Origin of the sequence: Vibrio sp. A8-1 (assembly GCF_013048685.1) — a bacterium.
GTDB classification, from domain to species: domain Bacteria; phylum Pseudomonadota; class Gammaproteobacteria; order Enterobacterales; family Vibrionaceae; genus Vibrio; species Vibrio metschnikovii.
On sequence record NZ_VHTC01000008.1, the window covers coordinates 1 to 57,671 of the forward strand.

The following is a 57,671-nucleotide window of genomic DNA, read 5'->3' on the forward strand; positions in this document are numbered from 1 at the left end:
ACCCTTCTTACTCAGCTGCCATACGCTGAAACTCTTGAGCAAATAGAAGCGCTACTGCCTTGGAACTTGGCTAAAGACTAGATCGTTGTGGTTGGAACATGAGTTATGCTGAGTAATGAGCGCTTACGCGGCTTTTTGCTATCTCTTGAAGTTAACGGGATTCGATCCTCCCGTTATTCAAGATACAGCTGACTAGATAGCTACTGCGCGCTCGCCTTGATAGATACAGAGCATATTTAAATAGTTATTAACCAGTTTCTGCATATCGGCCTCATCACGCGCTCGATTGGCTTGAACGAACAGCGAGTAGCAGATGCCGTGAAACAGGGTAGCAAGATCTTCAGGGTTATGTTTGCTACATACCTCTGAGCGCTCAATCGCTTTTGAAAAGACATTTTTCACTAGCAGTTGATTGGTACGATTACTCGACATAAAGAGTGGCCATACTTCATCACGCGTAGAGGCGCTCCACTCAAACCACACTTTTAACCAGTGACAATCGTCGATAGCCAAACTCACCATACCCGACGCGATATTGTGCATATTTTGCTTTGCATGCAAATCGAGATCGATATGGTCAGTTAAGAAATTAGAGAACTCACGCACCACAAAAGTGAGAACGTCATCGACGAGATCTTCACGGGTTGGGAAGTAATTGAATACCGTGGCTACTGAGACCTGAGCGATCTCAGCAATGTCAGCATGGCCGCCACGACCAATACCTCGTTTCGCGAAGACTTCTAGCGCGATTTCCATGAGTTGCTGTTTACGTTTTTGTGGAGATAGCCTTGTTCTAGGGCGTTTCTCAATAGATGCGTCCATAGTTGTTTTCCTTGCCAATTGACTGAGTTGTTGCGTATTTAGTTACGCTAATGATTTTTTTATAGTTTGTTTAAAAAACCGTATGAGTGTAATGGTGCATATGTTTCAAGTCAATACGTTGTGGGTAAAAAGTGCGCTTTGTTATGAAATGACTTGTCATTCAATGAGTTTTATTGATGGTTTAGCGAATGATGTTGATCATTCTGATATTAATAGGCGAGGGAAAACAGAGCGTTAAAGAGGGTAGGTGTTTTAGTCGGGTAATTATGCGCAGTAAGGTGGTGAAAGGTTAACACCCCGCGTCGGCGATGTTATTATACCTACCGAACCAACCTGCGATAGGCTGCACACTGGTGTCGAATGTCGCTCTAACCCATGAGATAGGTATGAAACATACAGTAGAAGTGATGATTTCTGAGCACGATGTTCAGCAACGCATTCGTGAATTAGGTAAACAGATTACTGAGCATTACCAAGAGAGTGAAGATTTAGTCTTGGTTGGATTATTGCGTGGCTCATTTGTGTTTATGGCCGACTTAGCTCGTGCGATTGATAAAATTCATCACGTCGATTTTATGACAGCATCAAGTTACGGCAATAGCATGCAAAGTTCGCGTGATGTACGAATTTTGAAAGATCTGGATGATGACATCAAAGGTAAAGACGTTTTACTGGTTGAAGATATTATCGATACTGGCAATACCCTAACCAAGGTTAAGGAGTTTTTAGCGCTACGTGAGCCTAACTCCATCAATATTTGTACTCTATTAGATAAGCCTTCACGCCGTGAAGTTCACGTCGATGTTCAATGGGTTGGTTTTGAAATCCCTGATGAGTTTGTTGTAGGTGTCGGTATTGATTATGCACAGAAATACCGTCATTTGCCTTACATTGGTAAAGTCGTGCCGCAAGAGTAAGATCAATCTTCACCTAAAAGTATGCCCACTATCATGTGGGCATTACCTCATCGCTTAAAGCGCATCCTAGCTATTATTTAACGACACAATAGCTGATGTTGTGGATTAAGGATCTTCTCCATCGCTTTATGATAGCTTCCGTCAACCAGTTCTTGAGAATCGCAGCGTAGACCTAAATACTCAAGCTTTCCATCTTCAATGCCATAGACCATACCATGCAGCTCAACGTCTTGACCACGTAACCAAGCGGTTTGCATGATGGTGGAGTTACCTAGGTTGTAGACTTGCTCTGCGACGTTAATTTCTGCCAGTTTGTCTGAGCGATCTTTCTCTGGCATCTGCTCTAAATAGTGGCGATGCTTAAAGTACAAATCGCGAATATGCAGCAGCCAGTTATTGATTAGGCCCAATTGAGGATTATCGATCGCTGCCGTCACACCGCCACAGCCGTAATGACCACAGACAATAATGTGCTTCACTTTTAGTACATCGACCGCATATTGCACCACCGACAGACAGTTAAGATCAGTATGAATCACTTGATTGGCGACATTACGATGAACAAACAGCTCTCCGGAGTACAATCCAGTTAAGCGTTCTGCTGGGACACGGCTATCCGAGCAACCAATCCATAAAAAATCGGGGTTCTGTCCTTTGGCTAACTTTGCGAAGTATTCTGGCCGTTCGGATTTGATTGACTCTGACCAACGAGAGTTATTTTCAAAAAGCTGTTTAAGTACTGGCATCTTCGTTCCCTTTATTAACTGAGCCAACTATACACAATGTGCTTACACGATTCTCTGATAAATTAGCAGATAGATTACTCATCTGAGCAGTTTATCATAGTGGTTTTTATGCAAAATAATCTTGTTCTCTACGGCTTATTTGAGGCAATGGTAGTGATGGGGGGATATTTTATTATTTCCTAATGTAAGGGGTTGAAAAAACGTCATCTCGCCAGCACATCTAGAGATGTTGTTATCGTCATAGCCTAGAGTCTGTAATTAATATGTATGCATTAGAAATTGATCAGTTGCGTAAAACCTATCAAGGTGGGTTTGAAGCATTGAAAGGCATTAGTTTAACGGTAAAAAAAGGCGATTTTTACGCGTTACTCGGGCCAAATGGGGCAGGTAAATCGACTACTATCGGTATTATTTCTTCTCTGGTGAACAAAACCTCAGGCCAAGTTAACGTATTTGGATATGATATCGATACTCATCTTGAACAGGCTAAGCAGTATTTGGGGTTGGTCCCGCAGGAGTTTAACTTTAACCCTTTTGAAACCGTAGAGCAGATTGTTATTCAGCAAGCGGGCTATTACGGTGTACCGAAGCGCTTAGCGAAAGAGCGAGCGAAAACGTATCTCAGCCAACTGGATTTATGGGATAAGCGCAAAGAGCGTGCTCGTAATCTCTCCGGCGGCATGAAACGGCGTTTAATGATTGCTCGAGCTTTGATGCATCAGCCACAACTGCTGATTTTAGATGAGCCAACGGCAGGGGTTGATATTGAGCTGCGTCGCTCGATGTGGGAGTTTTTAAAAAAAATTAATCAGCAGGGCATTACGATTATTCTGACCACTCACTATCTGGAAGAAGCGGAAATGCTCTGTCGTAATATTGGTATTATTCATCGTGGTGAGTTAATTGAAAACACCACCATGAAGGCACTGTTGGGTAAACTGAGTGTCGAGACGTTTATTCTCGATATCGATGATGAGCAGAAAGTGCAACCGTTATCCCAAGTGATCTCTCAGCGCATGGTTGATGGATCTTTAGAAATTGAACTCGATAAAAGCCAAGGCTTAAATGCCGTTTTTCAACAGTTAACTCAACAAGGCGTTAGCGTACGTTCAATGCGTAATAAGGCCAACCGCTTAGAAGAGTTGTTTGTCACGATTGTGCGTGATTCGAATCGGGGGGATAACTAATGTACGCTATTTATTGGACGGCTTTTTGTAGTCTACTGCGCAAAGAAATTACTCGTTTTACTCGTATTTGGGTGCAAACGCTGGTGCCTCCCGTGATCACTATGAGCCTGTATTTTGTGATTTTCGGTAATTTGATCGGTTCACGCATTGGTCAGATGAATGGCTTTAGCTATATGGAATATATTGTCCCTGGTCTTATCATGATGTCGGTGATCACCAACTCTTATTCTAATGTGGCTTCGTCATTTTTTAGTGCTAAGTTTCAAAAGAATATTGAAGAGTTATTGGTTGCGCCAGTACCGAATTACGTGATTATTGCCGGTTACGTGATGGGGGGAGTGGTACGCGGTCTGTTGGTTGGTGCATTAGTGACGTTTGTTTCATTGTTTTTTGTCAACTTACAAATCGAACATTGGGGCATTATCTGTGCAACGGTTTTTCTGACATCGATTGTATTTTCTTTAGGTGGATTAATTAACGCCGTTTTTGCGCGAACCTTTGATGATATTTCGATCATCCCGACATTTATTCTTACGCCATTGACGTATTTGGGCGGTGTTTTTTATTCAATCAGCTTATTACCGGACTTTTGGCAAGCGGTATCGAAAATTAACCCAATCGTCTATATGGTTAATGCATTCCGTTATGGTTTCTTAGGCGTTTCGGATGTTAATGTGGTGACTTCATTTAGCGTATTGGCGGTATTTATTATCGTCCTTTATTCGATTGCTCATTACTTAGTGAGTAAAGGTAAAGGATTACGCAGTTAATCACTATTATCGATGGGTATTGTCGATGGTTATCACCGATAGGTAAGCCACGAATAAAAAGGTCAACCTTTAGCAGGTTGACCTTTTTATTTAGAGAATCGCGCTCAATATACCGAGGGCAAAGGGTTACTCTTCTTCACTGCTACTTTTAGTATCAGCATTAAGTTCAACCACTTGATTGTCGATAAGTCTCACTTTACCTAAAAAAGCCGCCATTAAAATGACCGCTTGTTTACTCTCTGCACTGATCGGTAATAGGGTTTGCGCATCGCGAATAAACAGATTATCAGGCTCAATATCGGCCGCTCGTAATTGGTCAATTGCATCTTCAATGATCGAGGGATAATCATCTCGACCACCGCGGATGGTGCTGCTTATCCAACGCATCGTGCGGGCGAGTACGGGAGCTCGTTGACGCTCATCAATGGTTAATAAGTTATTGCGCGAACTCATCGCTAAACCATCCATTTCACGTACGGTAGCGACACCGACGATCTCAATGTCTAGACATAAGTCTTGAACCATTTGTCGAATGACGGCTAACTGCTGATAATCTTTTTCGCCAAAACAGGCGATGTTAGGCTGAACAATATTAAACAGCTTATTAACGACCGTCGCGACACCACGAAAGTGACCTGGACGGGACGCTCCTTCCAGCATCTGGGAAAGCCCTGGGACTTCAACAAAGGTTTGTTTATCCAGTCCATTGGGATAAATCGTCTCGGCAGTCGGCGTAAAGACCAACTCAACGCCTTCACTATTCAACTTACTAAGATCGTCATCTAAAGTGCGTGGGTAGTTATTAAGATCGTCGGCGCGTTCGAACTGCATTGGGTTGACAAAAATGCTAACCACGACAACATCAGCCAATTCACGGGCTTTACGAACTAAGGTCAAATGACCTTCGTGTAAATTGCCCATGGTTGGCACAAAAGCCACTTGGCGACCATCACGCTTATACTGTTTTATCTGCTCGCGAAGAGCTGAAATATCAGCAAAAGTCTGCATGGATTACTCCTTTAGGCAATAGTATGTGCATCATCAGGAAACGCGCCGCTTAACACATCAGCCATATATTTGGCGACCGCTTGGCGCATATCTCCTGTCTCTGCGAGGAAATTTTTGGAAAATTTGGGCATATAATTGGCCGAGATACCGAACATGTCGTGCATTACTAAGATCTGTCCATCGGTGCTGTTACCAGCACCAATGCCAATCACCGGAACGTCAAGTAACTCAGTGATCCTTTTCGCCAATGCTGCGGGTACACACTCTAATACAATCAGTTGTGCCCCTGCGTCTTGTAAGGCGATCGCATCTTTCACCATACGATCAGCTTTGTCTTGTTCACGACCTTGTACTTTATAACCACCAAAAATATTGACTGATTGAGGGGTAAGCCCTAAATGAGCGCAGACTGGAACGGCGCGTTCAGTGAGCATTTTGACCGTCTCAACCAACCAGTCGCCGCCTTCAATCTTGACCATGTTGGCTCCAGCACGCATCAGCTGAGCGGCGTTCTCACACGCTTGCTCCGGTGTAGCGTAACTCATGAAGGGCATGTCTGCCATCAGTAGACAATTTGGACTCCCGGCTCTCACACAGCGCGTGTGATAAGCAATATCGGCAATAGTCACTGGCAGCGTATCATTTTGTCCTTGCAGTACCATACCTAGAGAGTCACCGACCAGTAACACTGGCATTTCTTGGCTTTCAAACAATTGAGCAAAGCTCGCATCGTAGGCAGTTACCGTTGCAAATTTACGGCCTTGCTGTTTCCAGTTTATCAGGTCGTTAATGGTTATTTTTTTCATAGGATGTCCTTATACTCAGGTTGGCGAGTGCCAAATACTAAGTCCATTACGATCAACCTCTGAGAGTAGATCGCTCAGCTTAGTTCCATCAGGGAGAGATAAATCAGGGGCTATTTCATCTAGGGGGTAAAGTACGAATTCACGCACTTTCATACCGTAATGAGGTACCGTTAAGCGTGGTGAATCGATGATCTCATCGCCATAGAGAAGGATATCTAAATCGAGCGTTCTTGGCCCCCAGCGTTCAGCTTTACGCTCACGTCCTTGCTCTTGTTCGATAGCTTGAGTGCAATCTAGCAGAGCTAATGGACTGAGCTGAGTATCAATTACGACAACAGCATTGATGTATTCTGGCTGATCTTGGGGCCCCATTGGCGTACTACTGTACAGCGATGAGGCAGCAATAAACTGTGATTTCGGCAACTGTTTGAGTGCCTCAATCGCTTGTTTGGCTTGTAATATGGGCTTTGCTAAATTACTGCCTACCGCAATATAAGCGATGGTCATAGCGCTGTTTTTCCCTTAGGTTTGCGCTTACGAGTGGACGGTTTACGTCGACGAGTACTCGGGCCGTCACTATCCGCACTGTCTAAGTCGTTGACCATGGCTTGGCGCATATTACGACCCGCATTTTGGAATGTTTGCCACCATTTCGCGAGTTTTTGCACGTCGCCGCCTTCAATCTCACCACGCATTTCAAGGAAATCAAATCCAGCGCGGAACTTATTGAGCTCTAATAAGCGGAAGGCGCGTTTGCCGTTACGACGAGGTAAACGCAACTGCATCTGCCAAATTTCTCGAATGGTCGTGGTATGGCGACGTGGAATCGCAATCGACTTAACGACTTGGTCGAGAATATCGTTGCTTGCTTCCATCACCGCATCGTAAAAATTAAGCGCTTTGGATGCCATTAATTGTTCAGCGATCGTGACCATTGGATACCAAAGAAATGCGGCAAACATAAAGGCCGGATTGATGCGTTTACCTTCTTCGATACGTAAATCCGTAGAGTCAAGCACCAAATCAAGCATCTGCTCGGTTTGTGATGAGTAATCTTCCGTAAAGTATTCAGCAACCTGCGGGAATAACTGTTGGAACAGGTTGTACTCACGCATCAAATGATAGGTCTCTAAACCATGACCACTTTGCAGCATTTTCAGCGATTCTTCGTACAAGCGTGCCGAAGGGATTTCTTTTAATAGTGGAGCCAGCGTTTCAATCGGGGCGGCGGTATCTTCTTCGATATCAAAATCCAATTTAACGGCGAAACGAATCGCGCGCAGCATGCGCACCGGATCTTCACGATAGCGAGTTTGTGGATCGCCGATTAAGCGGATCAACTTATCATCGAGATCTTCAATACCACCAGCATAATCATGAATACTATAGTCAGCAATGTTGTAGTACATCGCATTGACCGTGAAATCACGGCGTTCAGCATCTTCATCGATGGTGCCATACACGTTATCACGCAACAGCATGCCCGCTTCTGACTGCGCTGCGATGTGTTGATTGATCTCTTGATGATGACCGCGGAAAGTGGCGACTTCAATCACGTCACGACCAAACATGATGTGTGCTAAACGAAAGCGGCGGCCAATCAGGCGACAGTTACGAAATAGCTGACGGATCTGCTCTGGGGTCGCATTGGTGGCAATATCAAAATCTTTTGGAGTATGGTTGAGCAATAAATCACGCACACCACCTCCAACTAAATAAGCATCGAATCCCGCACCGTGTAAGCGGTACAAGACTTTTAAAGCATTTTCGCTAATCAACTGCCGAGAGATATTATGCTCTTGGCGAGTGATTACGTTGAGCGCAAGCTCTGGGTATACGCGAGGTTCGCGTGTTTCTAATTCATTATTATTCATGTGCATCTGACAATGATTGGTGTTGGCTATTCAAGCGTTGTGGTGCACCTGTTGTGGCTTAAATGGGCCGAATTTCGGCTAATAATAGCGTAGATAGCGCCGTTTGAGAATCACGGTGTGATCTTTGTCGCTTCAGGGAGCTGCGCGACTTGCCAATGTTGACTTCCCCAATGAATGATTTCGTCGAGCTGAGCATCGATAACTTCGTCCGGTATTGCAAAGCCTAAAAACTGCATCGCGCGAATCAACGTCGGTTTGGGATGTTCAATATCAATCGCTGGGGCGTGATTTTGTTTAGAGAGTTTATTCCCGTTACCATCTATCGCCAATGGTAAATGTAAGTAGTGAATCGGCTTTTGTTGTAAAGTGTGATACAGGCTAATTTGTCGCCCGGTTGGCTCAATCAAATCGGCACCACGGACCACTTCAGTGACGCCTTGTGCGATATCATCAATGACCACGGCGAGATTATAAGCAAATAAGCCATCACGACGTTTGATGATAAAATCTTCTTCCGCTAATGGCTTAGGAATGGTGATGTTACCTTGTTTTAGATCGGTAAATTGATAAGTCGGATAGTCCATGCGTAGACGAATCGCACAAGGTTGGCGCGGATTGAGGAATACCCCTCGGCAAGTGCCAGTATAAAATCCACCGCTTTGCTTGATCTGTTGGCGAGTGCATTGGCAGCGATAAGCTTGCCCTGACTTAAGCCAAGCATCGATTTGGTCTTGATAGAGAGTGTGCCGCTGGCTTTGATAAACCACTTCACCATCCCATGTTAAGCCATAGGCTTCCAGTGTTTGTAAGATCGATTGTGCCGCGCCGGGCATTTCTCGTGGCGGGTCGAGATCTTCTATGCGCACCAGCCATTTCCCTTGCTGACTTTTGGCTTGAAAATAACTGCCCAACGCGGCAATCAGCGAACCAAAATGCAGTGGACCAGAAGGTGAGGGAGCAAAGCGACCGATGTAATTCATAGTGATAACAGTTAAATGTAGTAAAAAATACAGTCCGTTGAGTCGGAAATAGCTGCGGCAGAGTAACCGCGCTAGCTTGCAATAGTAAGCAAATCACCGCCAATAAAAAAGGAGCATGGTGCTCCTTTTTTATCATCAATCAGCGTTGCGACTGTGGTTAGCCCATCATCTGCTTTTCTTTGATTTCTGCCAGTGTCTTACAATCGATACACAAGTCTGCCGTTGGACGAGCTTCTAAACGGCGAATACCGATTTCAACACCGCAAGATTCACAGAAGCCGAAATCGTCTTCTTTGATCTTATCGAGCGTCTTTTCAATTTTTTTGATCAAGCGACGTTCACGATCACGGTTACGCAGTTCTAGGCTGAATTCTTCTTCCTGAGACGCGCGATCCACGGGATCGGGAAAGTTTGCTGCTTCATCCTGCATATGGTGAACGGTGCGACTGACTTCTTCCCTAAGCTGGTTACGCCAAGCTTCTAAAATTTTAGTAAAATGAGCGATCTGATCCGGCGACATATACTCTTCACCGGGTTTGGTCTGATACGGCTCAACACCTGCAATGGCTAGGGTGCCTAGCGTTTTCTTTTTGGATTCTGGCATACAGCATCTCCTACTAACACCTAGTCAACTGCGAGAGCAGTTAATTTGAGGCGGGTATCTATAGCAAAAAGAAGGGCCCGAGGCAAATACTCAATCGTAAACTTATCGTCAATGTGAAGGTGTCATCATTTTTTTTACTGTGAAGGCACAAACTCGATTGGCGATACTAATTGGATTTCTCGTGGTGAAAGTTGCGCTTTATAGCACAGTACTTCGACACCGGCTTCTTGAGCCATGGTTAACAATTGTGAATAGTTCGCGTCAATATGGTGAGCGATAGAGACTTTTTCAATCCCTGAATGCAAAACAGTGAATAAAAGTACAGCTCTACTCCCATTTTTGGCCATTTCGGTCAGTTCACGTAAGTGTTTTTGTCCTCGTAAGGTTACCGCGTCTGGGAAATAACCTTGACCGACAGATGGCTTTCCTACGTGATGATTGAGAGAAGGATCATCAAGTAAGGTGACACTTTTCACTTCTACATAACAGTTTGGCAAATCTGGACCACTAAGCAAGAGATCAATTCGGCTATTTTCTTGGCCATATTTTACTTCGCTCTGTCGCTGAGGGTAGCCTTGTAGCTCCTTAATCGTCCCGTTTTCAATCGCTTCCAATGCCAATTGATTGGCTCGTAAGGTATTCACCACAATCTGTTGAGAGGAGAGGGTTTCGGTGAGTTCCCAACTGTGTGGATATTTACGCTTAGGATTGTCGGAGGTGGAATACCATACTCGACTGCCGGGTTGAGCACAGCCGGTCATTGCCCCTGTGTTGGCGCAGTGGATAGTCATGATTGAGCCATCGTTTAATTGGACATCGGCTAAAAAACGTTTGTAGCGTTTGATTAAGATGGCGCTGTGTAGCTCAGGGATAAATTGCATCCGATAACCAGTTTGATAAGGGAAAAGCTTATTTTATACGTTAAAAACAATCTAAAGGCACGTTGAGTGATTCGGATTGACCATCAATCATGCTTATCGCGTTTGGTTTTTTACTGTTTGTACAAGGTTTGCTTTCGGTACATAACATAATGTACTGAAAGTAAGTTAGTTGGGTTTCACTACTGTTTTTATGTACAATACTGCGTTGCTTTTTGAGAAGGACGCTATTTTGTCAGCTTTACCTATCGATGCGGTTATTCCTGAATTACTTCGTGCTATCCAACAGCAAAATCAAGTGATCCTTAAAGCGCCTCCAGGAGCAGGGAAATCGACCCGTTTTCCGTTACAACTTTTGCAGGCTAATCTGATCGACGGCAAGATTATTATGCTGGAGCCGCGCAGACTGGCCGCGCGTAATATTGCCTATTATTTAGCACAGCAATTGGGTGAGTCGGTTGGCCAAACGGTGGGTTATCGAGTGCGTGGTGAGAGTCAGGTTAGTGCACAGACTCGCTTAGAAGTCGTCACTGAAGGGATCATGACGCGGATGATTCAGCACGATCCAGAGTTAAGTGGTGTCGATTTAGTGATCTTTGATGAATTTCACGAACGCAGTCTCCACGCGGATACCGCCTTAGCGTTCAGTTTGGAAGTGCAAATGGCATTGCGTGATGACTTGAAAATTGTTGTCATGTCAGCAACTTTAGACAGCTCTGCATTACAAACGCTATTGCCTCGCGCTGGTTACCTTGAATCACAAGGACGCAGTTATCCCGTCACTGTTGACTATCGTCCGCTATCGGCTAATCAAACTTGGCAGGCGGTGATGGAGCAGCAGATCCGTGGCTTACTCACCCAGCACAGCGGATCGTTACTGGCATTTTTACCCAGTGCGGCCAGTATTGCTCAGTTACAACAGCGGCTCAGCGACTTGCCTAGCGAGATTAGCGTGCATGGCTTATTTGGTCAGATGCCTTTTGATCAGCAACAACAAGCGCTGCTTCCTGCCAAGAGTGGTCAACGTAAAGTGGTATTAGCGACCAATATTGCCGAGACCTCATTAACCATTGAGGGCATTCGCTTAGTGGTTGATTCAGGGCTTGAGCGGCGAGCTCGTTTTGATTTGAAAACGGGTATTACTCGCCTAGAACAGGTCAGAATTAGTCAGTCTTCGGCTCAGCAAAGAGCCGGGCGTGCGGGGCGTTTAGAGCCTGGTTTGTGCGTGCGACTGTACAGTGAAGCGCAGTTGAAGCAGCAGCCATCCACACCACCACCAGAAATTTTACACAGTGATTTAGCCTCGCTGGCTTTAGAACTTGCCCAATGGGGAGCGCAATCAGCCAGTGATTTATTATGGTTAGATGTGCCTCCTCCATCGGCGCTTGAGCAAGCTCAAGCGTTGTTGGCTGATTTACAATTACTGGATACGCGGGGGCAACTGACTAGCGCGGGAAAACAAGCCCATCAATTAGGTGTTGAGCCTCGACTAGCAGCCATGCTCATTTGGGCGGCAACTCAAAGCCCCGCTTATTTATCGACGGCTGTGGCATTAACGGCCTTATTGGAGGAGCCTGAACGGCAAGTATTGGATATTCAGCACAGTCTGCATCGTTGGCAGCAGCGGTTACACCGCCAATCTTCCCGATTGGATCAGCGAGCGAGCTCATTAGCGAGTCTATTAAGCACTCGTTTTTGTCTTTCAGATGTGGATGAACGATTGCTGGCCAGTGTTGCCTATTTTGCGTTTCCTGATCGTTTAGCCCAGCAACGGGGGCGTCATGGGCAATATGTTTTAGCTAATGGTCATGGTGCCTTTACCTTTGATGATCATCCTCTTGCCAGTAGTCAATATTTGCTTGCGCTGGATTTGTTGCGTGGCCAGCAGCAAGCAAGTCAAATTTTTACGGCTCTGCAGGTTGATATTCAATCATTAATTACCGATCACCGTGAGCGTCTTATCGAGCAGGAGTGGGTTGATTGGGATGATAAATCCCAGCGCTTTGTTGCGGAAAAGCAACAGCGATTCGGTAAGTTACTGATTGCTCGGCAAGTGCTTCCTGCCCCTGAATCTGAAAAAATCACCGAGGCTTTACTTAATTTTGTCCAGCGCCAAGGGCTTTCAGTATTACATTGGGATAGTGCTAGCCAAGAATGGCTTGCGCGGGTGCGCTGCGCTTGCCAATGGCTGCCGGAAGAGGCATGGCCCGATATGAGCGATGAAGGGTTATTGAATCATCTGGCAGATTGGTTAGCGCCTTATCTCATCGGTATTCGTTCTGGAAAGGCTTTGCAGCAAGTGCCGATTATTGAAGCTCTGAATGCCTATTTAGCTTGGCCATTGAATCAGCAATTAGACGAATGGTTACCCACTCATTATCTTTTGCCAACGGGTACACGAAAAAAAATTCGTTATCAAGTTGGGTATGATCCGGTGTTGTCGGTGAGAATGCAGGAAGTCTTTGGTGAAAAAAGCTCGCCGTTGATAGCGAAAGGACGGGTAGCCGTGGTAATGGAGTTGTTATCCCCCGCACAACGCCCTCTACAGATCACCCGTGATTTAGCCAGTTTTTGGCAGGGCGCTTACCGCGATGTACAAAAAGAGATGAAAGGGCGATACCCAAAACATATTTGGCCGGATGATCCGGCTAACCACAGTGCGACGACAAAAACGAAACGACATCTAAACTCATGACCAATAAAAAAACTCCGCTTAAACGGCCAGCTTCGAAAAAAGTCGAGCCTACCAATAAAGCATCGAAAAAAACGGCTGCCAAAAGCCATTCTTCTTCAATGGCTCAACGGGCAACCTCTCCTTGGTGGCGACGATTGTGGGGTGTCGCTTGGAAGTGTGCACTCGCTTTATTGGCCGTGTTACTGTTTGCTGGGCTGTATCTAGATAGTGTGGTCAAACAGCGCTTTGAAGGCCAATTGTTTGATTTGCCTACCGTGATGTATGCCCGAGTATTGACTCTGCAACCAGGCGATAGCATTACCTTAGCCGAGGTGCGTAATGAATTGGATATCTTAAATTATCGCAAAGTGAGTCAACCTCGTTTGGCTGGCGAGTATTCGTCTTCGGCGACGCGTATTGAGTTAATTCGTCGTCCCTTTGAATTCGCTGATGGACCAGAGGCGGATCGGCACGTGATGCTGACATTTGATCAAAACGGTTTACAACAGATCCAATCTTTAGAAGCGCGCCAAGGTCAGCTCGGTTTTTTTCGTTTAGATCCGAAAATGCTCGGCATGTTAGAACGTAATGCGTTAGAGCAACGTTTATTCCTACGTCGTGAGCAGTTTCCCGAAGTGATGGTTGATGCCTTGCTTGCCACGGAGGATCGCTATTTTTATCAGCATGACGGTATCTCTCCGTGGTCGATTGCACGTGCGATGCTTGCCAACCTTAAAGCGGGAAGAACGGTGCAAGGCGGCAGTACCTTAACTCAGCAGCTAGCGAAAAATATCTTTTTATCCAGTGACCGCACCTTATGGCGAAAAGTTCGTGAAGCTTATTTAGCGCTGATCATTGATTATCGCTACAGCAAAGACCGGATCCTTGAGGCTTACCTCAACGAAGTGTACCTTGGACAAAATGGTCGCGAAGCGATTCATGGTTTTGGATTAGCATCGCGGTTGTATTTTGGTCAGCCTCTGCAAGAGTTACGCATTGATCAACTGGCTTTATTGGTCGGTATGGTTAAAGGGCCGTCTTTTTATCATCCAGTACGCTTTCCTGAGCGCGCGCGTGAGCGACGTGATCTGGTACTTAGATTAATGATGGATCAAAACATTCTCAACGCTCAACAATACCAACAAGCGATAGCCAGGCCATTGGATGTGCAGCCACAACCAAGAATCGCCAGTCGGCAACCCGCTTATTTCCAGCAAGTTTCGATTGAATTAAGATCGCAATTGGCAGAACGTTTTCAAGCGGATCAAGGGTTGCGAGTGTTTACTTCGCTTGATCCGGTATCGCAAGCCAAGCTGGAGCAAGCGATTGCCGAGCAAGTACCAGTATTAGCCAAGCAAGCAGGTAATGAATTAGAGGCTGCGGCGATTGCTGTCGATCGGACCAGTGGTGAAATTCGTGCCATGGTCGGAGGTAAGCGCACGGGTTATGATGGTTTTAACCGCGCCCTCAATGCCAGTCGTCCGATTGGCTCATTAGTCAAACCAGCCGTGTACTTAACCGCGCTCGCGCAGCCTGAACGTTATCATTTGGCTACCACCTTAATTGATAAGCCAATCAGCCTAAAAGGCAGTGAGGGCAGTGTTTGGACACCGCGCAATTTTGATCGTCAATACCGAGGCGATGTGCCTTTATATCAAGCGTTAGCCAAATCATTCAATGTGCCGACGGTGCAACTGGGTATGGCATTAGGCATTGATAACGTCTCAAAAACCTTGCAGCAATTGGGTGTCGATGGCCAAGAGATTCGTCCTGTACCAGCCATGTTACTAGGGGCATTTTCACTCACACCTTATCAGGTGGCGCAAATGTATCAAACCATGACCAATTCCGGTAGAAAAGCGCCACTCTCTGCGCTACGTTCAGTGGTTGATTTACAAGGCAATGTGCTTTATCAATCGATCCCTAAGGTCTCGCAAGTCGTCGATGAGCAAGCCGCATGGCTGACCACTTACGCCATGAAACAAGGCGTTCAGCAAGGTACGGGGCGATATCTCACTAATCAGTTTGCTTGGGCGGCATTAGCTGGAAAAACGGGTACCAGCAGTGATCGGCGTGATAGCTGGTTCGTCGGCGTTGATGGCCGTGAAGTGACCACCATTTGGCTTGGACGCGATGATAACCAACCGACACAATTAACCGGAGCGAGTGGCGCATTACGTGTCTATGCTGAATATCTTCGTCAGCGTACTCCTGAAGTTTTATCATTACCTTGGCCAAGTGGGATTACGATGATGGGTTTCAAACTTACCGCATCGGGCGCCTTACAAGCCGATTGCAGCAATGAATTTACCTTGCCAGTTTGGGATCGATCCGGCGAAATGAAAAAACAGTGTGAGAACCGACCTCAAGAGTGGTTAAAAAATCTCTTTCGGTGGTAATTTATCGTCTAGCTCGTTTATAGTAGCTTGATTTTTTAAGGATGAGAGGACAAGGCGTGAAGCGTTTACAGCTTGGTATTATCGTTATCGTTGCCACAATGTTTGCTTGGTTTGTGTCAGCCGAAAGTGCGGTTGTTACTGGTGATGATATTAACCATCCTCGTCCGATCATCGCTCTTGTTTTAGCGGGTGGCGGCGCGAAAGGCGCGGCCCATATGGGAGTGCTTAAGGCACTCGAAGAGATGAAAATACCGGTTGATATTGTGCTTGGTACCAGTATGGGTGCCTATGTTGCCGGTCTTTACGCCACCGGAATGGACGCCGAAGAAATAGAAGGTGTCATTTATAGCGTTAACTGGCAATCGGGCTATCGAGATCGGGTCAGCCGCAGTCAGCGTCGAGTGCGTGATAAAGAGTACGAAGACCGTTATCAATTAACCACTGATTTAGGGTTTGGTTGGGATGGGCTTCGTGCTCCGCGTGGTGTGGTTCAAGGGCAAAGCATGCTGCGTATTTTGCGTGAAACCTCAGGAAATATTGCTAAATTAGATTCATTTGATGATTTGGTGATTCCGTATCGTGCGGTAGCGACTGATATTATCGAAATGAAGCCTGTGGTATTAGATAAAGGCTACTTAGTCGATGCGATGATGGCCAGTATGTCAGTGCCTGGCGCCTTGCCACCTTATGATATTGATGGCCGTTGGTTAGTCGATGGGGGGGTAACCAATAATATGCCGGTCGACATTGCCAAGCAAATGGGGGCTGATGTAGTGATTGCGGTCGATATAAGCTCCGATTATAAACAGCAAGACTCATTCAGCAGCTTTTTAAGTGCCGCCAATCAGTTGTCCAATTACCTTGTACGCCGCACAACAGAGCGTCAAGCTTCTCAACTCAGTGAACAGGATATTTTACTAAGGCCAAACGTTGGGCTGATGGAAACCACCGAGTTTCATAAAATGCCCGATGCTTTTATTGAAGGCTATCAGACCGCACTAGAGCATCAGCAACAATTGCAAGTGCTTGCTTTAAGTAGTGCTCAATATCAAAACTATGTTGATGGTAAAGCGGAGCGTCGTCGAAAGCTGCACTATGGCGATCAGCTAACGGTCGATAACATCGCGATTCGTAACCACTCTCATTATAGTGATTTACTGCTAAAAAATAGGTTGAACTTAGCGCAAAATACGACGTTAAGTACCAAAGAGATAGAAGCCAGCGTTGATCGACTCTATGCCTTAGACCGATTTAAATTGGTCCGTTACCAATACGAACAAGTTGACCAAGACAATCATTTGCTGATTGATGTCCACGAAAAAGGTTGGGGTCCTAATTACTTAAATTTTCGCTTTTTTTTAGAAGATGATTTTAGTACCACCAGTCAATACTCGTTAGGCGCGTCTTTGAATTTTACCGATCTGGGTTCTCATGGTGCCGAATTAGCATTGAATATGGACTTAGGGACGGATAAGCAACTAGAAGCCGAGCTTTATTCACCGCTGTTCTCCAGTCAAAAGACCTTTGCTTCGTTTACTGCGCGTTATCGGGATGATAATCGCCAAATACCGTTCGAAGATTTATTTGAAAATACCGGACTGTCTGCGACGCGTAATTATGTTCCGATTTCTTATCGAACGTTAACGGGGGAAGCGGCGCTTAGCTATCAACAAGCCTTATGGCGTCAGTTAAGAGTGGGGGCGCGTTATGTTGATGGGCAGGTTCAGCCATCAACGGTACCAGATTATGGCAATGCCACGTTTACTCGCCAAGGTATATTTGTTAATTATCGTATTGATTCATTAGATAATTTTAGTTTGCCCCGTGAAGGTGACTACATCGTTCTTGAATATTTTATTTCGCATGATGATGTCAATGATTTAGTCGAACAAGCCAATAGCAGTTCTGATACGGTATACGATATTTCCGTTAAGTTGATGTCGGCAAAAAGTGTTGGGCGGCATACGTTAGTTGCTAATTTAGATTATGGAGAAGTGCGGAGTAAAAACTCAATTACTCCGGTCGAACCTAAAACTATCGGTGGTTTTTTAAATTTATCGGGTATTCCGCGTGAAAGCTTATTAGGACAGAATAAAATATTCACCAGTTTAGTCTATCGTTATCGTTGGTTTGATAATGATTTTGGTTTATTTAATGCACCATTTTATTTAGGGGCGTCAATTGAATATGGTGGCGTGTGGTCGGATCCTGATTTAAAAATTGATACCGCACCTAAATATGTCGCGGGGTCAGTTTTTGCGGGTATCGACTCGCCGATTGGTCCCGTGATGTTTGGTTATGGGCGAACCGAGCAAAATTACGATTCATTTTATCTTATTATTGGCACAACATTTTAAGTGCAGCTTGGTAGTGAGTAAGTTTCATCTTAACTTGCTATGTTGGTCAACATGATGAGATTTTAATTTATCGTTAATTTTGCTATTCTATTGTCCACAGTTTGGCCTCTAGGGCGCGGTTTCTCAATCATATTTGAATGAAAACATGAGCAATGGAGAGCCAAGTTTCCAAGGATGTTCACTCACCTTTTAATAATAACTGGGGTGAACCGCAATGAGAGGAAAAAGTCGTGCTTGAAGCCTACCGTAAACACGTCGCAGAGCGTGCCGCTGAAGGAGTTGTACCCAAACCTTTAGACGCTGAGCAAGTTTCTGGACTTGTTGAGTTATTAAAAAATCCCCCCCAAGGTGAAGATGCCTTCATCCTGGATTTACTTGAAAATCGAATTCCTCCTGGTGTTGATGAAGCGGCCTACGTTAAAGCTGGTTTCTTAACCGCGATCACTAAAGGTGAGGTTTCGTCTCCTCTCGTTAGCTGTGAAAAAGCAGCGCAACTGCTTGGCACCATGCAGGGTGGTTATAATATTGAACCACTGGTGTCTTTATTAGACGATAACGCACTTGCTCCGATAGCCGTTAAGGCGCTTTCACATACCTTATTGATGTTTGATGCTTTCTATGATGTGGAAGAAAAAGCACAAAAAGGCAATACCTTTGCTCAGCAAGTCATGCAATCTTGGGCGGAGGCCGATTGGTTTTTATCCAAGCCAGCCTTAGCTGAAAAAATCACCTTAACCGTCTTTAAAGTCACCGGTGAAACCAATACCGATGATTTATCTCCCGCGCCAGATGCGTGGTCTCGTCCGGATATCCCGGTTCATGCTTTAGCGATGCTGAAAAATGAGCGCGAAGGTATTCAGCCAGACAAACCGGGTAGTATCGGGCCGATCAGCCAAATCGAAGCACTGAAAGAAAAAGGCCACCAGTTGGTTTACGTTGGTGATGTGGTTGGAACGGGATCTTCTCGTAAATCAGCGACTAACTCAGTGTTGTGGTTCATGGGCGATGATATTCCTTTTGTGCCCAATAAACGCGCTGGTGGTTATGTACTTGGTGGTAAAATTGCGCCTATTTTCTTTAATACCATGGAAGATGCGGGCGCTTTACCAATCGAAGTGGATGTCTCCAAACTGCATATGGGTGACGTGATTGACGTTTATCCATATGAAGGCAAAGTCTGCAATCACCAAACGGGTGAAGTACTCGCTACCTTTAAACTAAAAACGGACGTTTTGATTGATGAAGTACGTGCTGGTGGTCGTATTCCATTGATTATCGGCCGAGGATTAACCGATAAAGCGCGTGAGTCTCTAGGTTTGGAGCCGTCAACGGTGTTCCGCCGTCCTGTGCCTGTGGCTGAAAGTAACAAAGGCTTCACTTTGGCACAGAAAATGGTTGGCAAGGCGTGTGGCGTAAAAGGGATTAGACCTGGAACGTATTGTGAACCTCGCATGACCACGGTTGGCTCACAAGATACTACTGGGCCGATGACTCGTGATGAGCTGAAAGATTTGGCTTGTTTGGGCTTTTCTGCCGATTTAGTGATGCAGTCTTTTTGTCACACTTCCGCTTACCCGAAACCGGTCGATGTTAATACGCACCATACCCTGCCTGATTTTATTATGAATCGTGGCGGCGTTTCATTGCGTCCGGGAGATGGTGTTATTCACTCTTGGTTGAACCGTATGCTGCTGCCAGATACGGTCGGAACGGGGGGAGACTCTCATACTCGTTTCCCATTGGGTATTTCTTTCCCTGCTGGCTCAGGTTTAGTGGCGTTTGCGGCGGCAACGGGTGTCATGCCATTGGATATGCCAGAATCGATTTTGGTCCGTTTTAAAGGTGAAATGCAACCTGGTATCACATTACGCGATCTGGTTCATGCGATTCCTTATTTTGGTATCAAGCAAGGCTTACTCACGGTAGAGAAAGCGGGCAAGATCAACGAGTTTTCCGGCCGTGTGTTAGAAATTGAAGGGGTTGAGCACTTAACGGTTGAGCAGGCCTTCGAACTGTCTGATGCGTCTGCTGAGCGCTCTGCAGCCGGTTGTACGGTTAAGCTATCACAAGCTTCAATTGCCGAGTATCTAAACTCGAATATCACCATGCTTAAGTGGATGATTGCTGAAGGATATGGCGATCGCCGGACGATTGAGCGCCGGATTAAAGCGATGGAAGAGTGGTTAGCGAATCCAGAGCTGATGGAGGCGGATAGCGATGCAGAATATGCTCATGTGATAGAGATTGATTTAGCCGATATTAAAGAGCCGATTCTATGTGCGCCTAACGATCCTGATGATGCTCGTTTGTTGTCTGATTGTGCGGGAACCCCAATTGACGAAGTCTTCATTGGTTCTTGTATGACTAATATCGGCCATTTCCGAGCGGCGGGTAAATTGCTGGAGAAATACAACGGCCAACTGGATACTCGTTTGTGGGTCGCGCCTCCGACTAAAATGGACCGCGATCAGCTCACCGCTGAAGGCTATTATGGTATTTTTGGTCGCGCTGGCGTGCGAATTGAAACACCGGGATGTTCATTGTGTATGGGTAATCAAGCGCGAGTCGCTGATAAATCGACGGTGATGTCCACTTCAACTCGTAACTTCCCGAACCGTTTAGGTACTGGCGCTAATGTTTATTTGGCTTCCGCGGAGTTATCTGCGGTGGGGGCCATATTAGGTCGTATTCCGACCATGACCGAGTATTTGGATTACGCGAAACAGATTGATGCAACGGCAGCGGATACTTATCGCTATTTGAACTTCCACTTAATGCCTCATTACACTAAAAAGGCAGATACGGTGATTATTCAGCAAGCAGTATGATGTAACGTGTCTTAAGTTAATATGATCAATCAAGAGCCACCATTGCGGTTAACACCGATCAGTTAAGCAAATGATCAGTTGAACGATCCTGTGATTGGTTGAAAATACCCTCAAGCATTTCATGTTTGAGGGTATTTTTTATGTTGGCTCACTGGCTTATTGATGTTGATGACTTCGCTTCTCCTGATTCACTTGCGCTTTTTCAAAAAGAGCTTCCATTGGAATGGATAAATCAAGCACTTGATGAAACGAATAAAGCCAGCATGAGAAGACGAAAGCTACCTGCTGAGTTGGTCGTGTGGCTGCTAGTGGGTATTGGCTTATATCGCGACAGACCGATTACTGACGTTTTGGACAAGTTAGACTTAAAACTGTCCAGCTCTTTAGGTGAATCCATTGCGCCAAGTGCCATTCCTCAAGCCAGAAAACGTCTCACGGCAGAGCCACTAAAAGCGCTATTTACTATGACTGCTCAACACTGGACTCAGTCCGAAGATAGTGAGGATAAATGGTTTGGTTTAAGACTGTTTTCAGTTGATGGAACTCAATTTAGAACCCATGATACCGAGGCGCTTGCAGAGCATTATCAGTACGTAAAGCACAGTAAAAATCGTCACACCGAATACCCTATTGTTCGGCTATGCGCGCTTTGTTCTCTTCGCAGCCGCTTACTCCATGATGTCGCTTTTGGCCCTAGTTCAACCGGAGAAGTGAGCTACGCTAAACAGTTAATCTCATCAACAATGCCTAACTCCCTCACAATTTTTGACCGATGTTATTTAAGTGCCGAGCTAATGATTAACTGGCAGCGTCAACACGGCTCTAGTCACTGGATGACCCCAATAAAATCGAATACACAGTATGAGGTCATTAGGAAACTAGACAAGGAGGGACGAGATTTAATTGTCGAAATGGATGTTTCACAACATGCGCGCAAGCAAGACCCAACTCTCCCAGAGAAATGGCAAGCGAGATTGGCCTTATATCCTGAATCAGAGCAACCTACCCATATAAAAGGCGTACTCACTTCTTTAACAGATAGCCAATATGACCTTCAATCCCTGTTGGATGTTTACTTCGAACGTTGGGAAATTGAGAGCAGTTATGGAGAGATAAAGCACGACATGCTAGAGGATGAACTTCTTCTCCGAAGCCAGTCTGTAGAAGGGATAGAACAAGAGGTATGGGGAATACTGATTGCTTACAATCTGGTTCGCTTAGAAATCAGCCGCATTGCGAAAGAAGCCAAGGTATCACCTCTTCGGATAAGCTTTATGATGGCACTTCGAGATATCCAAGATGAACTGATGTGGTGTGCGATAGCCTCACCCGGCTCAATCCCTAAAAAGCTGAGGGCAATGCGAGAGCGAGTAAAGCGTTACATTCTGCCAGAACGAAAAAAACGGCCCAAATCCAGGACCGTTCGTATGAGTAAAACTCGCTACCCTGTTCGCTCCAAACACGTTAAGTGATAGGAGTTAACCATTGCGGTGGCTCTTTTTTTATCGCCCTTTAGGCCAAACTTAACGGTTGGTATGCTGCTGGCCAGTTTCCTTTCTATAAATGACTTGATATGTAAATATTGTAAATTGAATAAAAATGAGACTGCTTATCATGTAGCTTTCTGGCAGTTTTATTCTTTAATAGATCAGTCATGTTTTATAAGCACCGTACTTTTCAGCTTTGGGCTCGCCGTTTACACATTTATGTCTCTATGGCGGTATTAGGGCTAATGCTGTTTTTTGCTGTTACGGGGATAACGCTTAATCGGCCGGAACTGTTTGTGGCAGCTCAAGCTAAGACATCCGAATGGCGAGTCACTATTCCTCATCATTTATTGTTTGTTGAAAGCAAAGTTGCCATCAATGAACCGGAATTACGCCAATTTCTTGCTCAGCATACGCCAATCCGTGGCCAGATGTCGCGACTCGATATCTATCTAGATTCAGACAATGGTGTCTTACAAGAAGGTGAAGCGAGTGCGAGCTTTACCGCTCCCGGCTACAGCGCCGCGTTGTTTATCGATTTGGTCTCTAGAGAAGCGGAGCTCGATATCAGTGATTATGGCTGGGTAGCTAAATTCAATGATCTCCATAAAGGGCGTCATAGTGGTGAGTGGTGGAAGTGGGTGATTGATGTCTCATCACTCTTGATGCTGGTGTTTATCTTATCGGGTCTTGCCCTATTACTGCCAAAGAAAAGCACACTGCGTTATGCCATACGTTGGTGCAGCCTTGGTACGTTAATCACATTTGTTATTTATTGGCTGGCGGTGCCTTAAAGGCTGCTGATGCGCTCAGTCATTTTAGATTGATGGTTATTTTAGATTGATAGTTATTATGGATATTTTTGTGGACGGTAGATCATGAAGAAACAGCGAGGACGGCTTTACGTTTGGTTATTGGGACTCAGTGTACTGAGCGTTAATGTATTCGCCGCGCCTTTGGGTAAGCTGGATATTGAGTTTGAACTACCAAAACTGGACGTTGGAATGTACGCCAGACCTTATGTTGCGATTTGGATAGAAGACGCTCAAGGTCAGCCTGTGCGTACGGTTGCCTTATGGCAAAAAGAAGATACTTGGCTTAAAGATATTCGTCGCTGGTGGCGACAAGTGGGCCGTTACGATCGGGCATTGATCGATGCGGTGACATCCGCGACTCGTCCGGCGGGACAATACCGTTTGCAATGGGATGGTTTAGATGACCAAGGTCAGCCATTAGCGCAAGGGGACTACCTGTTTTATGCCGAAGTGGTTCGTGAGCACGGTGGCCGAGACGTAGTGCGACAAGCAATGACGTTGCATGCTCAGCCTGAGCAGTATCAACTCGATGCTACTTATGAAACGGGCGTGATCAGGCTACGTTATCAACCTTAATGATCGCCATTTAATCCAAGGATAGTCGTTAATAGTATGACGGCTCTTCAACTAAGAGCACTACATAGGAATGAATAAATGATGTTGTATCGCGTATTTTCTACCGGTTTATTAGCGGTTGCGGCCTTAGCGTCAGCGGCAGTGGTCGCCCATCCTCGTTGGGTGTTACCGAGTGAGTTTACGGTCTCTTCACAAGACGGTGATTGGATCACCACTGACGCCAGCGCGTCACACGGAACTTTTGTCTTCGATAAGCCGTTAGGATTAGATTCTGGCGTGGTGATCACGCCAAGTGGTCAGCGCGAGCGCTTTGCGTTTGTGGCTAAGCATAAGCGTAAGTCGAGCTTCGACTTCTTTTTCTCTGAACCGGGCACCCATAAAATCAGCCTTACGGGTCAGCCATTTTATATGACCACTTACACCATCGGAGCTCGTCAAACGCCACGACGTATTGCTGCCAATGCCGCAGAGCGTGATGCAGTGTTGCCTGAAGGAGCGCAGAATGTGCAAAGCGTTTTGGTGTTTAACCGTACTGAAGCTTACGTGACGGTGAATCAACCATCTAGACAAGTTTTTGAATTAGAAAAGAAATTCTTAGAGTTGGTTCCTGTGACTCATCCAGCCGACATTGTCGAAGGCGAAACCGCGATTTTGCAGTTTTTCTTTAATGGACAGCCCCAAGCTGGTGTAGAAGCAGAAATTCGTCAAGATGGCACTTTGTACCGTAATCAACAAGAAGCGGTGATTCTGACTAGCGATAAGGATGGCAAAATTCAATTCACGCCACATCAGGCGGGTCGCTATTTATTGATTGCTGGTTTTAGCGGTCCTTTAGACGATAATCCACTTGCTGAACAAGCGCGTTCTTCCATCCATTTAACTTTTGAAGCGGTTTTAAAATAAGAGGTATGCAATGAAGTGGCAACAATGGCTTGTGATGACGAGTGGTTTATTGAGTGGGTTGAGTTGGGCTCATTTTCCAGTCATGGAGTGCCAAAAACAGGCCGATCACATCTTGTGCCAAGCGGGATACAGCGACAGTAGTCCGGCCATCAATGAAACGGTACGTATGTTTGATTATGACGATGTACTGATTGAAATTGGAAAAACCGATCAACGTTCTGAGGTGACGTTTACTATCCCAAACGGTGACTATTACATTGTGTTTGATCCTGGCCATGAAGCGCCTGTTGAGATTGATGGCGTTGAACTTTAATTCTCACTCATCAACGCCGTCGACGGTGCGCGTTCAGGTCAAGGCGGATAAGGGCAGTCAAGAGACATGGTGGGTACTCGGCAGCATGCTGTTGATCCTACTGGTCTCGGCACTGTTGTTGCGTGGCAGACTCGTTGAAGTCACACCACCGACGACGCCGTTATCCTTTGAGCTGCGTGCCCAGGATCTCAATGAAAAGCAAAAAAGTCTGTTGATTGAGCTAAGCCTTGCTGAACAAGAGCTGCATTTCTTTCACCATCTAGAGCATCAGTGGCCCTCGGTGCAATGGCTGGCAGAAGAGGGTATTGCGCCTTTTGTGCGTGATAGTAGCTGGCATTATTTGGGTGAACATCAATGGCAGCAGGTTGCTCAAGGCTATTTAGGATTGGCGCAAGACCCTAGTCAAGTTGGGCATGTTTTGATCTGGTACCCCCAAGGCCCTGATGCTGACGCGCAAGTCTGGTTTTTTACTCAGCCAATTGTGGGAGAGTTATCAGATTGGTTAGCACTTACTGATTCATCATGGATTCAAGCTGGGTGGAAGCGTTGGCCGCTGTCTGCCTCACTATCGCATTAATAAGAGAAAAATCGTTATGTTATCAAGCCAGATTAGAGCAGTCTTTCATAGAACGCTGTTAACGATCTCCTTACTGTTTGCCAGTCACGCGGTGGCAGGATCTGATAAATTGACCATCGGTATCACGCTACACCCTTACTACAGTTATGTTGCCACGATTGTCCAAGATAGAGCGACCATTTTGCCACTGGTTGATGCAGGCTTTAACCCACACAATTATCAACCGCAACCGGGGGATTTACTGCGTTTACAGCAGATGGATGTTTTGGTGGTCAATGGCATCGGTCATGATGATTATGCGATGAAAGTGCTTGCTGCTGCTCAGCGTTCCGATCTTCAAGTTATTTACGCTAATCAACAAGTGCCCTTATTGGCCGCAATGGGCGCGAGTGTTGGCGATGGTGCCAAAAATCCCCATACTTTTGTGGGTATCGCAACCTCGATTCAAAAGGTCTATACCATTGCTCAGGCTTTGGCTCAGCTTGACCCGGATAATGGTGAATTTTATCTCGCCAATGCGCGGCAATTTGCTCGCCAAATGCGTCAAATGAAGCAAGCGGCGATGCAACAATTAATCGATGCCAATGTTCAAGCTTTAAAAGTGGCAACCACTCATAACGCCTATAACTATTTACTGCAAGAATTTGGGATTGAAGTCAGTGCGGTGATTGAGCCTGCCCACGGGGTTGAGCCGAGTGCCAGCCAGCTACAAGATACGATCAATAAAATCCGCCAGTCTGGGATTAATGTGCTGTTTTATGAACTAGAAATGCCGAATCGTTTTGTCGATACCATTGAGCGCGAAACCGGCGTCAAGTTATACCGGTTTTCACACATGACTCATGGTCCTTTTACGGCCGATAAAGTGATCAAAGAGATGCAAGACAACACGAAAACGTTAGTGCAAGCCATTCATTATGCCAATCAGATGAGCGAGCAAGCTCAATGATGCTGGGACCGGCAATTCATCTTAGCCAACTGAGTTTAGGTTACGCCAATCAACAGGTTTTAATGCCGTTTGATCATGCGTTTGCCGCTGGCCAATGCCATATCATCATGGGGCCGAATGGCGGAGGGAAAACCTCTTTACTGCGTTCGATTATGGGCTTAACCCCTTTTCAGGGCAGTATTGCTCTTGAGTGGCCTACTGGCGCTAAGCAGCAAATGGGTTATGTGCCTCAAAAAGCTTTGTTTGAATCAAGTTTACCGATCAGTGTGATGGATTTTATGCTGCTCAATGTCAGCCGGTTACCGCTGTTTTTACAAGCGCTATCACCTTACAAGCGAACGAATCGCGAGCAGGTTTTGAATAGTCTACAGCGGGTTGGTATGGCGAGTCGTGCTCATTTACGTCTTGGTCAATTATCAGGCGGTGAATTGCAACGGGTGATGTTTGCTCAGGCGCTACTCGATAAGCCAGAGCTGCTGATTTTGGATGAACCGACAACCGGGATGGATGAGCAAGGCGTACAGTACTTAGAGCAACTGATTGCGGATTTAGTGGCCGAAGGTGTGACGGTATTAGCGGTACACCATGATATTGGCGCGGTTCGGCGTATCTTACAAACTACACCTGGCCAAGTCCATGTCATCAATCGTCAATTGGTCGCCTCGGGACCGGTCGCACAAGTCTTGCACCCTGATAATATTGAGCGACTTTTTGAGCACTACAGTCAGCATGGGCATTTGGCGTCCAAACAAGAGCGAGCGGCTTAATGGAAACATTACAACAATGGCTGATCACCGGAGTTGAACGTGGTTGGTTAGCGGAAAGCTTTGCCTACGCTTTTATGCTCAATGCGTTAATTGCTGCGGTAATTTTAGGCCCTTTGCTTGGTGGGTTGGGGACTTTAGTGATAGCGAAACGCTTGGCATTTTTCTCCGAAGCGGTGGGCCATGCAGCGATTACGGGAATTGCTATCGGTATTTTATTAGGTGAAAGTCCCGAATCGCCGATGATTGGTTTGTTCAGCTTCTGCTTGATTTTTGCCTTACTGCTGCATTATGTGCGCAATCGCACCCAAGTACCTTACGATACTTTAGTGGGAGTATTTCTCTCCGCGGCCTTGGCATTGGGCGCAGCGCTACTGATGTACGTAGCGCGTAAAATCAATATTCATTTATTAGAAAACGTGTTGTTTGGATCGATTTTAACCGTCACTCGGCAAGATATTGTGTTGCTGGTTCTGGTGTGTAGCTTGATCATGTTAGTACTGCTGCTCAGTTATAACCGTATCTTACTGGCTTGTTTAAGCCCAGATATCGCGAAAGTCCGCGGCTATCTGGTCAACGGTTATGACTACCTGTTTGTCATCATGATAACCCTAGTGACGATAGTTTCGGTCAAAGTGATTGGCGCAATTTTAGTTGGCGCCCTGCTGCTGATCCCCGGCGCGACGGCGCGTCTATTAACTCGCAATAATGCCAGCTTTGTGATGCTATCGGCTTGCTTAGCGACCTTAGCTTGCATTGGCGGGACCATTTTACCGGTTGTTTATCAATGGCCTTTACCTTCTGGGGCGGCGATTATTTTACTCTCAACCCTGTTTTTTATCAGCGCCACCTTATGGCGAGTATTAAGACCGAATGGATAATGTTATGTACCCTCACTGCCGAACCATCATGACCCAATTGTGGTTGCTATTGTGTAGTTCATTGCTGCTGGTGTCTCTATCAGCACAAGCTCAAGACCGTGTATTAACTTCTCTGCCGGTCACCTATTGGTTAACCAAGCAGCTGGTTGCTCAGACGCCAATAGAGGTTGTCTATCTGCCATCGCCTCGTTTTAGTTTACAGCGTCACCAAAGCTGGTTTGATAGCGAGCAGCAAAAAGTGGCCAAGTACGCCAGAGAAGCGACAGCAGTCGTGACTATCCGCTCCATTTGGCCGCAAGACCCGATTTATCCTCAGGTGCGTCAATACAATATTCATCTGGTGCCCATTGATGCTGCGCAAGCCTTAACGCCAAGAGCGCCAGCGGTTTCATCATTACGAGATGGACAAGGACAGATCTCGCCGTATGTGTGGCTCAATCCACTCAATTTAACCACCATGCTGAATAATATTAGCCTCGATTTACAGCAAATATTCAGCTCGCAACAAGCGGCTATTCAAGCGAATCAGCAGCGCGTGGCGCGTGAACTACAGCAGCAGCTTTTTGCCAATCAAGCTCGATTGTTTAATCATGAGGTCGAAAGTGTGGTGTTGTTGGATGAAGCACTGCTCGATTTTGCTGCGGGCTACAGTTTATCAATCCAAGGGCAGCAATTTAAGCCAGAGTTAGAATGGAATGAACAAGATCAGAGGCTGTTACAACAGTGGCTACAGAACTTCCCCGATGTCTGGTTGTTGACGACTCGTCCGCCGAGTCCTGCGTTAAAGGCCTTATTGGGAGAGTTTTCACGCTATATTGTGATCGATCCGTTAAGCCGTTTAGGGCAAGGATTTGATGTTGAACATCCCTGGCAGCGCTGGCAAATTGATTTAGATTAACTCGTATGAAGGCTATCGGCTGTTGTGCTTGTATTTGAGTTAATAATAAATAGAATAATAACAATTCCTATTTGTTATTATTAAGCTCATGCCGACCATTCTAATTGCTGATGATGATCCGATGATGTGCCAACTGCTCGAATCCGTGTTGGTGAATGAAGGCTATCAAGTCATCTGTGCCCATGATGGCGAGCAAGCGTTAACTCAGCTCGTCAGCCATCCCTTTGATCTGGTGTTACTCGATGTGATGATGCCTAAACTCAATGGATTGCAGGCGGCACGGCGCATCTGCCAGCGTTTTTCGACCCCGATTGTCATGATCAGTGCTTTTGCGGACGAAGCGGCAAAAATCGATGGCTATGAAGCCGGAGCGGATCACTATTTAACCAAACCGTTCAGTATTCCGAAATTACTCACTTTGATCAAAGCGACACTACGTCGAGTTGCATTAGAGAAACAGCGTCATACCCATCATTTTGCACTGAATTTTTCAGGGCAACTGTCAGCGCATATTGATACCTTACGTCGGCTGCCGTTCACCCAAACCGAACTCGATTTAGTGACTTATCTGGCGGCTCATCCGCAGCAAGTGATCTCCAAATCTGAGCTCCAGCATCAAGTGTTAAAACGAGAGTTGTGTCCGTTTGATCGTAATTTAGATATGCATATCAGTAATATACGTCGTAAGCTATCGCAAGCTGGATGGCCAAAATCCACCATTCGTACCGCGCGAGGCGTGGGATATCAATTTGCCAGTGCCCATGTTCAATAAAAGACAATGGTGTCTTTTTTCTGGAAACCATATTTGCCAGCGATTGGTGGTGCGTCTTTTTGCCAGTTTAGCGCTCAGTGTGTTGTTGATTTTTCTCTCTTTTACTGCCGTAGAGATGGTGCTCTACGAGCGTTTTTTAACCCTACCTAATAAAGTCCAACGAGAATTACAACAGTTAAGTGCCAGCGCCAATCAACAGCGCCAGCTCGGTGCAGAGGCGTTAGCGCAATGGGAAATGTCTCAGCCTTATTTATTGTACGTGATAGACAGTACTAATCATGTCGTCAGTGGGCGAGATATTCACCCTCATGTGCAGATGAAAATGCGTAACGCTCGTCAGCTCACCGAGCCGATGGGAACTCGAGTCTCGAAACCGATGATCATTGTGCCGATGAGCGATGGATATTCGCTGATGGTCCAGTTACCATGGCAGCAACATCCTGCATCGCGAGCGGGCTATTATCTTTGGTCAACGAATCTGTTGCTCAGCCTATTAATTTTAACCTTGATCTCATGGGTATTAAGTCGTCAATTGCAAAGACCATTGGGACGTTTACAGTCTGCTAGTCGTGCGGTTGCTCAGGGGATCACGGAAACGCGTGTCTCACAGTCGATAGGTCATAGTCCGTGGGAGTTTCAACAACTGGCGGCTGATTTCGATAACATGGCCGAGCAGATCCAAGGATTGATTGAAGAGCAGCGAAAATTGGTTCGTACCTTATCTCATGAGTTAAAAACACCGCTGACTCGGCAAGCCTTAGCTCTGCATTTAGCCAGCCATACTGATGTTGCCCAAGATCGCACTCAATGGTTAGTGCGCGCTGAACAAGAAGCTCAGTTAATGGATTCAATGATTGAGAAAATCCTCGAGCTCAGTCGGTTGCGCAGTCTTCATTGTGATGTGGTCTTACAACCATTGGATGTGCAGGCGTATTTAAGTCAGCAAACCGAGCAGTTTCGTCCACATTTACAACCCACTCAGCAACTGCGATTTGTGCCGAGTGGACAAGATGAATGGATACGGGGCGATCGAGTGTTACTCGGCAGTATATTGGATAACTTATTGACTAATGCGACTAAGTACGCGGGTGAGCAGTGTTGCATTACGGTGATGACGAAAAAGCAGGATCGGCAAGTGAAAATCATCGTGATGGATGATGGTCCTGGGGTGGAGAGTGAGCAATTAGAGGCGATTTTTCGTCCTTTTTATCAAACGATGTCGACACTATCTTCTCGTCATGGTTATGGATTAGGTTTGTCGATTGTTCAGCAATCGGTTGAGAAAATGCATGGCCATGTCAGTGCTGAAAATAATCACGGCTTAGTCGTTACGCTGAGCTTTCCTATCTACCTTCCCTCTGAGTTAAGCCACCGTCACGATTAACGATTTACTTTATTTCTCAGAACATTATCCAATTGAGAGGGGGCAATATCATTTTCGATTAGGATGTTGAGAAAAGTTCCCTTTATCAGTGTAAAGAATGTAAAGTAAATACAATTGATAATTATTATTAGTTAGATTCCTTCCAGTGATAGTTCAAGCCCATTTATTTCCAACCCACGTGAAGCTGTCGTTATACGGCAATCATGGTGAGTGCCTCCATCGTTATCGCTGTTGAGCGCCTCCTTGGACCAAACAATGGGCATTATGCAATAAAGATAAAGGAATAGAACCATGTTGTTAACTCGTAAAACGAGCTTAGCGGTGGCGATTGCCTCGCTGTGTCATTTGCCTGTGTTGGCCCAAGTGGAAAGTAAAGCGGATGAAGTAATGGTCGTCACCGCTTCTGGTTTTGAAAAGAAATTGACTCATGCTCCCGCTACCATCAGTGTGATCTCGCGGGCTGATCTGGAAATGAAGCGTTTTGCTAATCTTGCTGAAGCGCTACAAGATCAAGAAGGGATTGATGTTTTTGGTAATACTGGAAAAACCGGTGGTTTGAACATCAGTATCCGTGGTATGCCGTCTGAATATACGCTGATTTTGATTGATGGTCGCAGACAAAATGTCGCGGGAAATATCACGCCAAATGGCTTTGGTGAGATGTCTGGTGGGGTTATGCCGCCGGTTAATGCTATTGAGCGAATTGAAATTGTCCGTGGCCCGATGTCAACGCTCTACGGCTCAGATGCGATGGGCGGGGTTATCAATATCATCACCCGTAAAGTAACCGACACTTGGAATACATCGATCACCCAAGATTATACTTGGCAGCAAGAGCGTGAATTTGGTGATACTCATAAAACCAGTTTGCATACCAGTGGTCCGCTGATCGCGGATACGCTAGGTCTAGCCGTTCGCGGTAGTTTTTATAAACGTAATGAATCCAATCTGACTGCGCAGGGAGCAGATGGTCGCGAGCTAGACGCCCGTGGGCAAAGCAAAGTCGATAATGAAAACTATACCTTTGGTACTCGTTTTGATTACATTGCGATAGACGATCATAACTTATGGTTCGATATGGACTTATCGCGTCAGAATTACGATAACGGTACTCCAGAAAATCGTAAACTGAGCAACAATGATACTGCAACCAATTGGCGCGGTTATGCTGACGAGTTACGCTATGAAAACCGTCAGTTTGCACTCGGTCATACTTCTCAAGTAGATTTAGGGGTATGGGAATCGAGTGTCATGTATAACGTTTCTGAGACCATTGGTCGCACCATTCCGGGGAATCCAAATCGTCCGAGTGGTATCCCAGGTAAGAATGTCAAAGATAAGCGCGAATTAGAAACCACCAATATTGTGTTGGATACCAAACTCAATACGACCATCGGTGATGATCATTACCTGACTGTGGGAGCACAATATTGGAATGCTTCTATGATAGATGGGATGTCTAGTGAAGATTTTGAACAAACTACATGGTCATTGTTTGCCGAAGATGAATGGTTAATCACAGATGCTTTAAGCCTGACTTTAGGTGGACGTTACGATCATCATGATGCTTTTGGTAGCCACTTTAGTCCTCGTGCCTATGCGGTGTACAGCCTTAGCCCAACCATGACAGTCAAAGGTGGTGTGAGCACCGGTTATAAAGCGCCACAAGTGAATGCGTTGCACAGTGGCATTAATGGGATTACTGGGCAAGGGACACAAATTACCATCGGTTCTCCGGATCTAAAACCAGAGACTACTCGCACTACCGAGATTGGTTTTTACTACAATGGTGAACAAGGCATTACTACCAATGTAACGCTATTCCATAACCAGTTTGATGATAAAATCTCAACGGGTACGCCATTATACAACTGTTTCTCATCGACCAATCCGAACCGTCCTGGCTGCGTGAGTTATGGTGATAACTGGGCTCAAGATACCTTTAGCCAACAAACTAACGTTGATGAAGCTTACAGTCGTGGTGTTGAATTTGCCTTTGCGATGCCATTGCTCGACACCGTGAATTTCTCGATGAACTACACCTTTACCGAAACGGAAATTAAGGAAAAAGGCAAGGTTGCTGGCGAGCTGAGTGATACACCAAAACACAAAGCCAGTGCGAAAGTGAACTGGGCTGCGACTGAGCAAGCGAATGTTTGGTTAGCGGTGAATTATCGTGGCGAAAGTCGTCGCTTTAATGGTTTAGTGGAAGATCTCTCAGCCGCTAATAAGGCGATGTACGATGCGGTAGGTGATATTAAAGCGTATACCCTGTTTGATCTGGGTGGTGCTTATCGGATCAATAAAAACTTCAGTGTCAACGCGACAATTTATAACTTATTTAACCAAGATTTTCGTAAGTTCACCGCTTATGAGTATGACGGTGATACCTACTACGCAAGTCAATACAGTCATCTTCAACAATCGACCAAAGGTGCGATTTTAGAAGGACGCCGCTTATGGATTTCGGCTAACTATACTTTCTAAGTCTCGTGTTGAGTGATAAGTCGTGAATAGACAATGCCAGTGATCTGACGATCACTGGCATTTTTATTAAGCAGCATGACATCATGCTGCTTGGTGTAATCTTAATCGTCATTGGCTAACGACGATTAAGATTGATCCGCGCGAGACAAACGCAATACTGCCGCCACATTGCGTGCAGTGAGCTCGATATTTTGCGCCGCCTCGGCAAAAGCGGTCGCTAAGTCAACGCAACCTGGTACTACGCTGAATACCGCATCCATCCCATGCTGATGCACAATGCCGCAATCGGCAGACAAACTCCCCGCAATGCCAATTACCGGAACCGAAAAACGTTTTGCAGTCCGTGCCACCCCGATGGGCGTTTTGCCATAAATAGTCTGGCTATCAATGCACCCTTCGCCAGTAATCACTAAATCGGCATCTTTGACCATATCACTTAGATTGACGGCTTCCATGACAATCTCAATGCCGGGACGTAGGCTTGCACCAAGCAGACCAATCAGCGCTGCTCCTAAACCTCCCGCCGCGCCTGCGCCAGGGATATCTTTGACATCGATTGCCAGTTGCGTTTTGATGATATGTGCGTAATGGGCAAGGTTGGCATCAAGCTGCGCAACCATCTCTGGTGTTGCGCCTTTTTGTGGGCCAAATATCTGCGTTGCCCCTTGTTTACCGCATAAAGGATTATTCACATCACAAGCCACTTGTAGCGTGATTTTAGCTAAGCGTGGGTCGATAGCAGAGGTATCAATGCGAGCCAGCTTAGCCAGTTCTTCACCACCAAAACCTAGCTCATCGCCTTGTGCATCCAGCATTTTAACCCCTAATGCTTGCGCCATGCCTAAACCGCCATCGTTAGTCGCGCTGCCGCCAATACCAATGATGATCTGCTCAACCCCGTGATCAAGTGCGGCTTTGATCAACTCACCGGTGCCATAGCTGGTGGTTTTCATTGGGTTGCGCAGCTCTGGTGCCACAAGGTGCAAACCAGATGCGGCCGCCATCTCTATGATAGCCGTTTTACCATCGCCCATTAATCCGTAGAAACCTTCAATCTGTTCACCTAAAGGGGCGGTGACTGTGGCCATAAAAATGGATCCACCGGTCGCGTCAACTAGGGATTGAACCGTGCCTTCTCCACCATCGGCCATGGGTAATTTTAGGTACTTGGCGTTAGGGAAGACTTGTTTAAATCCATTTTCAATCGCGGTAGCTACTTCCATCGCAGTTAGGCTTTCTTTGTATGAATCAGGAGCAATGACAATTTTCATTATTACACCTTATGGGGCTGAGGCCGTTGATTAGAGTAAACCATCGCTGAGCAAGGAGACCGTTGAGTTTCTTTAGTGTCGATAATCATCGATAATAACAAGATTCTATTTATCCCCAAGCATTAATGGCAGAGAACCTGATGGACTACGAATTTAAAAAAAATACCCTTGATGGCAGTTATTACTGCGCATTTTCAATGGGCCACGAAATCATTGGCCGCTGGTTGCAAGAAGAGATCAGTCATGACCGTCAAAAAGTCGATCAAGTGTTACAAGCCATTCATCAAGCCCAGCAAGCGCCGAACCAAGAGCATATCTTAGAAGGGCGTGAAATTAGTTTGATGATCCTAGCCGATGAAGTGACTGTGCAAGCCAATGTGTTGTCTCATGAGGATGAGTTAGACATCGAGAGTGACTTTGATTTTTATGATTGTGAAAGCACAGCGAGCTGTGGTTTGGATGATTTTATCTTGATGATTGATCAGTGGTGTGAATTTATTCGCTATCGGCCGACTTCGCTCGGTTAGGTCGAGGCTAACAATACGTTGCACAACATCAGTGAAACGTGAAGCGGTTGCTTCAATAGTGGGAATTTACGCACCTTTATGGTGCGTTTTGCATATTTTAAGCACTAATTTTAAGTAAATAATATTTATAAACAATACGTTAAAAAGTTGGCACGTACCTTGGATTGTATGAGTAGGAAATGGATGACTGCGATTGAGAGGATACGATGAAACTGATTAACGCGATAATTAAACCTTTTAAGCTCGATGATGTACGTGAGGCTTTAGCGGATGTTGGCATTGAAGGGATGACGGTGACTGAAGTTAAAGGTTTTGGACGCCAAAAAGGGCACACTGAGTTATACCGCGGTGCTGAATACCAAGTGGATTTTTTACCTAAGGTGAAATTAGAAATTGCCACTCAAGCTGATAATGTTGATCGCGTTCTTGAGGCGATCATTAAAGCAGCGCACACCGGGAAAATCGGTGATGGCAAGATTTTTGTTTATGATTTAAGCCACGCGGTTCGCATTCGTACTGGCGAAACCGACAGTGAAGCGCTTTAACATTCAATGGATTGGAGAATATGACTATGGAATTGTCACTGACAGTAACTGAGCTGCGCTATGCACTGGATACGTTCTTTTTATTAATTTCTGGCGCATTAGTGATGTGGATGGCGGCTGGATTTGCCATGTTAGAAGCGGGTTTAGTTCGCTCTAAGAACACCACCGAAATTTTAACCAAAAACTTTGTTTTATATGCGATAGCTTGTACAACGTTTTTGATCGTCGGCTATCACATTATGTATGTTGATAATGCTGAAGGTGGTTTATTTCCTTCACTGGGTGGTTTAATTGGTAGCCAAGAAGAAGGTGCTGATTTTGCTTTGCAAGCGGATTTCTTTTTCCAAGTGGTGTTTGTGGCTACCGCGATGTCAGTGGTCTCTGGCGCCGTGGCTGAGCGAATGAAGCTGTGGGCATTTTTGATTTTTGCCTTAGTGTTAACGGCATTTATTTATCCGGTTTCAGGTTACTGGACATGGGGTGGCGGCTTTTTGGATGCGGCAGGATACAGTGATTTTGCTGGTTCAGGAATTGTGCATATGGCGGGAGCCTCTGCGGCTTTAGCGGGTGTGCTCTTGCTCGGTGCTCGTAAAGGTAAGTATGGTAAAAATGGCCAAATCTTCCCGATCCCTGGTTCAAACATGCCGTTAGCAACCTTGGGGACCTTTATTCTATGGTTTGGTTGGTTTGGCTTTAACGGTGGCTCACAATTAATGATCTCCGATTTTGAGAATGCCACCTCAGTAGCGCAAGTGTTCTTAAACACTAATGCGGCAGCGGCAGCGGGAGCGATTGCAGCGCTACTGGTATGCAAAACTACTTGGGGTAAAGCTGATCTGACGATGATCCTTAATGGTGCATTAGCGGGTTTAGTGGCGATCACCGCCGATCCTCTGTCACCATCGCCTCTCTATTCGGTGGCGATTGGCGCAGTGGCTGGAGTGATTGTGGTGTTCAGTATTGTCGGTTTGGATAAACTCAAAATTGATGATCCAGTCGGTGCCATCTCAGTACACGGTGTGTGTGGTTTGTTTGGTTTGCTGGTGGTGCCTTTAAGTAACCCTGAGGCGACATTAACGGCTCAGTTATTCGGTGCTGCGGTGATTTTTGCTTGGGTGTTTACGGCTAGCTTAGTGGTGTGGGCGATTCTCAAAGCGACGATTGGTATTCGAGTCACTGAAGAAGAAGAAATGCAAGGCATGGACATTCATGACTGCGGCGTTGATGCTTACCCTGAATTTGTCACTCTAAAATAGCGATATTGAATCGTTAATCATCCCCTTACTGAAGGCTCAGTAAGGGGATTTTTTATGCCAGTAAACGGCAAGCGTAAGCGATGTTGGTAATCGCGACCGTTTGACCTACGGCAAATTCAGCGTGACGGTTAGTGATAACTGATAAATTCAGTTCATCGAGTTGTAGGGTATAAAAGTAATCATGGCCACGAAATTCACGGCTGATCACCGTCGCTTGTGTCTGCTGCTCGTTTAGCTGGCTGCTCAGTTGAATATCTTCTGGTCGAATAGAGAGAGTAACACTGGGTTCAGACAATCCGGGAAGCGTGATATTGCCTAAGCGAGTCTGTACCTGATCGCCATCAACTTGACCGGTGATTAAATTAGTATGACCTAAGAATTGAGCAACAAACGCATTGATCGGTTGCTGATAGACCTGTTGTGGCGTACCGATTTGCACCAATTTACCTTGTTGCATCACGCCAATTTTATCGGCGAAGCACAGTGCTTCCGCTTGATCATGAGTCACTAAAATCACCGTTGTTCCTGAGCGCTTAAATAATTGACGCATTTCATTACGCGTGGCTTCACGCAGTGCCGCATCAAGGTTACTAAACGGTTCATCAAGCAGCACTAAGTCGGGCTCAGCGGCTAAGGTACGAGCAAGCGCTACACGTTGTTGCTGTCCACCGGATAACTCGTTGGGATAACGATGACATAAATGGCTTAGTCCCATTAACTCTAACCAAGGGATCGCTTTTTCTGCACGTTGATTTTTGGGCGTCGTACGCATGGCAAACATAATGTTTTGTTCCACCGTCATGTGCGGAAACAGCGCATAATCTTGAAAGACGATGCCGATATTACGTTCTTGAGCGGGTCGTTGAGTGACCTCTTGGCCATGAAGGGCAATCTGCCCTGAGTTAGGTTGCTCAAATCCAGCCAGCATGCGTAATGTAGTGGTTTTTCCGCAGCCGCTGGGACCTAATAAAGCCAAAATTTCACCGGCTTGCAGTTGAAAAGAGACATCGCTGACTGCAGGTTGATCGCTATCGGTAAACCATTTACTTAATTGCTGCGCTTGAATTTGGTATTGGCAATGAGGCGATTTTTCAGTCGCTAAGGTATCTTGCATAGCGTCAATAACAAGGTTGTATGAACTCATTGGGTCCCTTTGATCTTTTCACGATTTAAGATTAAACCGATCGATAAACTAGAAAATAAAACAATCGCCGTCGCAAAGGGGGCGGCCTCTGCCATCAATCCTTCCGAAGTTCGTGAAAACACAGTCACCGCTAAGGTGTGATACCCCGTAGGAGCGAGTAAGAAAGTGATCGGCAGTTCTTTCATGCAGAATAGAAACACCAAAGCGATGGACGCTAAAATACCGCGTCTTAAGCGAGGCAGAACCACATAAAAAAAACTAGCGCTTGAACTGTAACCTAAGGACTGCGCCGCTTCTTCGGTATTTTGACGGGTTTGGATGAGCGCGCTGCGAATAGGGCCCATCGCTAAGGCAAGAGTGGCTAGACTCCAAGTCAGGATCAGCAATGCTAAGGTCTGGTATAAGAAAAATGCACTATGCAGAGCAAAAAACACCATGGCTAAAGCCAGCGTTAAAGGAGGCAGTGCATAACCAATGTAAGCACTGCGTTCCATGGTGCGTGTTAATGGCGATGGATAGCGAGTCACTAAATAACACAGTGGCAGCGCCATCAAAGCCGCCAATAACGCGGCGGGTGCGGCGGCAAAGGCAGAGCGTGCAAAAGTGAAAGGGACTTGCATGAGCAAACTGATATCCGGTGGTATGACGATCATCCAGTAACCGAGCATGGTTAAAGGCAAACCGATGGAGGCGGAAAACACAACAGTGACATAGAACCAGGCTGCAGGAGTCCAAGCCCCTAAGGCGAACGGTTTTGCATGACGAGTAACACCACTACCGACACTGGAGAGGCGTTTCCGTTTTAACAATGAGTATTCAATTAATAAAAAACTGCCCGCTAGAGCCAGTAACATCAGTGATAGCCAAGCGGCGTAAATCCGATCAAATGCCCCTGAATACTGATTAAAAATCGCAAAACTAAACGCTTCATAGCGCATTAAGGCTACGGCGCCAAAATCGCCGAGCACATAAAGAGCCACCACCATGTAGCCAGCGAGGAGCGCTGGTAATAAATGTGGCAGCATCACAAAACGAAAGGTGGCGAATCGAGAATAACCAAGGCTGTAGGCGCTCTCTTCTAAGCTACTGTCTAGACCTAAGAGTGCGGCGCGTAGATTCAAAAAAATATATGGGTAGGTATAAAGCGCCAGCGCCCACACCGCCCCCCAATAGCCGGAGATATTGCTGATTCGAATATCAAATAGGTGAGCTAATGCGCCCATATTGCCGCCGATACCGAGTAGAGCATAAGCCATCACGTAACCGGGTATCGCAAGGGGAACAATCGCGAGAATGGTTAACAGCTGTTTTCCTGCTATCGAGGTACGGGTAACTAACCAAGCCATGGGCAGTGCTAAAAAGGTACAAACGGCTAACACGCCAAAGGTCAGAGATAATGTATTGAGCAAAAGTTGCCAATTGCGCGCTCGAAACACCAATTCAATCAGCTGATCATAATCAGCTTGTGATGCACGCAGAACCAAGTAAAACAGCGGAATGATCATCAATAGCGAGATAACACCAGCACTGAGCAGTAAATAAAACGGAGGACGTTGACCAATCGCTCGTATTGAAAAGTCTGGTTGTGATGAAACACTCATAGGAGTTACTACCTGTATTCAGTGTCCTTGGTGGAGTTTGCTAATTATTACTATCTCTTGATTGAGCGTGATAACGCTGAGACGGAGATAGTCTGATCAAGGCCAAATTATAGGGCCAAGTTGCATACTATAAATTATGATTAAATAGCAAAGCCAATGCTTGCGCACTGGCTTTGTGGTCGAGATATTACCATTAAGGGTAATGAATAAGGTACGAAATTATCGTAAAACTTATAGCAAACCTGCGTCACGCAACAGTTTTAAGGTACCTTGTAAATCAGCCAGTTGATCGAGGTCAATACTGGGTGCTGCTTGCAATAGTGTATCTAGCTCACCCAACACAGGGTTAGGAATGATGCCCTGAGTGACTGGGTATTCACCAACTACTGAGGTGAAGTATTGCTGAGCGGCAGGAGAAAGCATGTACTCAATAAATTGAATCGCTTGAGGCTGCTTTTTACTGCTTTTTAACACGGCAACACCCGCGACATTAACTAAGTTACCAATATCACCTTCGGCAAAGTAAGTCTGCTTGGCTGGGAAGTTCGCATTGGCGGCAACAAAGCGTGGTAAATAGTAGTTATTGACCAACGCAAAATCAATTTCGCCATCGCCAATGGCTTGTACTTGAGTGGTGTTATTACGATAAATTTTCGGTTGGTTGGCTTTCATCGCCTTTAACCACGCCAAGGTTTTCTCGTCACCATGCTCAACACGCATTGCGGTAACGAATGACTGGAAGCCACCGTTGGTTGGTGCAAGACCAAAACGGCCTTGGTATTTTTCTGACGTTAAATCAAACACAGAGGCTGGAATATCTTCCGCAGAAGCGCGTTCAGTCGAATAAGCGATCACGCGTGAGCGGCCACTGGCGGCAACCCATTGACCTGTTTTACTGGTATAAATCTCAGGTAGCTGTTTGTAAACCGCTTCTGGTAGCGTGGCTAAGAGACCTGCGTTAGCCAGTGCTCCCATCGCACCTGCATCTTGTCCCCAATACACATCAGCTGGTGAGCGAGCGCCTTCTTCTTGCAATAACACCGCAAGTTGAGCGGTATCACCATAACGTACGTTAACTTTAATGCCACTCTGCTTTTCAAATTGTTCGATGATCGGTTTAACAAGCGTTTCACCACGGCCTGAATAAAGCGTGATGTCTTGAGCGTGGAGTAATGGGGCGGTGATGAAACTACTGACTAAAGCGACAGTTGAGAGCAACTTCTTTTGCATGAATAAACCTTTTATCTCAATGAGTAGGACGATCGACGGTATTTGGCTTTACTTACTGCACTGGCATTAAGCGTTATCGATGCCATTGTATAAATAAGTTTGATAATTATTATTAATCGCACTCTTTGGGTCAATAGCTAGTCATGGTGGAAAATCTCAAAAATCAATAATGTGATTTAATACCTTGAAAGAAAACAATAAAATCAAGAGTTGAGTAATTGTAACAAATTGTATGATAAGGCAGGGGGGGGAAGTGGTCTGAGCTTTATCAAAAGATAGGAAGATAAAGACGCTAGGTTGGCCGCTTTATTCGAGTATTGGAAGAAGTGAAAGTACGATGACTTTCACTTCGATATTGTACCCCTAGGGTTTGTTTATCTTTCGAGCTGATTTTTGCAGCAGTTTGTGACTTCTTTATACAAGGCAGACCCTAGTGAGCCTACTGAACTTTAATCGGGATTAAAGTTGTAAAAACGCTTTCATTTGATCGACTAATCGTTCTGCGGTGGGCTTATCGGCCATCTCGGCAAAGATTCTCAGTAAAGGTTCCGTGCCGGAAAAACGGGCAATGATCCAGCCGCCGTTGGAAAAATAGACTTTCGCTCCATCTTCATAGCTGACTTTTTCTATCTCATCGTCAAAGTCTGGCAGCTGTTTTTCAACATACAGCTTATTGTACAGAGAGGCCTTTTGCTGCTGACTAAATTTACAATCCCCTTCGGCGGTGTAAGCATAACCATAGCGGCCATAGATCTCTTCTAATAATTCAGAGAGTTTTTTGCCGGTGACACTGAGCATTTCCACCAATAAGCTAGAAGCAAAGACGCCGTCTTTACCTTTGATATGCCCGCGAATGGTCAAGCCCCCTGAACTTTCACCGCCAATCAAAGCATCAGCCGCTTCCATTTGTGAAGAAATATGCTTAAAGCCAACCGGAACTTCAAAGCATTGCTCGCCATGATCAGCGGCAATTTTATCCAATAGATGCGTAGTGGCAATATTACGTACTACCGAACCTTTCCAGCCTTTATATTCCAGTAAGTAATAGTAAAGCAGCATTAGCACTTCGTTGGGATGAATAAAATGGCCTTTTTCATCAATAATCCCCAGTCGATCCGCATCGCCATCGGTGCCAATGCCAATGTCATAGCCTTCATTTTTCACTAGGTGTTGCAGGCGATACAAGGTAGCGGCACTGGGGGATGGCATTAATCCGCCAAAATCGGGATTTTTCCCATCGTTGATCACATCAACATCACAGCGGCCATTGATCAGTACCGTTTGTAGCGCATTTTTCGCCACGCCAAACATAGGATCGATCAATACCCGTAAATTTGCTTTACGGATCGCGTCAATATCAATCAAGTTAATGATCGAATCGACAAAGTCATTCATTGGGTTAATGTTGATGATAAGTTGTTCCGCGATAGCCTGCTCAAAATCGAGCGATCGAATGTCGCTAAGCGTCAACCTTGCTGTCTGTTGTTCAATTTTTTTCGTAATAATTTCATCAGCGTCACGTCCACCGCGGATAAACACTTTAATGCCATTATAATCGGCCGGATTATGTGAGGCGGTAATGCAGGCCGAGTAAGCGCAGTCCATAACTTTTGCTTGAAACATCACCACAGGCGTGGGGACAAATTTATTAATAAAACTGACCACGATACCATTGCCGGCAAGGACTTCTGCAAACCAGCGCCCGGCCTTATCGGATAAAAAGCGGCGATCATAGCCAATCACAAAGCCTTGCTCTGCCACTTGTTCTTGCTGAATGATGTTGGCTAGCGCTTGTGCGACGATGCGTACATTGTCTTTGGTAAACTCTTCACCAATAAAGGCTCGCCAGCCTCCGGTACCAAATTGAATCATGCTTCTCTCCTTAGAGGGGCGCAAAAATGCGCCCCAAGCTGTTTAGCCCATTGTGACGATGACTTGATTGACTGAGCCTGCTGTTTGCACCGGAATCGCCCCTTCAATCGCTTGACCGTTCAAAGTGATCGATTTCACACCTTTAGAAACGTGATCAGGGTTTTCCACCTTGATCTGATAGGTCGCACCACGCCATTGACGGGTGACTTCAAAACCAGGCCATGAGGTTGGGATGCAAGGATCGACATCTAAGCCCTCAAAGCCAGTGCGAATCCCCAACATAAAGTTGGTGGTGGCGTAGTAAGCCCAACCTGAAGTACCGGTCAGCCAAGGATGGTTGGCTCGACCATGATCCTTATGATCGCGACCCATGATGAACTGCACATAGGAGTAGGGCTCAGCGATACGAGTTTCGATATGATCGTTTTGATTATAAGGATTGAGCGCATCGTACAATTCCATCGCTCGATCGCCACGGCCGAGTTTTGCTTCAGCCACCCATGCCCAAGGGTTAGGGTGAGAGAAAATCGCGCCATTTTCTTTTACCCCTTGGTAAACACGAGTCACAAAACCAATATCATCATTTGGGGTCGCAAAGGATGGCGCATTGAGATGCAAGCCATATTGAGAGAAGAGGTACTCATACACTGCATCCATGGCTTTGATGCCACGTTCGTGGCTCACCGCACCAGACAGCACAGCCAGTGAATTGGATTCCAGATGCACTTTGCCTTCCACTTGGTCAAAAGTGCCAATCTTATCGCCATCTTTAGTCAGGCCGCGAATGTACCATTGACCTTGTTCATCCCATAAATGGGTTTCACACGCGGCGCGCACCCCGTTAGCCATGGCTTGGTATTTATCGGTGGCCGCTTCATCGTGACGGAATCGAGACAGTTCGAGGAATGCTTCTAGAGCCCAGAAGTGAAGGAAAGACACCATCGCCGATTCACCACCGCCAAGATTCAGACAGTCGTTCCAGTCGGCGCGTAGACCTTTACAAATTCCGGTTTGACCCACGTATTCGGCGGAGAAATCGAGCGCAGCCATCATATGCTGGTACACGGTGGCATCACCGCCATCGGCATAAGGAATCACTTGATCGATAAAGGCCATATCGCCAGTCTCTTTCACGTAATTTAAGATGGTCGGCACGATCCATAGGTGATCGTCAGAGCAGGTGTCTTTGATGCCGTGGATCTTATCGTCATCAGAAGGCGTTGGAACGACAGTTGGCGATTTTGATGGTTTGACATTGGCTTTTTCTGGATCAAACCAGTCTGGATCAAAAAGGTGTAAACCGTAGCCCGCTTGCACTTGACCACGCAGCAGATCAACTAAGCGTTTACGGGTCATTTCAGGGTTAGTATGAGGCACCGAGATGGCATCTTGCGCGGTATCACGATAACCAAGCCCAGTACGGCCACCCACTTCGATGAAAGAGGCAAAGCGTGACCAGACTACGCAGGTTTCCGCTTGGTAGAGCGTCCAAGTATTAATCATGGTATCCAAGCCTGGATTAGGGGATTTGACTTGGAACTTGGCGCAGCGTTCATCCCAATGGGCTTTTATCGCTGCCAATGCTTGATCAACCTGTTGTGGATCTTGATATTTTTCACGTAGTCTTGCACCGTTACCTTTACCGACCCCTAATACCACAGCAAAACGGACTTTTTCTCCGGGTTGGAGGACAAACTGCTTATGCAGCGCGCCACAGTGGTTATAGCAAGTTTGTGCGCTGTTTGAGCATCGACCTTGCTCTACCGCAATTGGGTTGGCTTCATCACGGTACATGCCGAGGAATTGGTCACGTTGACCGTCATAGCTGTCGGCATCGAAGGTTGCGGTGAGATAATAAAAACCTAAGAAATCATCAGTGTTGTAATACAGATCGTATTCAATCACTCCTTCTTTATATTCAGTGCCAGCAGAATAAAGTGACATCTGATGGTTTTGGTTATCAGATTTAATATGGCTAAAGGAAAATTCAACATAGTTGAAAGCACTGATAGTCCGCGTCTCATTGGACGTGTTTTCAATCACCACATCCCACAGTTCAGCATCTTCTCCTTTGGGTACAAACAGTGTTTTGCTGGCGACGATACCTTGGTATTCGCATTTAAAAATTGAGTAAGACAGACCATGGCGAACTTCATAGTTGGCTTGGGCAAGGCTTTTCGCCACCGGCTGCCAAGAAATAGACCAAAAATCACCACTGGTATCATCACGTAAATAAACATAATGACCGGGACGATCTTGAGTAAAGTTCGGTCGAAACTTAGTGACACGATTGTACTCAGGAGAATGATAGAAAGCGTATCCGCCAGCGTTATGTGAAATCACGCTGCAGAATTTTTCTGTGCCAAGGTAGTTGGTCCACGGGGCCGGAGCATCGGGGCGAGTAATGACGTATTCGCGATTTTCATTATCGAAATAGCCGTATTTCATGATGTTTTCCTTTTCAAACACTGCTCAATGGGGCAGATAAAAAATAAAGAGTTAAGTAGATTTAGTTCTGCGGCTTTGCTTGCCATGGATGGCGATAGTCAATACCTTGCTGCTCAAGTAGCGGCAGATGACCTTTTAAACGTGTCAAATAACCGGACCAATCACGATGCTGTTTTTCGGTCCAGCCAGCTTCGGCGAGAGCGGTTAAGCGTGGATAAATCATATAATCGAGACGTGATGGGTTATTGATTCGTTCGCACCATAGGGCGCATTGAATACCGAGGATACGTTTACGCAGCGGATCGTTATCGGCGACCTCAGCTAATGGCTCATAGCCATAAGCGCGTTCTAGCGGTGTCACTCCGGCCCAATCAACACCGGGTTCTTCTGGCGCGTAATCTTGTACGATGTCTAAGTAGGTAAATTGTCCCGGTTGTAAGATCACATCAAAGCCTTGCTTGGCGCAGTGCAAAGCGGCTTTTTCCGACAGCCAAGAGTAGATCACGGTATCTTTACTGACTTTATTGCCATGGTGCGCCTCTTCCCATCCGACCATGCGTTTACCCAGTGATTTCAGTTTTTGCTCGGCATAACGCAGCAGATGACCTTGTAATTCATGGCTACTGGTATAACCATGCTCTGTCATTAAGGCTTGGCACTTAGGGCTATTAAGCCAGACACCCTCAGGGACTTCATCGCCACCGATGTGAACCCATGGGCTTGGAAACAGGGCAGCGACTTCTTCTAAAACCCGATCAATAAACTGATAGGTGCTGGGCAGAGCGGGAGAGAGCACGTTATCGGTATAATATTGAATACTGCGATAAGTCGACTTGTCTTCTCTATCGATTAACCACTCAGGGAGTGACTTGATGGCCGCGCGGCTGTGACCGGGAATATCGATTTCTGGGATGACCGTGATCCCACGCTCAGCGGCATAGGCAATCACCTCTTTGATTTCGTATTGACGATAAAATCCCCCATGACGTTCCGTGAGCGTGCTGTACTGGGGCTCTAGTTCCTCATCAACACCGCGCCATGCGCCAATGTCCGTTAGTTGCGGCAGCGATTTAATTTCAATCCGCCAGCCTTCGTCATCGGTTAAATGCCAATGAAAAGTATTGAATTTGTAGTAGGCCAGTTGATTGATTAAGCGTTTAACCGTTTCTAAAGAGTGAAAATGTCGCGCGCAATCGAGCATCATGCCTCGGTAGTCAAAGCGCGGAGCATCACTAATGGTTAAGCAGGGAAAATCGACAACCGGATCATTGTGTTGCGCGAGCTGTAATAGCGTAGCGCTGGCATACAGAAAGCCGGTTTCGCTATTGGCGAAGACGCGAATGGCTTGTTGGTCGATCTCCAATTGATAACTTTGTGCATCAAGTGTTGGTTTAAGACAATAAAGGATCGGCGCGGCTTCCGCTTTATCCTCAATAGGGAATGCGTATAACGCCATCAACTGCTCTCGAAACCACTGACTGGCGTGATGAGCTTTTTCCGTTTGTATTGCGAATCCACTTTGGCGAGGTAAAGAGAGCTTGCCCTCGAATCGCTGCAGTTGATTAGGGTAGGGAATTAAACACAGCTCTGCGCACTCAACCGCCTCGACAACACTGCGCCGTTTATGGCTAGACAGCAGAGCGATGGGCGTGACGGTAACGGTTTGGCGATGAATAGTATTGGCACTTGACCATTCGATAAAAGCCTCTTTAATACCGTCGGTATAAAAGTGGAATGGTGCGGTTTTTATGCTAAATTCACAGTAAAAGTGACTATTGGCAGCTAAAATCTGGCAATTAGGCTCGATGGTGCAAAAGCTCCCTGTTTGCTGTAGCTGACCTTGAGTGAGGGAATTGGGGTCAATATAACGCTCAATCACAAAGTGTAAGCGCCAGTCAGTCAGTGGCTGATCGCTTAGATTATGCAAGGTTAAGCCAAAACGGCAATGGCTAGCTTGCTCGCTCAGCACAGCAAAATCCATTCGATAATTCATACTCTATCCTTACTGCCATTGACGTTGAGCAAGTGAGTTAAATGCGGACTCATGGTTATTCTCCTACGGAGGTAAAGTGAGCAAACTGAGTGGTCATTGCTAACAAATACCAAGCGGCATGAGGCATCCACTGCTCCGCCCAGCGCCAGTTTTGTAGCAAATCGTCTTTTTGTGGTTCAGGGTTAAAAGCGATATCTTGCTCATCATCAAATCCTGCGGTAATCCCATTGCAGATCCCGCCTTTGGCATTAAAAAAGCCCAAATCTGGTAAATAATCGGGATTATGATGGCCATGACCATCGAGCATGCAGAGGTCATAAGGATTAAGCCCTAAGATCCAATTCAGTGAATTGTGGGCTAGTGCAAGTAATGACTGGCTCAGGCGGTTATCGGTAAGATAAGGCTGTACTAAGTAAGCCATACTGGCTAATGAAGCGAGGCGAGCATTTTCCCCTTGCCACCAGTAACCAGTTTCGTTGTCGTGAGCCATGAAAAAAGCGCTGCGTTTTAGGCCTTTAGTGTCACATACGTATTGTCGTGGGTAACCGAAAGGATTGTGTACTTGCGAGCTAATGGTCAGTTCAAATTGACAGGCTTGAGTCACCACCTGCTGCACAACTTCGCGCTGGGTCAGTTCAGGCTCAATTGCCAGATATTCACACAGTGCAATCACAGGCAAACCAGCTTCAACCCCATGATAATAAGGGCGCGAACCGTCCTGATTGGCTGACCAAAAATGGTTATGCTGTTCATCACTCATTTGTCGAGCAGATAAACGCTGAGCCCATTGGCGAGCTTCGAGTAAATAGTCGGCTTGCTGAGTGCTTTGATAGAGCTCACAACTGGCTAATAGGGCGCAATATTCATCAATAATATTTTCTTGCTGATCATCTAGATAAGCGAGATTGGCCGTTATCAAATGTTGATAACCTCGCTGTGCTGCTTCTAGGTATTGCTGCTGAGTAAACTCGCCGTGCTCGGATAAGCGAGCAGCCGCCGCTAGCGCGGCAATCGCCACTCCTGCACCTTGACGAAAGCCAGCTTGATAATCGGTAGATTTGTGCCCTTGTTGAGTGGCATAGCTACAAATTTCGCGTTGTTTGGGATCTTTACTCCACTTGTCAAATACCGTGACATAAAAAAAACCCTCGGCGTTTTGCATACGAACGAGAAAATCAGCACCAAACAACGCCTCTTCCATGAGACGAATGCGAGAGAAATCAGCAAAACCCGAGTGATGGTTTAAAAGCGCTAACCCTTTGAGCATATTCCATACCACCATAGGTGTTTGTTGTGGGTTCAAATAGTTAGCGTAAGAAAGGTGACTGAAGTATTTACTGACGTCACCAGAAGCATCGTACCAACCGCCGTGCACATCGGCAGTGAGTGAAGTGCCCAGCAGTGGTACTTGCTTATCTTGTCTATCGAATACGCCAGCACAGCGTTGTGATTTAAAATAATGCAGTACATCCGAAAAGGTACGCTGCATCAGTAGCCCAGATTGAATAGTAAAAGTGGCTGAGCGTGCGTTATCGACACAAAGATAGAATTGACCCATTTGCGTGATGGCCGAAAAATCGAGACGATGAAAATGCCCCTGATGCCAACCATCGACTTGGCCACCAAATTCAATCGCAATACGAGCCATAGTTTGATGTGTATGCGCACATACCAAGCGGGCTTCTTCAACGTAAAAAGCCGACTGATAGGTCAATAATACGGCCTGTTTAGGTCCCAATGCTTCATAACCAATGTGGTTAGTGAGTAATTGCATTCCTCTCTCCGTTAATCACGCAAAATCGTTGTTATGTTGATGATTCAATAGTTATTTATCTCCTTGCTATTTGACGCTCCAAGTTGTTTGCAGATAGCGATTCGACATTTCCTTATCGTGACCCCAAAGTTGCGAGCCAACGATAAGGCCAGTATTAATGTTCAAATAAATAACAGCGCACAAAATGGTTTTCTGATAGCTGGGTGACCTCCGGCAGTTTTTCTCGACAGCGCTCGCTGGCGTGCAGGCATCGCCCAGCAAAGGGGCAGCCAACGGAGTCGGGTGTCCAGAGTGGAATTTCACCTTTATTGCCTTTGAGCTTTTCATGAATCGACTTTTTAGGATCGGGAACCGCAGAGACGAGCAACTGGGTATAAGGATGCTGCGGATCGTGAATGATCTCATCGGTGTCCCCCCATTCGACCATATGACCGACATACATCACGGCGAGATCTTCGGCAATATAACGGGCGGTGGCGATATCATGGGTGATGTAGAGTAGAGACATCTGTTTTTCAAACTTCATCTCTTGCATTAAGTTCAAGACCCCAGCACGAATCGACACATCGAGCATCGAGGTTGGTTCATCAGCGAGTACCACTTCTGCGCCAACGGCGATATTACGAGCTAAGTTGATGCGTTGTCGCTGTCCACCAGAGAGCTGATGAGGGTATTTTTCAGCGGTCTCTTTCGGCGGAATCAAACCAACCTGCTCAAGCAAATCATACACTCGCTCTTGCAGCTCTTTTTTATTCCCCGGTGTGACTTTTTTATGGATCAGTAGCGGGCGAGCGATGTGATGAAAAATGGTATGGGTTGGATTGAGCGATCCAAAGGGATCTTGCCATACCATCTGCACACCCTCACGGTAGTGCATTAAATCTGAACGTGATTTAATGTTAAGAATATCTCTGCCTTTGTATTCAATCGTTCCTGAACTAGGGGCATACATCTTGGCGATCATTTTGGCCGTGGTTGATTTCCCTGAACCAGATTCTCCCACGACTGATAAGCCACGACTTTTGTACATTTTAAATGATACGTCATTGATAGCGCGCATCATCGGTTGTTTAAGACTATTGCTATTTAGTGGAAAATCCTTGACGAGATTTTTACCTTCCACCAACAGTTGGCCTAATACATTACTCATTGTTATCTCCAGAAATTCAGTTGTTTGCCTACCTCAATACTCATGCTTTTCGCTGAGCAATCGGCTCACCATAGAGATGGCAATTCGAGAAGCGTCCTTGTTCAATTAGACGCAACTCAGTGGGCACTTTGCTGCAGGCTTCATGAACGCGATCGCAGCGAGCTTGAAAACGGCAACCATGGGGAATTTCCAGTAAGTTCAGTGGATTGCCAGGGATTCCTGTGAGTTTATTTTTCGGTCCGGTTAAAGGTGGGAACGAGCTGCCTAGCCCTTTGGTATAAGGGTGATAAGGGGTCTCTAAAATTTGTTTAGAAGGAGCCACCTCAATCAGTTCACCAGAGTACATAATCCCAATCCGGTCTGAGAATTCGACCATCAAAGACAGATCGTGAGTGATGAACAAAATGGCAAAGCCAAATTCCTCTTTTAACGCATAGATCTTTTGCAAGATCTCTCGTTGGACGACCACATCCAATGCAGTAGTGGGTTCATCCATAATGATCATTTTCGGATTAAGGGCTAAAGCAATCGCAATCACTAGCCGTTGACGCATCCCTCCGGAGAATTGATGCGGATAGTCATTGAGACGGCTAGGATGAATATCGACAATCTCTAATAAGCCTTCAGCACGCCGTTTCGCTTGTGAGCGGCTCATATTGGTGTGACGCATGATCACGTCACAAAACTGCTCTTCCATGGTCAATACAGGGTTAAGTGCATTCATGGCACTTTGGAAGACCATCGACATTTGGCTCCAGCGAAAGGACTGCATACGTTCTTCACTGTATTGCAAAATATTTTCGCCGTTGAAGATGACTTCTCCCCCAGTAATAAATGCGGGCGGCTTATGTAAACGCATTAACGAGAAAGCGACGGTTGATTTACCACAACCAGATTCGCCAGCGAGGCCAAAGATTTCTTTTGGCGCAATATCAAAGCTGACATTATTACAAGCGCGAACATCGCCCGCATCGGTAATATAATCAACACAGAGGTTGCGGATTGAGATAATAGGTTGGGTCATGATTATTTGTCTCCGCTCCAAATGGCTTGTTGAGGTTGCATGGCTGGTTTACGCTCTTTCTGTTCTTGCTTGGCAAGCTTCTTCCAACGTTTCATGCCTTTGTGAGAACGCAATTGTGGGTTAGCTATCTCATCAACCGCAAAGTTAAGCAACGCTAAGCCAGTCACCAATAAGGTTAAAGAAAGGCAAGGAGCTAACAGTTCCCACCACGCGCCAATTAACATCGAGGAGGAGGTTTGTACGTTATAGAGCATGATGCCCCAACTGATGGTGTTTGGATCGCCTAAACCGAGAAAGGAGATGGTGGCTTCCATCATAATCGCGTACATCACCGAGCCGATAAAACTTGCCCCAACAATCGAAATCAGGTTAGGAAGAATTTCGACGAAAATGATCCGCCAAGAAGACTCACCAAGCACTTCTGCGGCTTTAACAAACTCTTTTTCACGCAGTGCCATGGTTTGTGCTCGCACGACTCGAGCGCCCCAAGCCCAGGAGGTACAACCGATTATCAGTGCGATGGTCAGTGGCCCAGCTTGACCAATGAAGGCGGCGACCACAAACAGTAAGGGATATTGGGGAATTACCAACATGATGTTCATCGCAGCGGTAAGAAAATCATCGATTTTTCCACCAAAGTAACCCGCAGAGACGCCAATAATGGTCGCTAAAAAGCATACGGTGATCCCAGCGCCAAAACCGACCGCCAATGATACTCTTGCTCCATAGGCCACTTGCGCCCACACATCTCGTCCCATACGGGTAGTGCCGAGCACATGGTTCTCTTTTTTGGACATTGCCAAAGTTCGACGATCGTTGCCCAGATTAGTCGCTATCCAACCGTCTGGATTGGCTTTTGCGGCTTTGACGATAAAGCTTGGGTATTCATGTGGATTTCCCGTCCGTTTATCGGGTGCATGTTGAGTAATTAACGGCGCAAAAACGGCCATCAGTAAGAACAGGCTAAGAATGATCACTCCGAGCATTGCCATTCTATTACCACGAAGAAGTTTCACGAGTGCTTGCATAATTATTTACCTCCCCGGCGCAAACGCGGGTCGAGCACAACATAAAGCATGTCGGCGAGTAAGTTAAAGAACAGCATAAAGAGCGTCATGATGATCAATTGGCCTTGCAAAACCTGGTAATCTCGCGCGGTGATCGCGTTGAACAAAACCGTACCAAGGCCGGGGTAGTTGAAGATAATCTCAATAATTAATTGACCACCTATCGCCATGCCTAGTGACATTGAAAGAGCGGTGACGCTGGGTAATAGTGCATTACGAGCGGCGTAGTTAAAAACGACTCGGTTTTCACTGAGTCCTTTGCCTTTCGCCATCGTGATGTAATCTTCAGCCAACAAGTTAATCATGTTGTTGCGCATGTTGACTAAGAAGCCACCTATTTGCACGATTGAGGCACAAAGCAAAGGCAGTACAGCGTGAAATCCTACGTTTTTAATAAAAGCCCAGCTTGTCCAATCTGGAATGGTACCTGGTGTGTAAGCGTAACCAGTTGGAAACCATCTTAAGCCGATAGCAAAGGTGTACATGGCGAGCATGGCAATAACCACTTGGGGAACCGCTTGAATCACCAGCATCCCAGGGGTCACAAAAGAGTCGTAGTAACTGCCTCGTTTCCAAGCAGCAAAGATGCCGAGGATAGAGCCAATCGAAAATGAAATAATCACCGCTGTGCCAGCAAGGAATAGTGACCAACCAAAAGCACCCGCTAAAAGCTCATTAACACTTAATGGATAGAATTTGATCGATGTCCCGAGTTCCCAACTGAGGATGCTTTTCATATAAGTAAAATATTGAACCCAAATCGGCCCATCAACAAAGCCAAGCAGTTGTCTCATGGCTTCAATTCGTTCTGGTGTTACTTGTGCGGTTGCGTGTGCGAACATCATGGTCACCGGATCTCCGGGCATGGCTCGCGGTATAATAAAATTGAGGGTTGCTGCAACCAGCAACGCCGCAAAATAAAATGACAAACGTCTTAAAAAATATCCCATAACTTACCCCTTACTCACCCAGTCATCCTGATAACCCCGTGCTATTTGAAGTTGCGGTAATGTTGGCTAGCTGCAACTCCAAGCCGTTTGGTTATATTACTCAGGTCGCTCACAGAAAGTTGAGAGCGAGAAATCCCCTGACGACACGCGCCATACTTATCATTAATAAGAGAGGGGATTTTCAAGAGCGGCGCAACGAATGCGCCGCAGCAATCAACGTTTACTTAACGGGTTTTAAATCCAGTACATGTAGTAAACGCTCTGGGATACCAGCCCAAATACTTGGACGGCCTTTTGGATTTTCTTCGTTCCACCAGCCAGTAAAGCGCGTGGTGTTATATTGGTACATCCAAGCACCAGACAAAACAGGAGCGGTGACTTGATTTTCAGCGATGATCTTTTGGATCTTGTGAGCAATGGCTAGCTGTTCATTACGGTCTGCGGTTTTGTAGAAGCTGTTTAGAAGACGGTCAAGCTCTTCATTTTTGAAGAAATGCATAGCAAAACGCGGCATTCCATCACCAGACTGTAGCGCTGAGTTATAACCACTATTCCAATAAGTATAAGGATCGGCACCATGGAAGTAGTTGGTATAAGCGACATCGTAGTTACCTTCGAGCATGGCTTGGTTATAAACTGCAAACTCAGGCGTACGTGCACGAGCTCTAATGCCCACTTCTTGTAACTGTTCAACGGCTAGCTGAACGGTGTTATTAAAATCGGTCCAGCCATTAGGCGATTGAATTAACAACTCAAAGGTTTTACCTGATGGTGTTTCGACAAAACCATTACCGTTAATATCTTTAAAGCCAGCTTTGGCGAGTAGCGCTTTGGCACCTTCGACATTGTAGGTATTGAAGCCTTTATACTTATCGTGTACCGCTTTATCTGACCATGCTTCAAACGCGTAGCCGAGACCAGAAGCAAAATCATTGACCGTACCACCACCATAGAAGGCGATATCAATGATGGTTTGACGATCCAGTGCCATTGAGAAGGCGCGACGGAAATCAACGTTAGTCAGTGCTTCTTTTTTCGCAGGATCGGCGTTTTTGAAGTTAATCATAAACGCTTGTGTTCCTGCCGCTGGATACCAGTAGTGGTGATTTGGATTGGCCGCCGCGTAAGTACGATCGATATCGGGAACAAATGAGGATGTCCAGTCAAGCTCAGAGTTAATAATTTGTCCCAATAATTGGTCGTTATTGGCAATTTGTGGCACGCGTAAACAATCGACTTTTAAGCTTGCTGCGTCCCAGTAATTCGGGTTGCGGCACTGGATGTAAAGTTGTGGAGTAAAGGTATCAATTTCGGTAAATGGACCAGTACCAACCGGGTTTTGGTTAGTGAATGTCGTTGGCTCTTTGACATCTTTCCAGATATGTTGAGCAACAATCGGTACTTGAGCAATTTCATAAGGAACGTTGGAGTTAGCTTCACTCAAACGAAAACGCACTTTGTAGTCATTAATCTTCTCAACGCTGGTGACCCACTTATTGATACCGCGTTGATCTAACTCAGGTTTTTCTTTCACTAGATTGAATGAGAAGATGACGTCGTTCGCGCTAAAGCCCTTACCATCTGACCATTTGACGCCTTTACGAATATCGAAAGTGACACTCATTAAATCGTCAGACATGGAGAAGTTTTCGGCTAAACGCATAACGGGAGTATTACCGTGCATTTCATTAAAAATGACCAATGGTTCATAAATGAAGTCAGTGGTTGTCCTTAAATTCGTGGCAAGGTAAGGGTTAAAGTTGCGCACCATGGTTGGGTAAAAATCGGGTACGATGGTCAACTCACTGCGTGCAAACGCTGGAGTTGACACGGTTGCGGCTGCAGTAATTACGGCAGCGGCTAGGGCAGTTTTTTTTATATTGGCAAGCATAGCTGTTCCTTACTATTTGCTTTCATTTCACATACGGATATGAATAGGGTTTGAATGTCATCATCGGATTAACACTCGGCAATGACCCACCTCATGATGTTCATTAAGTCAAAGCTCAATGGCATGAGTGGCCTGTAGGTCGTTGACAGAGGTAAGGAAACACCTTACAAGGAAAATTATCAATTCTAATTCCCGTTAAAAACGTCAAAATACTCTTACTTGACGTCAGTTTTGTTAAAATGAATCTAATTGCCTCATGAGTGTTGAAATAGTAAACAGTGATTCACTTCGCAAATGAGTCAATTACGCCGTCAGTTTGTAAGTGGTTGCTATCTTTCATGGCCTTTATATATATGGCATCATCTGTTTTTTTTATTTACTGAGACCTTGCTCACTGGTGTTAAAAATAGAAATTTCACTTCATAAATTAAATCTGGCAAATTGTTGTGATTATCTTCGCAAACTTGACTTATTAGCCAGTTAAACAAGGTGCAACACTGAATTGGTTGCCGATTTAACGGAAAAATTATAGGTATAGAGAGATAAATCAGAGGGTTGTTTTGATAAGAAAATCAACGAACGTTAGCTTGATGATGATTGAGTTGGTGGCCATTAGTCGGGGGATTGCGGTCATCATACTGTAGATACCAATGAGTGGTTGAGAATTCAAACAAGCCTATTTAAATAGGCTTGTTTGATAAAGGGCCGTGATTGTTGAGACATCAAATATTAGCCAGTGCAGTAGCGCTTAATCGCTCGTTAACAATTGCTGTAATTTATCTCGTTGTACTTCGATGTAGGTTCGCTCTGGGCCTTGCTCCTGACAGTGTTCCAATATGTAGTCAAGAGAGTTCAGCACCGTGCGCCAGCGAGGCGTTTTGGGTAGCGTTTCAATACGTAAGTACTTATCCAACGTTCGAGTTTGCAAAGTACTACGATCTAAATAGACGCGCCATAATCCACTTTGTTCAGCAAAAGTAAACTTACTTTGTCCTGTGACTTTTTCCCAGTAGTCGAGAGCGCTCGTCATCGCATCAACCAACACGGCGCGCATTAACGCCTGTTTTGATGGGGTTTCTCCGGCCACTTTTTCTGCGATGCGAGTAAATTCACCTCCTAGCTCTTTTAACTGCTGAAGTTTGTCTTTATCACCAGCAAAAGCATAGCTTGATAACGCGTCGACGGCGGTTTCCAGTTGATGGATACGATTGGCGTTAAGATTTCCACCGACATTAAAAATGTACATCGTTTTAAAACTGCTTCCTTCCGGTAAGCGAAGCACATCAGCGGAGAGGTGTTGTCTGACATCATCGATATAAATATCGATGTTCCCGCAATAATGCTCTTGCTCAACCAGTAAATATTTAGGGGCAATCAACTCTTCGGCGTTAGAGCGTTTGAGTTGATCTTGGCTGCGTTTAAATAGCTTACAGGCCGCCTCATTGGCAAAGCGGATTTTATTGTCTTCTCGTAAACACAAAATCGCTTCTGGCGCTGAATCCAGTTGCTCTAATAGTCGGCCTTGAGTTTCGAGTAAACTGGCTTCGACCATCGCTCGTTGTTTGAGCTCTTTTTGAAGTTGAGCATTTTCAATACGGCGTTGCTCTGCTTTACTGGCGCTTAAGTGAGCTTTAATTCGAGCGGCGAGTTCTTGTTTATTAAAAGGTTTTGATAAATAGTCATTGGCGCCAGCGGCAAAGCCTCTGATCCGATCATCACTTTGGGTTAATGCGGTTAGCATTATAATGGGTAGTTGCGCATGATCGTACCGCTCTCTTAATTGCTCACAGACCTGATAACCACTCATGCCGGGCATCATCACATCGAGCAGTAACAGTTCAGGTTTCTCTTTGGCAATTGCTTCAATAACCTCATGGCCATCAAGTGCTGTTCGGACACGATAGCCCTCTAGACGTAAAAAACTGTCTAATACACGCAGGTTAACCGGCTCATCATCGGCAATCAGCAGTAGAGGACCTTGTGGGTTTTCTGGTTGTTGCGGTTGAGTGAGATCGTCAATCGAGGATAATTCCGGTGCTTGAAAATGAGCAATTTGACTGCGCTACGCTTGAGCAATTTGTTGTGAAGTCGCGAGTGGCAGCGTAAAACTAAAGGTGGTGCCGACCATCGGCTGGCTACTGACGTACAAGGAGCCTTGCATTAATTCAATTAATTGGCGGCTAATCGTCAATCCTAAACCAGCACCTTGACGATAACGGCTGCTATCGTGCCCGGCTTGAATGAGCGGTTCAAAAATATGTTCTAATTGCTC

The 57,671-nt window shown here is 45.8% G+C and carries 45 protein-coding genes and 1 pseudogene (1 of these 46 running past the window's edge); 23 read left to right on the plus strand and 23 right to left on the minus strand.

Translation table 11 applies throughout. The annotated features are described in order from the left end of the window. Positions 1 to 192: 192 nt before the first annotated feature. Positions 193 to 822, minus strand: a complete 630-nt coding sequence (locus tag FKN93_RS06030) for a LuxR/HapR/OpaR family quorum-sensing transcriptional regulator (RefSeq protein ID WP_170904688.1) — start codon at positions 820 to 822, stop codon at positions 193 to 195. Between the two features lie 386 nt (positions 823 to 1,208). Between FKN93_RS06030 and hpt the strand changes: the two genes are divergently transcribed. Then, positions 1,209 to 1,739, plus strand: coding sequence for a hypoxanthine phosphoribosyltransferase (gene hpt, locus FKN93_RS06035; RefSeq protein WP_004394241.1), 531 nt, complete (start codon positions 1,209 to 1,211; stop codon positions 1,737 to 1,739). 77 nt (positions 1,740 to 1,816) lie between these two features. Here hpt and can read toward each other — a convergent pair whose 3' ends face one another. Further along, positions 1,817 to 2,485: a carbonate dehydratase gene (gene can / locus FKN93_RS06040; protein ID WP_004394240.1), complete on the minus strand. Its 669-nt coding sequence runs from the start codon at positions 2,483 to 2,485 to the stop codon at positions 1,817 to 1,819. A 263-nt stretch (positions 2,486 to 2,748) separates the two neighbouring features. Between can and FKN93_RS06045 the strand changes: the two genes are divergently transcribed. Both FKN93_RS06045 and FKN93_RS06050 read left to right on the plus strand, forming a co-directional pair. Next, the gene (locus tag FKN93_RS06045) at positions 2,749 to 3,672 is read left to right on the plus strand and encodes an ABC transporter ATP-binding protein (RefSeq protein ID WP_154170172.1); all 924 of its coding nucleotides are present in this window, start codon (positions 2,749 to 2,751) and stop codon (positions 3,670 to 3,672) included. Then, complete coding sequence (locus tag FKN93_RS06050) at positions 3,672 to 4,442, plus strand: ABC transporter permease (protein ID WP_004394238.1); 771 nt, start codon at positions 3,672 to 3,674, stop codon at positions 4,440 to 4,442. Before FKN93_RS06045 ends, FKN93_RS06050 begins: the two co-directional genes overlap by 1 nt. Positions 4,443 to 4,568: 126 nt before the next feature. Here the strand turns inward: FKN93_RS06050 and panC are convergent, their stop codons facing one another. From panC to sfsA, 7 genes are all read right to left on the minus strand, one after another. Continuing rightward, positions 4,569 to 5,450, minus strand: coding sequence for a pantoate--beta-alanine ligase (gene panC, locus FKN93_RS06055; RefSeq protein ID WP_154170174.1), 882 nt, complete (start codon positions 5,448 to 5,450; stop codon positions 4,569 to 4,571). 11 nt (positions 5,451 to 5,461) lie between these two features. Further along, positions 5,462 to 6,256, minus strand: a complete 795-nt coding sequence (gene panB, locus FKN93_RS06060) for a 3-methyl-2-oxobutanoate hydroxymethyltransferase (protein ID WP_170904689.1) — start codon at positions 6,254 to 6,256, stop codon at positions 5,462 to 5,464. Positions 6,257 to 6,271: 15 nt separating this feature from the next. Further along, on the minus strand, positions 6,272 to 6,763 hold the full coding sequence (gene folK, locus FKN93_RS06065) for a 2-amino-4-hydroxy-6-hydroxymethyldihydropteridine diphosphokinase (protein WP_158138875.1): 492 nt from the start codon (positions 6,761 to 6,763) through the stop codon (positions 6,272 to 6,274). Further along, the gene (gene pcnB, locus FKN93_RS06070) at positions 6,760 to 8,130 is read right to left on the minus strand and encodes a polynucleotide adenylyltransferase PcnB (protein ID WP_115152524.1); all 1,371 of its coding nucleotides are present in this window, start codon (positions 8,128 to 8,130) and stop codon (positions 6,760 to 6,762) included. The genes folK and pcnB overlap by 4 nt, the downstream gene beginning before the upstream one ends. A 110-nt stretch (positions 8,131 to 8,240) precedes the next feature. Next, entirely contained in the window at positions 8,241 to 9,110 is an 870-nt protein-coding gene (gluQRS, locus tag FKN93_RS06075) for a tRNA glutamyl-Q(34) synthetase GluQRS (protein ID WP_170904690.1), read from the minus strand. Positions 9,111 to 9,267: 157 nt separating this feature from the next. Continuing rightward, positions 9,268 to 9,714 (minus strand): RNA polymerase-binding protein DksA, encoded by a 447-nt coding sequence (dksA, locus tag FKN93_RS06080; RefSeq protein WP_072671411.1) that lies wholly within the window; start codon positions 9,712 to 9,714, stop codon positions 9,268 to 9,270. Positions 9,715 to 9,848: 134 nt separating this feature from the next. Then, positions 9,849 to 10,595 (minus strand): DNA/RNA nuclease SfsA, encoded by a 747-nt coding sequence (gene sfsA / locus FKN93_RS06085; RefSeq protein ID WP_154170180.1) that lies wholly within the window; start codon positions 10,593 to 10,595, stop codon positions 9,849 to 9,851. A gap of 229 nt (positions 10,596 to 10,824) precedes the next feature. Between sfsA and hrpB the strand changes: the two genes are divergently transcribed. The 17 genes from hrpB to FKN93_RS06170 all read left to right on the plus strand — a co-directional run bounded on the left by hrpB (position 10,825) and on the right by FKN93_RS06170 (position 33,656). Next, positions 10,825 to 13,287 (plus strand): ATP-dependent helicase HrpB, encoded by a 2,463-nt coding sequence (gene hrpB / locus FKN93_RS06090; RefSeq protein WP_170904691.1) that lies wholly within the window; start codon positions 10,825 to 10,827, stop codon positions 13,285 to 13,287. Positions 13,288 to 13,385: 98 nt separating this feature from the next. Continuing rightward, positions 13,386 to 15,665, plus strand: coding sequence for a penicillin-binding protein 1B (gene mrcB, locus FKN93_RS06095; RefSeq protein WP_249374156.1), 2,280 nt, complete (start codon positions 13,386 to 13,388; stop codon positions 15,663 to 15,665). 41 nt (positions 15,666 to 15,706) lie between these two features. Continuing rightward, entirely contained in the window at positions 15,707 to 18,022 is a 2,316-nt protein-coding gene (locus FKN93_RS06100) for a patatin-like phospholipase family protein (RefSeq protein WP_170904693.1), read from the plus strand. A gap of 230 nt (positions 18,023 to 18,252) precedes the next feature. Then, a complete protein-coding gene (gene acnB / locus FKN93_RS06105; protein WP_170904694.1) occupies positions 18,253 to 20,850 on the plus strand; it encodes a bifunctional aconitate hydratase 2/2-methylisocitrate dehydratase in 2,598 nt (865 codons plus the stop codon). A gap of 140 nt (positions 20,851 to 20,990) precedes the next feature. Then, a complete protein-coding gene (locus FKN93_RS06110) occupies positions 20,991 to 22,322 on the plus strand; it encodes an IS4 family transposase (RefSeq protein WP_170904695.1) in 1,332 nt (443 codons plus the stop codon). Positions 22,323 to 22,504: 182 nt separating this feature from the next. After that, positions 22,505 to 23,131, plus strand: a complete 627-nt coding sequence (locus tag FKN93_RS06115; RefSeq protein ID WP_004394227.1) for a PepSY-associated TM helix domain-containing protein — start codon at positions 22,505 to 22,507, stop codon at positions 23,129 to 23,131. Between the two features lie 84 nt (positions 23,132 to 23,215). After that, positions 23,216 to 23,728, plus strand: coding sequence for a DUF2271 domain-containing protein (locus tag FKN93_RS06120; protein ID WP_040903805.1), 513 nt, complete (start codon positions 23,216 to 23,218; stop codon positions 23,726 to 23,728). An 81-nt stretch (positions 23,729 to 23,809) separates the two neighbouring features. Further along, entirely contained in the window at positions 23,810 to 24,631 is an 822-nt protein-coding gene (locus FKN93_RS06125; RefSeq protein WP_040903864.1) for a DUF4198 domain-containing protein, read from the plus strand. A 10-nt stretch (positions 24,632 to 24,641) separates the two neighbouring features. Further along, positions 24,642 to 24,944: a hypothetical protein gene (locus FKN93_RS06130; protein WP_170904696.1), complete on the plus strand. Its 303-nt coding sequence runs from the start codon at positions 24,642 to 24,644 to the stop codon at positions 24,942 to 24,944. Continuing rightward, positions 24,928 to 25,521, plus strand: coding sequence for a hypothetical protein (locus FKN93_RS06135; protein WP_004394223.1), 594 nt, complete (start codon positions 24,928 to 24,930; stop codon positions 25,519 to 25,521). Before FKN93_RS06130 ends, FKN93_RS06135 begins: the two co-directional genes overlap by 17 nt. Positions 25,522 to 25,537: 16 nt before the next feature. Further along, on the plus strand, positions 25,538 to 26,470 hold the full coding sequence (locus FKN93_RS06140; protein WP_249374155.1) for a zinc ABC transporter substrate-binding protein: 933 nt from the start codon (positions 25,538 to 25,540) through the stop codon (positions 26,468 to 26,470). Then, on the plus strand, positions 26,470 to 27,237 hold the full coding sequence (locus tag FKN93_RS06145; RefSeq protein ID WP_170904722.1) for a metal ABC transporter ATP-binding protein: 768 nt from the start codon (positions 26,470 to 26,472) through the stop codon (positions 27,235 to 27,237). Before FKN93_RS06140 ends, FKN93_RS06145 begins: the two co-directional genes overlap by 1 nt. Continuing rightward, positions 27,237 to 28,115 (plus strand): metal ABC transporter permease, encoded by an 879-nt coding sequence (locus FKN93_RS06150; protein WP_072671400.1) that lies wholly within the window; start codon positions 27,237 to 27,239, stop codon positions 28,113 to 28,115. Before FKN93_RS06145 ends, FKN93_RS06150 begins: the two co-directional genes overlap by 1 nt. Before the next feature lie 4 nt (positions 28,116 to 28,119). Further along, positions 28,120 to 29,013, plus strand: coding sequence for a metal ABC transporter (locus tag FKN93_RS06155; RefSeq protein WP_170904697.1), 894 nt, complete (start codon positions 28,120 to 28,122; stop codon positions 29,011 to 29,013). Positions 29,014 to 29,101: 88 nt separating this feature from the next. Beyond that, positions 29,102 to 29,785 carry a response regulator transcription factor gene (locus tag FKN93_RS06160; protein WP_170904698.1) on the plus strand — a complete coding sequence of 228 codons (684 nt, stop codon included), beginning with the start codon at positions 29,102 to 29,104 and terminating at the stop codon, positions 29,783 to 29,785. After that, positions 29,775 to 31,169: a sensor histidine kinase gene (locus FKN93_RS06165; RefSeq protein WP_170904699.1), complete on the plus strand. Its 1,395-nt coding sequence runs from the start codon at positions 29,775 to 29,777 to the stop codon at positions 31,167 to 31,169. The genes FKN93_RS06160 and FKN93_RS06165 overlap by 11 nt, the downstream gene beginning before the upstream one ends. A 291-nt stretch (positions 31,170 to 31,460) precedes the next feature. Continuing rightward, complete coding sequence (locus tag FKN93_RS06170; protein WP_170904700.1) at positions 31,461 to 33,656, plus strand: TonB-dependent receptor; 2,196 nt, start codon at positions 31,461 to 31,463, stop codon at positions 33,654 to 33,656. A 125-nt stretch (positions 33,657 to 33,781) separates the two neighbouring features. On the opposite strand, the gene FKN93_RS06175 is transcribed toward FKN93_RS06170, so the two are convergent. Beyond that, the gene (locus FKN93_RS06175) at positions 33,782 to 34,927 is read right to left on the minus strand and encodes a glycerate kinase (protein WP_170904701.1); all 1,146 of its coding nucleotides are present in this window, start codon (positions 34,925 to 34,927) and stop codon (positions 33,782 to 33,784) included. A 140-nt stretch (positions 34,928 to 35,067) separates the two neighbouring features. On the opposite strand from FKN93_RS06175, the gene FKN93_RS06180 reads away from it, so the two are divergent. The 3 genes from FKN93_RS06180 to FKN93_RS06190 all read left to right on the plus strand — a co-directional run bounded on the left by FKN93_RS06180 (position 35,068) and on the right by FKN93_RS06190 (position 37,255). Next, positions 35,068 to 35,454, plus strand: a complete 387-nt coding sequence (locus tag FKN93_RS06180; protein ID WP_170904702.1) for a YacL family protein — start codon at positions 35,068 to 35,070, stop codon at positions 35,452 to 35,454. Positions 35,455 to 35,660: 206 nt separating this feature from the next. Next, positions 35,661 to 35,999, plus strand: a complete 339-nt coding sequence (glnK, locus tag FKN93_RS06185; protein WP_004394213.1) for a P-II family nitrogen regulator — start codon at positions 35,661 to 35,663, stop codon at positions 35,997 to 35,999. Positions 36,000 to 36,025: 26 nt separating this feature from the next. Next, a complete protein-coding gene (locus tag FKN93_RS06190) occupies positions 36,026 to 37,255 on the plus strand; it encodes an ammonium transporter (RefSeq protein ID WP_170904703.1) in 1,230 nt (409 codons plus the stop codon). Between the two features lie 52 nt (positions 37,256 to 37,307). On the opposite strand, the gene FKN93_RS06195 is transcribed toward FKN93_RS06190, so the two are convergent. From FKN93_RS06195 to FKN93_RS06255, 13 genes and pseudogenes are all read right to left on the minus strand, one after another. Further along, on the minus strand, positions 37,308 to 38,399 hold the full coding sequence (locus FKN93_RS06195; RefSeq protein WP_154170210.1) for an ABC transporter ATP-binding protein: 1,092 nt from the start codon (positions 38,397 to 38,399) through the stop codon (positions 37,308 to 37,310). Continuing rightward, the gene (locus FKN93_RS06200; RefSeq protein ID WP_170904704.1) at positions 38,396 to 40,000 is read right to left on the minus strand and encodes an iron ABC transporter permease; all 1,605 of its coding nucleotides are present in this window, start codon (positions 39,998 to 40,000) and stop codon (positions 38,396 to 38,398) included. The genes FKN93_RS06195 and FKN93_RS06200 overlap by 4 nt, the downstream gene beginning before the upstream one ends. Positions 40,001 to 40,231: 231 nt before the next feature. Next, on the minus strand, positions 40,232 to 41,230 hold the full coding sequence (locus tag FKN93_RS06205; RefSeq protein WP_158144709.1) for an iron ABC transporter substrate-binding protein: 999 nt from the start codon (positions 41,228 to 41,230) through the stop codon (positions 40,232 to 40,234). A gap of 459 nt (positions 41,231 to 41,689) precedes the next feature. Beyond that, positions 41,690 to 43,102, minus strand: coding sequence for a phosphoglucomutase/phosphomannomutase family protein (locus FKN93_RS06210; protein WP_158144710.1), 1,413 nt, complete (start codon positions 43,100 to 43,102; stop codon positions 41,690 to 41,692). Between the two features lie 42 nt (positions 43,103 to 43,144). Continuing rightward, the gene (locus tag FKN93_RS06215; RefSeq protein WP_170904705.1) at positions 43,145 to 45,550 is read right to left on the minus strand and encodes a N,N'-diacetylchitobiose phosphorylase; all 2,406 of its coding nucleotides are present in this window, start codon (positions 45,548 to 45,550) and stop codon (positions 43,145 to 43,147) included. Positions 45,551 to 45,611: 61 nt separating this feature from the next. Next, complete coding sequence (locus FKN93_RS06220) at positions 45,612 to 47,543, minus strand: family 20 glycosylhydrolase (protein WP_170904706.1); 1,932 nt, start codon at positions 47,541 to 47,543, stop codon at positions 45,612 to 45,614. Between the two features lie 55 nt (positions 47,544 to 47,598). Then, entirely contained in the window at positions 47,599 to 49,317 is a 1,719-nt protein-coding gene (locus FKN93_RS06225; RefSeq protein ID WP_170904707.1) for a glycoside hydrolase family 9 protein, read from the minus strand. Between the two features lie 154 nt (positions 49,318 to 49,471). Further along, positions 49,472 to 50,467 carry an ABC transporter ATP-binding protein gene (locus FKN93_RS06230; protein ID WP_004394196.1) on the minus strand — a complete coding sequence of 332 codons (996 nt, stop codon included), beginning with the start codon at positions 50,465 to 50,467 and terminating at the stop codon, positions 49,472 to 49,474. Positions 50,468 to 50,507: 40 nt separating this feature from the next. Then, positions 50,508 to 51,491, minus strand: coding sequence for an ABC transporter ATP-binding protein (locus FKN93_RS06235; RefSeq protein ID WP_004394193.1), 984 nt, complete (start codon positions 51,489 to 51,491; stop codon positions 50,508 to 50,510). Positions 51,492 to 51,493: 2 nt separating this feature from the next. Next, a complete protein-coding gene (locus FKN93_RS06240) occupies positions 51,494 to 52,519 on the minus strand; it encodes an ABC transporter permease (RefSeq protein WP_154170222.1) in 1,026 nt (341 codons plus the stop codon). A 2-nt stretch (positions 52,520 to 52,521) separates the two neighbouring features. Continuing rightward, the gene (locus tag FKN93_RS06245) at positions 52,522 to 53,508 is read right to left on the minus strand and encodes an ABC transporter permease (protein WP_004394190.1); all 987 of its coding nucleotides are present in this window, start codon (positions 53,506 to 53,508) and stop codon (positions 52,522 to 52,524) included. A 220-nt stretch (positions 53,509 to 53,728) separates the two neighbouring features. After that, entirely contained in the window at positions 53,729 to 55,399 is a 1,671-nt protein-coding gene (locus tag FKN93_RS06250; protein ID WP_004394189.1) for an ABC transporter substrate-binding protein, read from the minus strand. 748 nt (positions 55,400 to 56,147) lie between these two features. Continuing rightward, a pseudogene (locus FKN93_RS06255) lies at positions 56,148 to 57,671 on the minus strand (response regulator) (it continues 1,815 nt past the right edge of the window).

What these genes read in the sequence shown, in the direction of transcription:
- FKN93_RS06030 (WP_170904688.1), bottom strand. Translation starts at nt 822, where the DNA reads ATGGACGCATCTATTGAGAAACGCCCTAGAACAAGGCTATCTCCACAA.
- hpt (WP_004394241.1), top strand. Translation starts at nt 1,209, where the DNA reads ATGAAACATACAGTAGAAGTGATGATTTCTGAGCACGATGTTCAGCAA.
- can (WP_004394240.1), bottom strand. Translation starts at nt 2,485, where the DNA reads ATGCCAGTACTTAAACAGCTTTTTGAAAATAACTCTCGTTGGTCAGAG.
- FKN93_RS06045 (WP_154170172.1), top strand. Translation starts at nt 2,749, where the DNA reads ATGTATGCATTAGAAATTGATCAGTTGCGTAAAACCTATCAAGGTGGG.
- FKN93_RS06050 (WP_004394238.1), top strand. Translation starts at nt 3,672, where the DNA reads ATGTACGCTATTTATTGGACGGCTTTTTGTAGTCTACTGCGCAAAGAA.
- panC (WP_154170174.1), bottom strand. Translation starts at nt 5,450, where the DNA reads ATGCAGACTTTTGCTGATATTTCAGCTCTTCGCGAGCAGATAAAACAG.
- panB (WP_170904689.1), bottom strand. Translation starts at nt 6,256, where the DNA reads ATGAAAAAAATAACCATTAACGACCTGATAAACTGGAAACAGCAAGGC.
- folK (WP_158138875.1), bottom strand. Translation starts at nt 6,763, where the DNA reads ATGACCATCGCTTATATTGCGGTAGGCAGTAATTTAGCAAAGCCCATA.
- pcnB (WP_115152524.1), bottom strand. Translation starts at nt 8,130, where the DNA reads ATGAATAATAATGAATTAGAAACACGCGAACCTCGCGTATACCCAGAG.
- gluQRS (WP_170904690.1), bottom strand. Translation starts at nt 9,110, where the DNA reads ATGAATTACATCGGTCGCTTTGCTCCCTCACCTTCTGGTCCACTGCAT.
- dksA (WP_072671411.1), bottom strand. Translation starts at nt 9,714, where the DNA reads ATGCCAGAATCCAAAAAGAAAACGCTAGGCACCCTAGCCATTGCAGGT.
- sfsA (WP_154170180.1), bottom strand. Translation starts at nt 10,595, where the DNA reads ATGCAATTTATCCCTGAGCTACACAGCGCCATCTTAATCAAACGCTAC.
- mrcB (WP_249374156.1), top strand. Translation starts at nt 13,386, where the DNA reads ATGGCTCAACGGGCAACCTCTCCTTGGTGGCGACGATTGTGGGGTGTC.
- FKN93_RS06100 (WP_170904693.1), top strand. Translation starts at nt 15,707, where the DNA reads ATGAGAGGACAAGGCGTGAAGCGTTTACAGCTTGGTATTATCGTTATC.
- FKN93_RS06110 (WP_170904695.1), top strand. Translation starts at nt 20,991, where the DNA reads ATGTTGGCTCACTGGCTTATTGATGTTGATGACTTCGCTTCTCCTGAT.
- FKN93_RS06115 (WP_004394227.1), top strand. Translation starts at nt 22,505, where the DNA reads ATGTTTTATAAGCACCGTACTTTTCAGCTTTGGGCTCGCCGTTTACAC.
- FKN93_RS06120 (WP_040903805.1), top strand. Translation starts at nt 23,216, where the DNA reads ATGAAGAAACAGCGAGGACGGCTTTACGTTTGGTTATTGGGACTCAGT.
- FKN93_RS06125 (WP_040903864.1), top strand. Translation starts at nt 23,810, where the DNA reads ATGTTGTATCGCGTATTTTCTACCGGTTTATTAGCGGTTGCGGCCTTA.
- FKN93_RS06130 (WP_170904696.1), top strand. Translation starts at nt 24,642, where the DNA reads ATGAAGTGGCAACAATGGCTTGTGATGACGAGTGGTTTATTGAGTGGG.
- FKN93_RS06135 (WP_004394223.1), top strand. Translation starts at nt 24,928, where the DNA reads ATGGCGTTGAACTTTAATTCTCACTCATCAACGCCGTCGACGGTGCGC.
- FKN93_RS06140 (WP_249374155.1), top strand. Translation starts at nt 25,538, where the DNA reads ATGTTATCAAGCCAGATTAGAGCAGTCTTTCATAGAACGCTGTTAACG.
- FKN93_RS06145 (WP_170904722.1), top strand. Translation starts at nt 26,470, where the DNA reads ATGCTGGGACCGGCAATTCATCTTAGCCAACTGAGTTTAGGTTACGCC.
- FKN93_RS06150 (WP_072671400.1), top strand. Translation starts at nt 27,237, where the DNA reads ATGGAAACATTACAACAATGGCTGATCACCGGAGTTGAACGTGGTTGG.
- FKN93_RS06155 (WP_170904697.1), top strand. Translation starts at nt 28,120, where the DNA reads ATGTACCCTCACTGCCGAACCATCATGACCCAATTGTGGTTGCTATTG.
- FKN93_RS06160 (WP_170904698.1), top strand. Translation starts at nt 29,102, where the DNA reads ATGCCGACCATTCTAATTGCTGATGATGATCCGATGATGTGCCAACTG.
- FKN93_RS06165 (WP_170904699.1), top strand. Translation starts at nt 29,775, where the DNA reads ATGTTCAATAAAAGACAATGGTGTCTTTTTTCTGGAAACCATATTTGC.
- FKN93_RS06170 (WP_170904700.1), top strand. Translation starts at nt 31,461, where the DNA reads ATGTTGTTAACTCGTAAAACGAGCTTAGCGGTGGCGATTGCCTCGCTG.
- FKN93_RS06175 (WP_170904701.1), bottom strand. Translation starts at nt 34,927, where the DNA reads ATGAAAATTGTCATTGCTCCTGATTCATACAAAGAAAGCCTAACTGCG.
- FKN93_RS06180 (WP_170904702.1), top strand. Translation starts at nt 35,068, where the DNA reads ATGGACTACGAATTTAAAAAAAATACCCTTGATGGCAGTTATTACTGC.
- glnK (WP_004394213.1), top strand. Translation starts at nt 35,661, where the DNA reads ATGAAACTGATTAACGCGATAATTAAACCTTTTAAGCTCGATGATGTA.
- FKN93_RS06190 (WP_170904703.1), top strand. Translation starts at nt 36,026, where the DNA reads ATGGAATTGTCACTGACAGTAACTGAGCTGCGCTATGCACTGGATACG.
- FKN93_RS06195 (WP_154170210.1), bottom strand. Translation starts at nt 38,399, where the DNA reads ATGAGTTCATACAACCTTGTTATTGACGCTATGCAAGATACCTTAGCG.
- FKN93_RS06200 (WP_170904704.1), bottom strand. Translation starts at nt 40,000, where the DNA reads ATGAGTGTTTCATCACAACCAGACTTTTCAATACGAGCGATTGGTCAA.
- FKN93_RS06205 (WP_158144709.1), bottom strand. Translation starts at nt 41,230, where the DNA reads ATGCAAAAGAAGTTGCTCTCAACTGTCGCTTTAGTCAGTAGTTTCATC.
- FKN93_RS06210 (WP_158144710.1), bottom strand. Translation starts at nt 43,102, where the DNA reads ATGATTCAATTTGGTACCGGAGGCTGGCGAGCCTTTATTGGTGAAGAG.
- FKN93_RS06215 (WP_170904705.1), bottom strand. Translation starts at nt 45,550, where the DNA reads ATGAAATACGGCTATTTCGATAATGAAAATCGCGAATACGTCATTACT.
- FKN93_RS06220 (WP_170904706.1), bottom strand. Translation starts at nt 47,543, where the DNA reads ATGAATTATCGAATGGATTTTGCTGTGCTGAGCGAGCAAGCTAGCCAT.
- FKN93_RS06225 (WP_170904707.1), bottom strand. Translation starts at nt 49,317, where the DNA reads ATGCAATTACTCACTAACCACATTGGTTATGAAGCATTGGGACCTAAA.
- FKN93_RS06230 (WP_004394196.1), bottom strand. Translation starts at nt 50,467, where the DNA reads ATGAGTAATGTATTAGGCCAACTGTTGGTGGAAGGTAAAAATCTCGTC.
- FKN93_RS06235 (WP_004394193.1), bottom strand. Translation starts at nt 51,491, where the DNA reads ATGACCCAACCTATTATCTCAATCCGCAACCTCTGTGTTGATTATATT.
- FKN93_RS06240 (WP_154170222.1), bottom strand. Translation starts at nt 52,519, where the DNA reads ATGCAAGCACTCGTGAAACTTCTTCGTGGTAATAGAATGGCAATGCTC.
- FKN93_RS06245 (WP_004394190.1), bottom strand. Translation starts at nt 53,508, where the DNA reads ATGGGATATTTTTTAAGACGTTTGTCATTTTATTTTGCGGCGTTGCTG.
- FKN93_RS06250 (WP_004394189.1), bottom strand. Translation starts at nt 55,399, where the DNA reads ATGCTTGCCAATATAAAAAAAACTGCCCTAGCCGCTGCCGTAATTACT.